Below are 57,671 nucleotides of genomic sequence, written 5' to 3'. Positions count from 1 at the left end.
CCATCGATATCGAGCTTCACGCGCCGGTATCGCTGAGCAGGATCGCCAGAGTCAGGACAAAACGAGTCGTTACCGAGGCGACAGAGCACCAGAGGCTCCTTCAAAAAGCGAAACCGGGCCCCTTCGGCCAAGATGGCGAAAAGTGCATGGACATGCACATAGGCGCTGCCGACAAAGCGATCCTTCGACGGAATGCTCTCCCAGCGGTCCCGGCGAAAAACGATCACGGAAAGGAAGCTGAAAAGCCCCCCCAAATCCTTGCATTTCTCCAGATACAGGTGAAATTCATCAGGTTCCTTCGCAGTATCGCACGAAAAACTGTCAGGCAAGTCCGACCAACTCCCCGCGACCGGCGCTGCTGTTAAGGTCGCATCTGATTCAAAGCGGTCAAAGAGCAAGACATCGGGTTTATGCTCCAACTCACTGAGAACCCGCCGCAGTGACCCGTCACAAACAACGTCGTCACTGCCGAGAAACCAGCAGTATTCACCCTGCGCCAGGTCAATTACCTTGAGGTAGTTAAGATCGGGCCCCATATTTTCGGGCCAGCAGAAGCTGGTTACGTTTTGCCATTCATTACGAAGATCCTGAATCACAGTCGCCGTATCGTCGGTTGAAGAATTGTCACTGATGACGATTTCGACGCGCCCGTGCAACGCGGGATCGAGTTGACTGGTCAGACTTTTCAGTGTCTCCCGAAGGAGCGAATCCCGGTTGAAGGTAGGGATGCAGATGGATAAGAGAAAACGGCTGCAAGTCATTGCGACTCCTTAAAGCGGATCAAGTGGCGTCAATCGTGACGGTTCAGCCGCCGCGCTGTAAGCGGCAGCTGTCACCCTGGCAAAGGCATCCAGATCGAACAACTTCTCCCTCTCCTTGGCCGCAGACAAAAGAGAGGAACGCACCCCTTCGTCGGACCACACATCCCAAATGGCGCGTGCCATATCTTCAGTGCTGCCGGGATCGAACATCAAGGCCGCGTCCCCGGCCACCTCGGGTAGCGATGTGACGTTGGAACAGGCGATGGGACACCCGCAAGCCATGGCCTCCAAAAGCGGAATGCCGAACCCTTCGAAAAAGCTGGGGTAGACCAGCATACGGGCCAGGGAATACAGGACGGGCAGTTCATCGCGCTCAAGATAACCAAGCATCCGGACCCGGCCCTGGAGCCCCAGCTCTACGACCAGCCTCTCGATATCCTCCTGCCCGTTGCGCGCAATGCCGGTGAGGACCAGTCCACCCTCGAACTGGTACCGGTCGATGAGAAGCCTCAGCGCCCTCAACAGGCCCGTATGGTTCTTGTGCGGCCAAGAGGCCGCCGGAAAGTAGATAAAGGGTCGATCGATGCCGTATTTCTGCCGCAGCGCCGACAGTGCCGCCTGGTCTTCGATGCGCCTGAAATCTCGATCACACCCCATGTAGGCCACCACTATTTTCTCGGCGGGGACGCCGTACCGCTCGACCAAGGACCTCCTGGTGAATTCGGAGATGGTCAGCACCACCCGCGCTGCGGAAATGGCTGCAAGAACGCCCTCACGCCGCCTGCGGCACTCCGCCTCCCCGAAGAAGTCGGGGAAATACTCGTACTGAATGTCGTGTATGGTGACCACTATCGGCGTCTGCCCGGGTTTCAGGCTCATCATGGAGAACGGGTGATGCACCATGTCGAGCCCCAGTGCGTCGATCCGGGAGGTCAGCAGATCAACCCCGCAGGCGTGGCGCAACAGGCTGCGGATCCAGCGCAAGGGGCGGGGGTGGCGCCACCGGATGAGGCGCTCGTCGAAGTTCTCGGCATGAAGACGAAAATGCCCGGCGCTCCGTTCGTCGCACAGCAGCGAATACTGGTTCACCGGGTCCACGCGCTGCAAATGTTCCAGCAGGTTCCTGAAATAGACCTCCACTCCCCCCATTTTGCCGGGATTAAAGTTGACAAGGCTCAAGCCAATCTTCATGGAGCTCCCTCAAACATCTTTAAAATCGGAGACTTGAGATACCTCTTGAACCACCAATTGATCTGTTTGATGACGATGTAGTGCTTTTTGCCGACACTGCGGTAGAAGCGGGTTTGCTCCTCCCGCCACTCCTCTGCGGACACCTGGTTGCTGAAACCGTCCTCGTAGTAGTTGACCAGCACAGCGTCTATGAAGCTGGTGCGCTCCAGGCCGTAATCGGTGATCAGCCGGTAGGAGAGCAGGCGGTCGCTCATGATCCTGAAGCTGGTGTCGTAGCTCGGCATGACGTCGCGGCGGTAGAGGATCGCCTGGTGGCAAAGCGGCATCCCCTTCAGGAAGCGGTGCGGGGTCTTGAGGCGCTTTCCCTTGACGTAGCTCAGGGAACCGTCAGGAAACAGCATGTTGGCCTTTCCGTACTGAAGCACGCAACCCTGCGGGGCCTTCTCTGCGAGCTCAGCGACGTCCACCAGCAGTTCGTCCCCTGCATTCAAAAACATGATGAAGCTTCCCCGGCATAAAGCGGTCCCCTTGTTCATGGCATCGTAGATCCCGCCGTCGGGCTCGCTGATCCACCGGTCCACGGTACCCTCATGGGTGCGGATGAGGTCCAGCGTTGCGTCGGTGGATGCTCCGTCTACCACTATGTATTCCGTCTTCCCGGTTTTTCGGGGCGAGACGCTGTTCAGCGTCCGGAGCAGGCGCGCAGCATCGTTTCTCACCACAGTCACAATCGAAACTACCGGATTATCGCTCCCCATGCACTCTCCCTGCTCCATTCCCATCACCTTCGCGCGAACCTCACTTCTTTGCGCCCAGTCAGGCCAACAGCTTCTTGATCCCGGCAAGCACCGCCTCCACCTTGATGGAATCGCTGCACTGTGCGTCCTTGTCGCACTTGGTGCGGAAACATTTGGTGCAGTGCATGGGCGACTGCAGCACCACGTGCCGCTCCCCGAGAGGGCCGCTTCTTTTGCCGTCGCTCGCCCGGTAAAAGGAGACGGTGGGGGTCCCTACTGCGGCCGCTAAGTGCACCGGTCCGGTATCGCCCCCGACCACCAGGTCGACCTTCTTCAATAGAGCGGTGAGCCCCTTAAGCGAGTAGCGGTCGAGAACCCTGCTCCCGGCCCCTATTTCCGCGGCGATCCCGGCCACAGCGGCGCGCTCCCCTTCATTGCCCCAGGGGAATAGAATGGAGGCGTCCGGGAACTGCTCCAATACCTCCCGCCCGAGGGCGACCCAGCTCTTTTTGCTCCAGAACTTGGTCTGCCAGGTGGTGCCGTACTGGAACAGGAACACCAGCCCGTCGGAGAGGGTCGCCAGGAGCGCTTCCGCGTTGGCGTCGTCCTCGGCCGAGGTGGCGATGCTCGAGCGGAGCGTCATCTGGCTGAAATCTTTGCCGAAAGGGACGGAGACCAGGCGCAGGCATTTCTGGGTGACGTGGTAGTCCTGACGCCGCATCGGTATTCGGCGGGTGGTAAAGAGGGAATTCACCGACTCCTGCAGTTCGCCGGAATCGAACCCGATCCGGTCCGCCCCCCCGGAGAGCCAGCAGATCAGGCCGCTCTTCAGGTTCCCCTGGATGTCGAAGACGAAGGCGTATTCGCGCTCCCGCAGCGCCTCCTTCAACCGGGCCACCTCGCTCCAGTGGGCGGGGAGAAAGGGGCGCTTGCGCCACGCCTTGGTCCGCACCGTGTGCAGCTGGGCTATGAGCGGGTTTCCTTCCAGCAGTTCCCGGAACGGCTCTTCCACCACCCAGTCGATCTCGATGCCGGGGGAGGCCTGCCTCAGGTAGTCAAGAACCGGCAGGGCGCTGATGATGTCGCCAAGCGCCGACGCCTTGATGATCAGTACACGCATAAACTCTTCTCTTTTTCTTCAGGTTACTCGGTTATCCCGCCTGTCCGCCGAGCCCGCCGCGGCTTTTGCGCTGGATTTCGTAAAGCTTCATGTACTTCATGAAGGTCCCCAGCGCGCCCATGGCCGAGATGACGAACCCATGCACACCCTCGAGGAAACCCAGCCGTATCAGGTAACGGGTCAGGAAGGTCGCCACGGGGCGGACGGTCACGTGATGCCAGCTGGTTCTTCTGCCGCGGGCGAAGTAATCGGCTGCCGAAAGGTCGGAGTAGCGCGCGGTGCGCAGGAAGTAGGTGTAGAGGTCCAGGTCCTGCTCGTGCAGTATCTCGCCGGCGAGCTTGCCGGTCGCGCCTTGCGTGATGAACCGCTCGTGCACGTTGCCGTCGCTCCATCTCCCGTTGACCCGGCAGTAAAGCCTCGGCTTGTAGTCCGGGTAGAGGGAGGCGTGCTTGATCCACTTGCCCCAAAAGCGCGTCTTGCGCTTGAACTCGAAGCAGCCGTAGCGGCCCAGGTCCTCTTCTTTCAGGGCCAGTATCGCGTCCCGCATCTGGTCCGAAACCCTCTCGTCGGCGTCGAGTTCCAGCACCCAGTCGTTTCGCACCAGCGACATGGCGTAGCTCTTCTGGTCCTTGAATCCCGTGAAGCGGTGCTGATGCAACGTTACGCCATGGGAGCGGCAGATATCGGGGGTGCTGTCCGTGCTGAAATCGTCGACGACCACTATCTCGTCCAGAAAGGAAAGCGAGGCAAGGCAGGCCCCTATTTTCGCCTCCTCGTTTTTGGTGATGACGAAGGCAGAGATGGAGACCCTTTTGCCGGACTGGACCATAGCGTTACCTGATGACACTGAAATACCTCGTAGATGTTTCCCGCAAGAGCGAGCTTTCAGCGCCCGCTAGCGCCCTTCCCACAAAACAGCGACCTCGCCCATCACTTCATCGACCGTGATCGCCTCTACGCACTCCGGCTTCATCCTTGCCGAGGGCTTGCATTCTTCGAAGAACTTCTGCCGGCAAGGGCTGCAGGGGAACTTGCGGTAGATCACCCTGCAACGTGCCCCCCAGGGGCCGAACTTCACCGGCGACTGGGGCCCGAAAAGCGCCACCAGCGGCACCTGAAGCGACGCCCCCAGGTGCATGATGCCGCTGTCGTTGCACACAAGCAGGTTGCAGCGCGACAAAATGGCCATGGTTTGGCGCAGCGTAGTGGCGCCTACGGCCTCCAGCGGCTTTACCGGGAGCGCCGCCCGGATCGGGACCAGCGCCTCGCGGTCTCTTGGCCCCCCAAGGAAAAGTATGCGGGCGCCGTAACGCTCCTGGAGGAGCCGCGCCAGTTCGATGAAGTTGTCGAGATGCCATCCGCGGGTCTCGTTGGCGGCAAAGGGGTGTATGGCGATAACCTTCTCGCCCGGGTCGACGCCTCTCTCCTGGAAGAAGCCGTCGGCGAACGCCTGTTCCTCATCAGAGAGCCAGGCTTCCAGGTAGTCGTCGGTTACCGGCACCCCGTCCGCGCGAAGAACGTCGAGGAAGTTTTGCACCTCATGCTGGCCGTGCTGGTACGGCACCCCCTTGGTGAGCAAGAAGCGGCGCCCCTCGGTCGAGAAACCCACCCTGGAGCGCGCGCCCGAAAGAAGCCCAATCACCGCACTGCCGAACGAGCGTTTCAGCACGTAGACCTTGTCGAAACGACGGGCCCGCAGTTGCCGGATAAAACCGAGCTTGTCCCCCATGGTCTTGTGGGTGGAGCGGCTGTCCGCATGTATGGTCGGGGGATCCCAGAAGATCAATTCGTCGACGTACGGTATCCCGTCGGCCACCTCGGCCGACCCCGGGGCCAGCACCCAGGCGATATGGGCATCCGGCTCCGCCTTTCTGAGATTCCTCAGGAAAGGTATGGTGAGGATGGTGTCCCCGATGAACCGGTAGCGCAGTACCAAGATCCTCTTGCCGCCGCGCCTTTCACTCTGTGAGGCAAACATCAACGCTCCTTATCCACCGCGCAGGCCTCGCCGCTGCCGGCGGGTGCCCCGTTGTCTTCTTCATCGATAGCTCCGGCAGGTCGGCAGGCGGGGCAGATCACGATCCGCAGCCCATCGCCGCTATGCGGCACAGATCCTCTCCAGCATCTCTTGCAAAAGCGGTGCATCGAGAAGCTCCAGATCGAGCCGCGCGACGTAGACGGTCCCCAGTTGGTCCATGAAGGGGGCGAGCTTCACCGCGTCCTTCTCCGTCGTCACCATGAAAGCCGACCGAGATGCCTTTTTCAGGCGCAAAACGGCCGCAATTTCGGCGTCACCATAGCAGATGTGGTCCGAAAAAGCGAGGGTGGTCACCAGCTGCACCCCCTCCTTTTCCAGGCTGTCGAAGAACCCTGCCGGGTCGGCAATGCCGGCAAAGGCCATGCAGCGCTCCCCCTTCAGGTCGGAGAAAGCCAGCGGCTCCCCCCCCTTGAGAGGAGCGCAGCCGTTCAGCCGGTGCAGCGAGCGGCAGGCAGGCGTGGCGAGGTTCGCGAGCTGCGGGGCGCTCTCGGGCTGGCAGCGGGTGAAGAGGACCAGGTCGGCGCGCCCGATGGCACTCTTCGGTTCCCGCAGGTACCCGGCCGGAAGCACCCGGTCGTTGCCGAAGGGGCGCCTGCAGTCGAGAAGCAGCAGGTTCAGGTCGCGCTTGAGCTTCAGGTGCTGGAAGCCGTCGTCCAGGATGAAGACGTCCGGGTTAAGCTCCTTGAGCGCCAGAAGCCCCGCCCGGTAGCGGTCCGCCCCGGTCACCACCATGAGCCCCGGCACCTTGCGCGCCAAAAGGCAGGGCTCGTCCCCCGCCTCTTCCGGCCCCACGAGGAGGTTATTGCCGTCGCTTACGATGCGCAGCTCTCCTTCCGCGCTCCCGCCGTAGCCGCGCGAGAGAACGGCGACCCTCTTGCCGCGCCCGATGAGGTAGGAGGCGAGCCAGGCGACGGTCGGGGTCTTGCCGGTCCCCCCCAGGGTGACGTTCCCCACCGAGATGACCGGGCGTGGGAGCCGGTGCGACGGGATGAGGCCGGCCGCGTAGCCGAGCGCGCGGAGCCTCAACGCCAGGGCGTAGGGGAGCGAAGCGAGGCGCAGTCCGGCGAGGGCGAGCCGGTCCTTCCACCCGGCGCGCTTGCCGTCCATCAATTCCTTGAAATAGGATTCCAGATCAGCCACGGCTTCCCCCCAGGCATGCCGCCATCGCGTCGAGGTGACGCGTGGTGGAGCCAGCGCTTTCGGCGAGGATCCCCGCTCCGTTGCGCCCCATCCGGTCCCGGCCGGCTGCGTCCCCGGAAAGGGATACCAGCTTCTCCCCCAGCTCAGCCGCTCCTACGAGCTGAATGCCCGCTTCCTTGGCGAGGAAGGTGGCAGCGATCTCGCGGAAGTTCTCCATGTGCGGCCCGAAGAGGACCGGGATGCCGCAGGCGGCGGGCTCCAGCGGGTTGTGTCCTCCGGTCGGGACCAGCGAACCGCCGACGAAAACGAGGTCCGAGGCGCCGTAGAGGCCCGCGAGTTCGCCGACCGTATCCAGGATGAACACCTCTCCCGGCTGCTGCGGCGCGGGTTCCGCCTCCAACTGGGAGCGGCGCCGGAAGCTGAACCCGCTCTTTTTCACCTGTTCGGCGACGCCCGCGGCGCGCTCCGGGTGGCGCGGGGCGAGGACGAGGAAACTCTCCGGCCGCGCCGACAAGAGCATGCGGTACGCCTCCAGGACGAACACCTCCTCACCTTCGTGGGTGCTGGCGGCGGTGAAGACGAAAGCCCCTCCGGGGATGCCGTACTTCGCCTTGATCCCGGACGCCTGCTCCGGGTTCTTCGGCCGCAGCGGGATGTCGTACTTCAGGTTCCCCGCGACGTGGACCGTCTCAGGCCTCGCGCCTATGGCCTGGATGCGGCTTGCGTCCTCGGCGCTTTGCATGCAGAGGGCGGATAGCCTTTGCAGCACGGGGCGGAAGAACCATGAGAAACGGAGGTAGCGCGAAAGGGAGCGGTCGGAGATGCGGCCGTTGGCGAGGAGCACCGGGATGCCGAGCCTCCCTGCCTCCTTGATGAAGTTGGGCCAGATCTCGGTCTCCATGATGACGACGAGGTCGGGGCTCACCTTCTTGAGGACAGCGCGGACGGCGAAGGGGTAATCGAAGGGAAAATAGATGCAGAGATCGGCGGAGTTGCTTTTGAGGGCGACGCCGCGGCCGGTCTCGGTGACGTTGGTGATCACGACCCGGTGCTCCGGGAAGCGCGAGCGGATCCCCTTGAGGAGCGGTTGGGCGGCGAGGGTCTCCCCCACCGAGACGGCATGGACCAGGATGGTCCTCTTGCCTTTGAGCGGCTCCAACTCGGCTTCGGGGATGGCGCCGAAGCGCTCCATGAAGGCGGTGCGCCTCCCCCGGCTCAAGGAGCGGTAGGCATGGTAGGGGACCAGCAAAGGCAAAAGCAGCCAGAGCAGCAGGTTGTAAATGAAGTCGATCATCGCAGCGAAAACACCCTCTGGCATGCGGACTTTTGTCCGCGCCTCAAAGCCTTGGCAGGCGATCAAATTACAGTTCTATCCAGTGTCCCCTCTCCCAGAGGGCGAGGGGAGAAGTTTGCTATTTCCCGGCAGCCCGGTCCGCCGCGGCTGGGGAATTCTTCCAGCGCTTGTGCACCCAGTACCACTGCGTGGGGTGCTGTATCACGTATTCCTCGATGAACCGCGTCAGCCCCCGCGCGTCCTCAGCCGCAGCCTCCTCCGGGTCCTCCAGGGTGGAAACGGGGTACTCCGGATAGAGGGTGATGATGTTCCTGGTTCCCTCGCGATGGATGAAACCGGGCACCAGCGGTGCGCCGCTCTTGCGCCCTATGAGCGCCGGGAGCCGGATGGCCCACGCCGGACGCCCCAGGAAGTCGACCAGTATCCCGCCGTCCGGGTGCACCGCCTGATCGATCAGAATCCCCACGATCTCCTTCTTCTTGAGCGCTGCGAACATGGAGCGGAGCGCCCCGTCCTTATAGATGACGCCGTTGCCGTACGCCTTGCGGATCTTTTCTATCATCGCGTTCAGGTACGGGTTGTCCTGGCGCCGGGCGACTACGGAGATGTCGTGGTAGCGCTGGCCGAAGGAAAGGGCCAGAAGCTCCCAGTTGCCGCAGTGGGCGGTGATGAAGGCGACACCCTTCCCCTTGGCGGCCGCAGCCTCGTAGTGCTCCAGCCCCCTGAATTCGACCGAGTCGATGAGCCCCTGTCCCTTGCCGCGGTAGAGCTTGCAGACCTCGACCACGCAGCAGCCCAGGTTCTCGAAGGTTTCCCGCGCCAACTGTTCGGGGGGTCCGCCGCGCCAGCCGGGCTGGCTTTCCAGAAAGGGGAGGCTCGCCGCGATGTTTTCGATGGCTATCCGCCGCCGCCCCTGCACCAGGGCAAAGAAGAGCCGGCCGATTCCCCGTCCTGCGGCCAGCGCCAGCCGGTCCGGCAGGAGCGCCACAGCAAAGGAGACCGCAACGAACAGCGCGGTCTCCAGGTACCATCGGATCTGTTTCAACATCGAAAAGCCTCTCAATCAAATCCCCCTCCCCTTCCGAAAGGGGGTTCCTCTATTCCGTTTCCTATGCCTTGAACTGCATCCCGTGCAGACGGCTGTAGAGGCCGTCGTTTTCCAGGAGCGCCTGGTGGCTCCCCATCTCGGCGACTGTCCCCTTTTCCAGCACGACTATGCGGTCGGCGTGGGTGATGGTGGAAAGGCGGTGCGCGATGACGAAGGTGGTGCGGTTGTGCATCAGGTTGTTCAGAGCCTGCTGCACCATCTGTTCGCTCTCGGTGTCGAGGGCGCTGGTAGCCTCGTCCAGGATCAGTATCGGCGCGTTCTTGAGGATCGCACGGGCGATGCAGAGCCGCTGCCGCTGGCCTCCGGAAAGACGGACCCCGCGATCGCCGATGTTGGTTTCGTACCCTTCCGGAAGCTCCAGGATGAATTCATGCGCGAAGGCGGCGCGGGCCGCGGCCTCGACCTCGGCATCGGTGGCGTCGATCTTGCCGTAGCGGATGTTGTTGGCGATGGTGTCGTTGAAGAGGATGGTCTCCTGGTCCACCAGGGCGATCTGCTCCAGGAGGCTCTTCACGGTCCGCTGCCGGATATCGACCCCGTCCAGGAGGACCGACCCGCTGGTCGGATCGTAGAACCTGGTGATGAGCGAGACGAGCGTAGTCTTGCCGCCGCCGGAAGGACCGACCAGGGCGATGACCTCTCCCCTTCTGGCCATGAGGTTCACCCCCTGCAGTACATACTCGTCGTCGTACTTGAAGTGGACGTCGCGGAACTCCACTTCCCCCTTGGCCCTCCCCAGGTCTCCGGAGCCGGGAAGATCCACGATCTCCGGCTCCTCGTCCATCACCTCGAACACACGCTCAGCTGCGCCGACCGAGCGCTGAAGGTTGTTGTAGGAGGCGATCAGCCGCTTAACAGGGGTGAACACCAATACCATGGCGGTGATGAAGGAGAAGAATTCGGAGGCGCTGCGGGTGCCCTGCATGACGCTGCTGCCGCCGACCCAGATCACGGCCGCCACGCCGAAGGAGATGATGAACTCCATGATGGGGGCCGACAGCCCCTCGTACTTTATGTTCTTCCTGATGAAGTAGTAGAACTCCTCGTTGCTGCGCCGGAAACGCTCCACCTCGCGCGTCTCCAGTCCGAACGCCTTCACCACCTTGATCCCCGAATAGGTCTCCTGAAGGATGCTGGCCAGGTCCCCCATCTTCTCCTGCCCATGCCTGGCCAGCCCCTTGATCCTCTTGCCGATCTTCTGCGCCGGGATCACGGTGAGCGGGATGACCACGAAAGAGATCAGCGCAAGCTTCCAGTCGCGGTAGAAGATGACGCAAAGAAGCGAGACCGCGGAAATGCCGTCGCGGAACAGGCCGGTGATGACGCTCGCCACCCCTTCCTGCATGATGGCGACATCGCTGATCACGCGCGACATAAGGATCCCGGTCTCGTTGTGGAAGAAGTACCCGAGGCTGAGCCCCATGTTCTTCTGGTACAGGTCGTTCCTGACGTCCTGCACGGCGAGCTGCCCGGCGCTCCTGATGAAGAAGTCGTTGGTGTAACGGCAAACGCCGCGCAGCGCGTAAAGCACGATTATCCCGATGGGGAGCAGGACGAAGATGCCGGTCTCCTTCCCGGAGAAGATTTTTCTCAACACCGGTTCTACCAGGTAGGCGAGCGCTCCGTCCATGGCGCCGACGCCCAGTGATCCGAGCGCCGCCACGGCGATGCGCCACCAGTAGGGGCGGCTGTATGCCAGAAGTCTTTGGAAAGCGTCCTTTGCTTTCTCGTTTACTGCACTCATCTCATCATCTCCATGGCCAGCCGGGCCACCCTCCCTAGGGCGCCTCCGCTGCCTAACTTGACTCTCATCGCGGCGAAACCTTCCCGCATCTCTGTTGCATACGCCGCGTCGTTCAAAAGCGCGTCTACTTCGTCCGCGATGGCGACGGGCTCCGCCTCGTGCTGGACCAGTTCCCGCACCATCCTTTTTTCGGCCACGATGTTGCTGATCCCTATGTGCGGCACGTTGATCACCCTTTTGCCGACCTCGTAGGTGAAGGTGGACATCTTGTAGATGATCAGGTGCGGGGTCCCGACCAGCGCCATCTCCATCACCACGGTCCCGGAGGCGCAAACGGCGGCGTCGCAGGCGGTCATCACGTCGTGGTTGCGGCCGGAGACCACCCTTACCTCGACCTTGGAGCCGGAGAGGTACGGGTCGAGATCCTCCCGGCGCAGCGACGAGGCGAGCGGGAGCACGAACTGCAGCTCCGGCATCCTCTTTTTCAGGATCTCGGCGGACTCAAGGATGATCCCCAAGAGCTTGCCGATCTCGGACTTCCGGCTCCCCGGGAAAAGGCCTACGCAGCGCCGCTGCGGGTCGAGCCCCAGGGAGGAAAGCGCCTCGTCCCTTTTCATGGTGGGGCGCACCAGGTCGAGCAGCGGATGCCCGACGAAGGTGACCGGCACGCCGGCGTTTTGGTAGAAGGGGACCTCGAACGGGAAGAGGACGGCCATCATGTCGACCACACGGCCGATACCCTTGACGCGTCCGCTTCTCCAGGCCCACACCTGCGGGGAGATGAAGTAGAGCACCTTGACGCCGGCCTTCTTGGCCACCTTGGCGAGCCTCAGGTTGAAGTCGGGGTAATCGATCAGGATCAACAGGTCGGGAAGATCGCTGCGGAGCTTGTTCTTGAGGGTGTTGAAACCGTTGACGATCACCGGAAGGTGCGCGACCACCTCGACCAGCCCCATCACGGCCATGGTGTCCGCGTCGACCAGCGTCTCGACGCCGGCCTTGCGCATGTTGCCGCCCCCCATCCCGAAGAACCTGGTCTCCGGGGCGAGGGCACGTATCTCGGTCGCGATGCTCGCGCCGTACATCTCGCCGGAAGCCTCACCGGCGACGATCATCACGGACTTTGGTTTTTCTTGCAAACAAACCTCTGAAAGACAGCTTAAAGGCAGATTGAGATTAAGATTAAGATTAAGATTGAGAAAAACCTTGCGTAATTCTTAACATCAATCTCAGCACCACCTCAACATAAAGCTTCTTGATCTCTTCATCTTAATCTTGATCTCTTCATCTTAATCTTGATCTCTTCATCTTAATCTTGATCTGTACTCTCTTAATCTGCCTTACTCTTAATCTTAATCTGCTTTATCTCTTAATCTGCCTTATCGTGTGACCCCGCGCTTGGCGGATTCTATGAAGGAGATGAAGTGCTCTAGCTCGGGGCAGGTGGGGATGTCGCTCTTCATCTTCTCCACCGCCTCGGTCAGCTTCATGCCGGAAAGCGACAGGATCTTGTACGCCTTCTTCAGGCTGGAGACGGTCTGCTCGGAGAAACCGCGCCTTTTCAGCCCGACCAGGTTCAATCCCCTTAGCCTCGACTCGCTGCGGTCGCCGGTGACGATGGTGTAGGGGGGGACGTCCAGGGTGATCGAGGTCATGCCGCCGACCATCACGTGCGCGCCGATCCTGGTGAACTGCAGTACGGCGGAGAGACCGCCCATGATGGCGTAGTCCTCGACGGTGACGTGCCCGGCGAGGGTGGCCGAGTTGGCCATGATGACATGGTTGCCGATGTGGCAGTCGTGGGCCACGTGCGAGTAGGCCATGAAGAGGTTCCCGCCGCCGACGGTGGTCTCGCCGTCGCCGGTCACGGTTCCCAGGTGCAGGCTGGCGAACTCCCTGATGGTGTTGCCGTTGCCGATCTTGAGCCAGGTTTTCTCGCCTTTGTACTTCAAGTCCTGGGGGACTGCTCCCACCGAGGCCATGTGGAAGATGTTGTTGTCCTCGCCGATCTCGGTCCAGCCGTCGATCACGGTGTGCGGGCCGATCTTGGTCCCCTTGCCGATGCTTACGTTTTCGCCGATGACTACATAAGGGCCGATCTCGACCCCGTCGGCGATCTTGGCGCCGGGGTGGATTATTGCGGTGCTGTGAATCATCTCTTTCTCCTGAATCCCCCGCTGAAGAGGGCTTACTTGCTCCCGAGGGTCGCCTTAAGCTCGGCTTCGGTCATCAGGGTCTCGCCGACGTAGGCCTTGGCCGCTACGCTCCAGATGCCGCGCTTGCAGAACAGGGTCTCCACCTCGATTCTCAGGGTGTCGCCCGGCTTTACCGGTTTCCTGAAACGGGCGTTGTCGATGGCCATGAAGTAGCTGACCTTCTCCTTGGCGTCGCCTTCCGCGGCCTTGTAGGCCAGGATGGCGGCGACCTGCGCCATCGCTTCGATGATCAGGACCCCCGGCATGACCGGGAATCCGGGGAAGTGCCCCTGGAAAAACGGCTCGTTCATGGTGACGTTCTTGATGCCGACGATCCGCTTTCCCGGCTCCATCTCGACGATCTTGTCGACCAGGAGGAAAGGGTAGCGATGCGGAAGAAGTTCCATAATCTGCACTATATCAAGCATTAAAATCTCTCCTTGAACCGGCTCCGTCCGAGGGAGCCGAGGTAATTACTCCCCTTTGGCCAGTTTCGCTTCCAACTCCGCCACCCGCTTCTCCAGCGCCGAGAGCGTCTTCTTCATCTCGGGAAGCTTGGGCGCTATGCCGGCCGACCTGAGCCAGTCGCGGTGCGGCATCACCGGGATGCCGGAAAGCACCTGGTTCGGCTCCACGTTCCCCGCCACGCCGGACTTCGCGCCGATCATGACGTTGTCGCCGATCTTGATGTGGCCGGCGACGCCGACCTGCCCCCCGAGGGTTACGTGGTTCCCCAGCTGGGTGCTGCCGGAGATGCCGACCTGGGAGACGATGATGCAGTCCTCGCCGATGACGACGTTGTGCGCGATCTGCACCAGGTTGTCGATCTTCGTGCCGCGGCGGATCCGGGTGGCCTCAAGCGCCGCGCGGTCGATGACGCAGTTGGAGCCGATCTCGACGTCATCCTCGACGATGACGATGCCGATCTGCGGGATCTTGTAGTAGGAGGCGCCGTCGGGCGCGTAGCCGAAGCCGTCGGAGCCGATCACGGTCCCGTCGTGGATGGTGACGCGGTTGCCGATGCGGCACCGCTCGCGGACGCTCACGTTGGCGTGCAGCGTCACGTCGTTGCCGACCACGACACCCGGGTAGAGCACGACTCCCGGGTGCAGGACCACCCGGTCGCCGATCACGGCGCCGGCGCCTATGTAGGCGCCCGGGTACACCGAAACGTCCGCCCCGAGCTTCACCCCATCGGCTACGAAGGCGCCCGGCAACACGCCGACCGGCTTTGCCGGTGCGGTGTAAAACAGGGTGAGCAGCTTCGCGAAGGCAAGATAAGGGTTGGGGTGGAAGATGGCGTTCTTGCCATGGGTGTTCCCCCCGGTCCCCATCAGCACGGCCGAAGCCTTGGTGGTGGCGACCTTGGCGGCGTACTTCGGGTTGGCCAGAAAAGTAAGCGTCCCCTCCCCCGCGTCGTCCAGGGTCGCGAGCCCGCCGATCAGGACTTCGCCGTCGCCGGAAACGGTCCCTCCCAGGTACTGCGCTATTTCATTAAGCGATTTCTTCATCAAAAACCTCGGCAGGGTTCGACGTTCGCCGTTCGAGGTTCCAGGTCAGAAACGACAAGTCCCCCTTGGCCTGATGAGAGGCTTGGCCAAGGGGGGAACAGGTCCGGTCGTTAACGTGGAACTCAGAGCACGGGAACGTGGAACGTTTCTATTTATTTCTTCCTGGCGGCGTTGAAGGCCTTCAGCACTTCGTCGGTCACGTCGGCGGACGGGTCGAGATAGATCATGATCTCGTTCCTGACCAGGATGAAGGTGTAGCCGTTCTTGCGCCCGAAATCCTGCGCCACCTTGACGATCTCGTCCACGATCTTGCCGGTGAACTCGTCGTTTTTGGCCTGCAGGTCGTCCTGGGCGTCCTTCAGGAAACGCTGGTACTCCTTGAGACGCTGCTGGTAATCGCGCTCTTTGGCGCCGCGGGCAGACTCGTTAAGCACCACCCCCTGGCTTTCCAGCTCGCCCTTGAGCTTCTTCAGCTCGCCTTCCTTCGTGTTCTTCTCGCCCTCGTACTTGGCCGCCTTCTGGCCGAGTTGTTCCTTCGCCTCTTTGCCCGCGTCCGACATCAGCAGCACCTTCTGGATGTCGACGGAGCCGAACTTGCCGCCGTCGGCGGCCAACGCGGAGAGGGGAAGAGAAAACACCACTAATAATGCGATGATAAGACGTTTCATGACTTGCTCCTTGCAATGCATGGTTTTAGAAAATACTCCCTATGGAGAACTCAAGCTTTCCGCCTGAGTCAATTCCTTGTCTGGGGTTGATCGGGATGCCGTACTCGAGTCTCAGCGGCCCTATCGGGGAGAACCACCTGATGCCGGCGCCGTAGCTGGTCAGGATGTTGCCGAAGGTGTCGTTCAGGCTGTTGGCCGAGTTGCCGGCGTCGAAGAAGAGGACGGCTTTAAGCCCCGCCTCTTTCAACAGCGGGAAGGTGTACTCGACGTTCGCCACCGCCTCCATCTCGCCCCCCAGATAGACGCGGTTCAGGCTGGTCCCGCCATAACCTGAACCATCGATGATCGGGACGTCGGAGGCCTTGAACGGGCTTACGGTACGCGAGGAGTAGCCGCGCAGCGAGCTGATGCCCCCAAGATAAAACCTCTCGTCGATCGGTATTTCTTTGCCGCCAAATCCCTGCACGTACCCGAGCGTTCCCCGCACCGACCCCACCCCGAAGAGCAGGGGATGGAACAGCGTATGCTCGGTGATGGTCTTGAGGTAGCGGTTGGTGCCGCCAAAACCGGCGACCTCCAGGGATAGCGTGTTCATCATCCCGGTGGAGGGGTCGAGCCGGTAGTCGGTGGTGTTGCTGGTGATGCTGGCGACGATGGCACTGGTGGTCGAGGTCTTGTCCGGGGCCAGGATCGTCCCCTTGTTGATGTTGACCTGCAGCTCGGGCGACTCGTCGAAGATCTCCTTCTGCTCGTACTTGTAGAGCCAGAAGGTGCTCAAGGTATCCGAGAGGGGATATCCCGCCTTGACGTCGCCGCCGGTCGCGCGGCGGGTGTAGTCGAGGTACTTCCGCTCGTTGCGGTAGATATCGCCCCCGATGGTCCACTTGCTATCCATGAAGTACGGATCGGTGAGCCCGAGGTTGTAGGTCTGGGACTTGCTGCCGAATGAGGCGGCCGCGGTCATCTTGAGCCCGAGGCCGAGGAAGTTGGCCTGCTGCACCGACCCTTGCCCTATGATGCCGTCCAGCGAGCTGTAGCCCGCCCCGATGCTGAAGGTGCCGGTCGGCTTCTCTTTCACCTCGACGTTCAAGTCGAGCTTGTTGGAAGCGCTCCCCTTTGCCGTCACCAGGTTGGCCTCCTCGAAGAAGCCGGTGTTCATCAGGTTCTGCTTGCTGCGCTTGAGCGCAGTGGAGCTGTAAAGCTCCCCCTCTGCCAGCCTCAGCTCGCGCCGCACCACCTTGTCGCGGGACTTGGTGTTGCCGGCGATGTTGATCCGGTCGATGCTCACCTTCTCCCCCTTCTCAAGGTCGAAGCTGATGTCGATGATGCGCTGCTCGCGGTTCAGGTTGGTGATCGGGGAGACGTTGGCGAAGGCGTATCCCTTGTCCGCATAGAAGTCGGTAAGGGTGAAGATGTCGGCCCGCAAGCTGCTGCGGTTGAAGACTTCCCCGCTCTTTTCCTTCAGCTTGCCGAAGAGCACGTCCCGGTGCTCCAGCAGGTCTCCCTTGAAGTCGAGTTTCCCGATGCGGTACTGCTCCCCTTCCGTGATCCCGATGGTTACCTGGAGCGCCTTCCGGTCCGGGGTAAGCTCCACCTTCGGCTCGCCGATCTTCACGTTGATGTAGCCGTCGTTCATGTACAGGTCGGTGAGAAGCGCCATGTCGTTTTTGAGCGTTTCTTCCTTGTAGGTGCCGGCGCCGGTGAGCCAGGAGAACATCCACTTCTCCGAGGTCTCCATCGCCTTTTTCAGCTTTTTCGCCCTGAACGCCTGGTTCCCCTCGAAGCGGATCTCTTTGATGAGGACCTTGTCCCCTTCCTTGACGCGGAAGATGACGTTCAGCTCGGTGTCCGAGCGCATGCTGATGTCCCCGGTCACCTCGGCCAGGTAGTAGCCCTCGTCCGCGTAGAGCTTTTTCACCTTCTTGACGCTTTTTTGCAGGTCCTTCTGGGAGAAGATGGCGTTGGGTTTGATCTCCACCGCCTCGCGCACCTTCTCGGTGCTCAGTTCTTTCGCCCCCTCGACCTTCACCTCGCGCACGATCGGCTTTTCCTGCACGACGTACTCGAGGACCACACCCCCGTCCGCGGCTTCGGTCTGCACCTTCACGTCCTTGAAGTACCCCAGCTGGTAGATCGCCTTCAGGTCCGCATCGACCTTCGCCGGGTCCAGCACCTCGCCGGCCTTGGTCCGCAGCGCCGGCATGATGGCGGCGGTCTCGATGCGCCGGTTGCCGCTGATCTTGACCGCGGCGATTTTCTCGGTGCCGGACTGGGGAGCTGCCGCCGGTTGCGCGGGTGCCGGTGACGGTTGCGCAGGGGCCGGGGCCGGTTGCGCCGGCGGGGCGGCAGGCTGAGCGGGCTGGGCTGACGGGGCCGTCGCGGCGGACGGGCCGTGGTGTTCGCCTTGGGCAAACGACAGCGTCGGGCAGACCAGGAGCTGAACGGCAAGCATGGCTGAAATCGATGTACGCAATGTACGCAGCAAAGGGCCCCCAGAAATACAGTGAATAATTAAGGTAACTAAGAACGACCGCCTTGCGGCAGCGACAACTCCGGAATCGACTCCCCTGCCTGCTTTAGGGGAGCTCCGGCTATTCCACGATCCTGCCGTCCACCACGCGGATGGTGCGGTTCATCCCCGCCGCCAGCTGCTCGTTGTGGGTGACGATCACCAGCGTGATGCCGGTACTGCGCTGTATCGAGTAGAGCAGTTCGTGCACCTCGTGGCTGGTCTTCATATCGAGGTTCCCGGTAGGCTCGTCCGCCAGAAGGAGCCTGGGCTGCCGCACCAGCGCCCGCGCGATGGCGACGCGCTGCTGCTCCCCCCCGGACAGCTCACCCGGCCGGTGGGTCACCCGATGGGCCAGCCCCACGTCGTGCAAAAGCTCGCGGGCGCGCCCTTCGACCTTGGACCTCTTCTCGCCGCCGATCAAAAGCGGCATCATCACGTTCTCCAGCGCCGTGAACTCGGGGAGGAGATGGTGGAACTGGAACACGAAGCCGATGGAGCGGTTCCGAAAGGAGGCGAGCGGCTGGTCCGCGAGCGCGAAGACCGGCTCCCCGTCGAAGAGCACCTCGCCGCTTGTGGGGCGGTCGATGGTCCCCATGATGTGTAAGAGCGTGCTCTTGCCGGCGCCGGAAGGGCCCACCAGGGCTATGGTGTCGCCCGATTCCACGCAGAGATCGATTCCCTTCAGCACCTCGACCTTGGCCGCGGCCTCGCCGTAGGACTTGTAGAGGTTCTTCACCTCGAGAAGGCTACTCATAACGGAGCGCCTCCGCGGGGGCCATGCGCGAGGCGGCCCAGGAAGGATAGAGCGTCGCGGCAAAGGAGATCAGTACCGCCGTGATGCTGATCAGCACCACGTCGGACGGTATCACCTGGGAGGGGAAGTGGTCCAGGTAGTAGATGTCCTTGCTGAAAAGCTCGAAGCCGGTCACCTTCTGCACCACGGTCACGATCGATTCCATGTTGAGCGCAACCAGCAATCCGCCCAGCACGCCGATTGCGGTGCCTAAGACGCCGATGATTACCCCCTCGAAGACGAAGATGCGCATGATGCTGCGGCTGGTCGCCCCCATCGACTTCAGGATGGCGATGTCGCGGGTCTTCTCCATGACCACCATGAAGAGCGTCGAGGCGATGCCGAAGGCGGCCACCAGCACGATCAGGGTCAGGATGATGAACATCACGCTTTTTTCGGTCTTAAGCGCGAAGAGGATGTTCTTGTTCATCTGCATCCAGTCGCGGGCGTGGTACGGAGGGCCTAGCTCCTGGTTGATCTTTTGCGCCAGTTGGTCCGACTTGTAGACGTCCCGCACCTTGAGCTGCACACCGGTCACCACGTCGCCCAGATCGAGGAACTGCTGGGCCTCCTTGAGCGAAACGTAGGCGAGCGTCGAGTCGTACTCGAACATGCCGGTATTGAAGATGCCGGTGATGCGGAAGCGGTTCAGCTTGGGCATCATGCCAAGCGGCGTGATGTTCCCCATGGGGGAGATCACGTCCACCGTGTCGCCCAGGAAGAGCCCCAGGTTCTTTGCCAGCTCCTTGCCGACCACCAGTCCCGGCGTCTTCCCGACCTCGCTCTCCAGGGTGTCGAGCTTCCCCTCGACCATGGACTTCTGGAGGTTGGTGACCTTGGCGTCGCTTTTCACGTCGATGCCGCGCAGCACCACGCCGGAGACGTTCTTGCCGGTGGAGAGCATGACCTGGTTGTAGATGAACGGGGTGGCGGCTACCACGCCGTCCATCCCTTCCAGCTTCTTGATGACCTGGGGGTAATCATGTACCGCCCCGAGGCTGCTAAGGACCACGATGTGCGCGTTGGTCCCCAGGATCTTCTCCTTGAGCTGCTCCTCGAACCCGGTCATCACGGCGAGGACGATGATGAGCGCCATGACGCCCAAGGCGACCCCTGCCACGGAGATCAGGGTGATCAGGGAGATGAAGGTCGATTTGCGCTTGGCCTTAAGGTAGCGCAGCCCTATGAAGAGCTCGAAGGGCATCTATTTCGCCTCTTTCCTTAACTGCGGGAACAGGATGACGTCGCGGATGGACGGGGAGTCGGTCAAGAGCATGACCAGGCGGTCGATGCCGATCCCCTCGCCGGCGGTGGGAGGAAGCCCGTACTCCAGGGCGCGGATGTAGTCCTCGTCCATGTAGTGCGCCTCCTCGTCCCCCTTGTCCTTGGCGGCCACCTGGGCCAGGAAGCGCTCCTTCTGGTCGCGCGGGTCGTTCAGCTCGGAGAAGGCGTTGGCCATTTCGCGCCCGGCGCAGAAGAACTCGAAGCGGTCCACGTACTCGGGGTCCTGGTCGCTCTTTCTGGAAAGGGGCGAAACCTCGGTCGGGTAGTTGGTGATGAAGGTCGGCTGGATCAGCTTGATCTCGGCGACCTCCTCGAAGATCTCGGTGATGAGCTTGCCGTACCCCACGTCCTCGGGGAGTTCCAGCCCGATCTTCTGGGCGTAGGCGTAGGCTAAGTCGCGGTCCTCAAGGCTCTTCGCGTCGATGTCGCCGTACTCGAGGATCGCCTCCTTCACGGTGAAGCGGCGCCAGGGGCGCTGGAAGCTGATCGGCTCGCCGCCGTAGCTGAAGTCGAGGGTGCCGAGAAGTTCCTGGGCCACGTGGCAGAGGAGTTCCTCGGTGTAGTTCATCAGGTCCTCGAAGGTGGCGTAGGCCTGGTAGAACTCCATCATGGTGAACTCGGGGTTGTGGCGCACCGAGATCCCTTCGTTTCTGAAGTTGCGGTTGATCTCGAAGACGCGCTCGAAGCCGCCGACCACGAGCCTCTTCAGGTAGAGCTCGGGGGCGATGCGCAGGAAGAGCTCCATGTCCAGCGCGTTATGGTGCGTCGCGAACGGCTTCGCCGTGGCGCCGCCGGGGATGGGATGCATCATCGGGGTTTCCACTTCCAGGAAGTCGTTCTTGGTCATGAAGTCGCGGATGAGCTGGATGACGCGGGAGCGCTTGTAGAACACCTCGCGCACGTCGGGGGAGACGATCAGGTCGACGTAGCGCTGGCGGTAACGGGTCTCTACGTCGGTAAGTCCGTGGAACTTCTCGGGAAGCGGCAAGAGCGACTTGGTCAGCAGGCGCAGTTCGCTGACGGCGAGGGAAAGCTCCCCGGTCTTGGTGCGGAAAGGGGTGCCGGTGGCGCCGATGATGTCGCCTATGTCGTAGTTTTCGAACTCGGCGAAGAGCTCCTCGCCCAGGGTGTCCTTCTTCATGTAGAGCTGCATGCGCCCTTTGCGGTCCTGCACCTGTACGAAGGCGGCCTTGCCGAAGGAGCGGCGCATCAATATGCGGCCGGCCACCACGAAGCTCTGCGGCTCTTCCTCGATGACTTCCTTGTCGCCGTAAGCGGCGCGGACGTCGGCCGAGGTGTGTTGCGGCCGGTAATCGTTCGGGTACGGGTTGATACCCGCCTCCCACAATGCATCTACCTTGCGTCTTCTCTGCAGCAGCAGTTCGCTCAACTCTTCCATGTAATCTGCAACCTTTCTTGTTGGCCTTGGGGGGTGAAAACAATCCGTCAAACTAAACTAATTGGCAACTCTAAGTCAAGGGAAAACAGGGGAATAGGACGCTCCCGCAAAAGGAGTTCCGCCCCTTTCCCGCCCCTGGTTTTTATTCCTACTGCCCCTGCACCAGCACCGGAATCTTCGGGTTTCCGGCGGAGGAAGTGGGAACGGGGTTGCCCAACTGCCCCATGTCGTTGTTCCCCCAGCCGTACCAGACGCCCCCCACCTTGGCCAGGGAATGCTGCCCGAATGCCGCAATGTCGGTGACCCCGGTAAGGTCGGGTGTTCCGCTGGTGTTGAGGGTGTTCACAAATTCGAAGCTGCTGATTTCGGTGCTCTTGTTGGTTGGCGAAAGCCCCATGTTGTTACCCAACTGCCCGAAGTAGTTGTAGCCGACCGCCTTCACAGTCCAGGATCCGTCGCTGCCGTCGTTGTCGCGGGCGCCCAGAAGCAGCAGGATGTGGTCGGTGCCGGCGACGAACTTCTTGATCACGATGGTAGTTCCATCGGCGGTGGGAATGCTGCGAACAGCGACCGGGGTGCGGGTATAGGCCGTATCGTTCTTCCCTGCCTGCCGCTTGGGAAGCGTGGCCGACGCCGGGTCGATGCCGAGCTGCCCCACGCCATCGAAGCCCCATCCCCAAAGGGTCTGGCCGATGATTTTGTTGAAGGCATCCCTCACCACCTCGAGCGCCAAGGTGAACTTCCCTCCGGCAGCTATCGCCTCCACCTGCCCAGTCGTGACGGGCACCGGGACCTTCATCGGAATGCTGCTCTTCGCTGTGGTGTTCGGGCTGAACGCGAGCTGACCGTAGCTGTTGTCTCCCCAGGCGTAGACGGTCCCGTTGTTCAAAAGCGCCGCGGAGTGGTACCCGCCTGCAGCGACGGCCTTTGCGCTATTGAGCGAAGCCTCGGTGTAGTTGGTGAGTTTCGCCGGCGTGGTCTGCTTGGGGCTGAAGGCGCCGTTGCCGACCTGGCCGTAGTCGTTGTTGCCCCAGGCATAGATGGAGCCGTTGGCTACCCCCAGCGAATGGAAGCCCCCCGCGGCGACGTCGGTGACCGGACGCTCCAACTGCGCCTTAACCGGCGTCGAGCTGAAAGCGGTGTTGACGGAGGTCGAGATGGCCGGATCGCCCAGTTGGCCGTAAGCGTTGTAACCCCAGGCCATGACCACGCTGGTGTGGTTGCTGAAGGCGAGCGTATGTTCGGCGCCGACAGCCCCGCCGGTCATGTGGCCCAGCCCGAAGACCTTGGTGGCCACGGCACGATTTTCCAGGGAGTTGTCGCCGAGCTGCCCGAAGGCGTTGTACCCCATGGTCATCGCCGTGTTGTTTCTGAAGATAAGGCTGTGGGCGTTGAAGATGGCTACCGTGGTGGGAATGGTCTCATTCTTCTTCGATCCGCCGCAGCCTGAAACGGCCGCAGCTGTCAAAAGTCCGGCGCAGATATAGGACATGAAACGCCTGCAGGTATGCATATAGAGACCCCTCGTTAGGTTAATCGATCCGGCGGATTTAACTATACAAAGAAAAGAATGTCAAGGACCGACTCTGGGTAATCGGAGTTGACACAGCGCCCCCGTTGCATGTAAGAATGGCCAGATTAACCAAGTCATTACCCTGCCTCACGAAAACAAAGAGATCGCAACGTAAGTCATAAAAAAACGGAGGAACGACAGAGATGGCGCTAGACCCGAATAAGGTCATTTACTCCATGATCGGAGTGAGCAAGTTTTACGATAAGAAACCGGTGCTGAAGGACATCTACCTCTCCTACTTCTATGGCGCGAAGATCGGCGTCCTGGGTCTGAACGGCTCGGGCAAGAGTTCGCTCTTGAAGATCCTCGCCGGAGTGGACAAGGAGTTCAACGGCAAGACCATCCTCTCCCCGGGTCACACCGTGGGCTATCTCGCACAGGAACCGCAGCTCGACCCGAATAAGACGGTGCGCCAGTGCGTCGAGGAAGGCGTGCAGGAAATCGTCGACCTGATGAACGAGTTCAACGAGATCAACATGAAATTCGGCGAAGAGATGAGCGACGCCGACATGGAGAAGCTTTGCGACCGCCAGGCCAAGGTGCAGGAGAAGCTGGACCACTTCGACGCCTGGGACCTGGACAGCCGTCTTGAGCTCGCCATGGACGCGCTGCGCTGCCCTCCCCCGGAGACCAATGTGGCGAACCTATCCGGCGGCGAGAAAAGGCGCGTGGCGCTTTGCCGGCTCCTTTTGCAGAAGCCGGACATCCTGCTTTTGGACGAGCCGACCAACCACTTGGACGCCGAATCCGTCGCCTGGCTGGAGCAGCACCTGCAGCGCTACGCCGGCACCATCATCGCCGTCACCCACGACCGCTACTTCCTGGACAACGTGGCCGGCTGGATACTGGAGCTGGACCGCGGCCAGGGGATCCCGTGGCAGGGGAACTACTCCTCCTGGCTGGAGCAGAAGGAGAAGCGTCTGGCGCAGGAAGAGAAGACCGAGAGCGAGCGCCAGAAGACCTTGAAGCGCGAGCTGGAGTGGATCAGGATGTCGCCCAAGGGGCGCCACGCCAAGGGTAAGGCGCGCATCAACTCCTACGAGGACATGCTGAACACCGAGAGCGAGAAGCGCGGGCGCGACCTGGAGATCTACATTCCGCCGGGGCCGCGCCTGGGCGGAGTCGTGGTCGAGGCAGAGAACGTAGCCAAGGGGTACGGCGAAAAGCTCCTGGTCGAGGGGATGGAGTTCCGGCTCCCGCCCGGCGGCATCGTTGGCGTGATCGGCCCGAACGGCGCCGGCAAGACCACCTTGTTCCGCATGATCACCGGCGAGGAGAAGCCGGACTCTGGTACCTTCAAGATCGGCGAGACGGTGAAGCTTGCCTACGTCGACCAGAGCAGGGACGCGCTAGACCCGGAGCAGACCATCTGGGAGGCGATCTCCGGCGGGCAGGAGCAGCTTCAGCTCGGCAAGCAGCTGGTCAATTCCCGCGCCTATGTGGCGAGGTTCAACTTCTCCGGCGCCGACCAGCAGAAGAAGCTCGGCATGCTCTCCGGCGGCGAGAGGAACCGCGTCCACCTGGCGAAGATGCTCAAGGAGGGGGGGAACGTCATCCTGCTCGACGAACCGACCAACGACCTGGACGTGAACACCATGCGGGCGCTGGAGGAGGCGCTGGAGAACTTCGCCGGTTGCGCCGTGGTCATATCCCACGACCGCTGGTTCCTGGACCGCATTGCCACCCACATCCTCGCCTTCGAGGGGGACAGCAAGGTGGTCTGGTTCGAGGGTAACTACTCCGAGTACGAGGAAGACCGCCACGCACGCCTTGGGACCGCGGCCGACCAGCCGCACCGGATCATGTACCGGCAGCTGACCAGGGTGTAACTGGGGGCTGGCAAGTTGAAACGACAAAGGGGGCGTCCATGATTGGGCGCCCCCTTTCTATTTTCCTGGTTCCCAAGCTCCCGCTTTGCATCCTGCCAGATATACCCTCTCCCAGAGGGAGAGGGAGCAGGAACCGCCCCCCCACGGCGAGGAGGAGTGGAAAAGGGTGCTACTTTGCTTTGCGGGCCACGCCGTAGATGACCTCGTAGGTTGCCGGTATCCCGTCCTCGCGCCCGAAGTCGCTGCGGTAGGCCGCCATCATGTCCAGCATGATCCGGCGCTCCGAGAGCCCGTTGGCTGCGACCGGCGCGGTGGTGCCGGCCCCGATCCGCTTGAGCGAGCGGAGCAGCTCCGGTACGTCCGGGTGCATCTCCACTTCCAGTTCCGAGGTTACCGTGGCGCCGGCAAAGCCGACCCTCTCCAGGGCCTCCTCGACTTCAGACCTGGAAAAGAAACTGTGGCTGCGGTCAGAGGCACCGCTTAAGGCGCTCCGGTAGGAATCGCGCAGCTCGAACAGCGTCCTCTCGCCGAAGAGCGCGAAGCAAAAGAGCCCGCCCGGCACGAGCACCCGGCTCGCCTCGGAGAAGGCCTGGTCGAGCGAGCTGAGCCACTGGTAGGTCGAGGTGGAGAGGACCAGGTCGAAGCTCTCCGGGGCAAAGGGGAGATTTTCGGCGTCGGCGTTCACCATCTCCACCCGTTTTCCGGCGAGGTTTTCGGCAGCCGCGCGGCACATCCCCGGGGCGAGGTCCGCGCCGACTGCGCTGGCTTCGGGGTAGAGCTCCGTCACCCTCCCCAGCAGGCGGCCGGTCCCGGCCCCTATGTCCAAAAGCCGCGCAGGGGCAAGCTGCTGCGCTTGCAGCATCCCCACCACTTTTTCCACCACCCGGCACTGCACCACCGCGTGGCAGTCGTAGTCGTTCGCCTGCCGGTGAAAGGAATCCTGTACCTTCTGCCTGTCTATCTTTGCCGCCATCTATAAACCGCCCGGATTATCTGAATCGTTAAAGTGTCGCCAGCCCCTTCCCCCCGCCGGGGGCAGATCAGTTGCACAGCGCCCCCTCACCCAGTTAGGAAAAGAGCAGTTGCTCAACGTCCCCCTCCAGTTGGAGAAAGAGCAGTTGCTCAACGTCCCCTCCCCCCCAGCGGGGGAGGGACAGGGAGGGGGATGCCTTTACTTCCGCAACCCCTCGATGAAATTCCTGACCAGCGCGTTGAACCCCTCCGGCCGCGTCATGAAAGGCGCGTGTCCGCATCCGGGGACCAGCTCCAGCCTCGCCTGCGGCATCCGCTTTGCCATGTATGCCGATGCCGCGGCGGGGCAGATGGTATCCAGCTCGCCGTGCACCAGCAGTACCGGGCGGTCCACCTGGGCCAGCCGGTCCCTCTGGTCCACCGTCGCCAGGATGTTCAGCGACTCCTTCGCCGCACAGGTGTTGGGGGAGCGGCCGCCCATCACGATCCGCTGGTACTGCGCCTGGTCCATCTCCCCTTCCGCGAACATCCCCTTGAAGAAGTCCCCCATGGTCTTTTGGTAGTCGCGCCGCAGCTTGAGGCTCAGCCCCTTCACGTCGACCGGGGGTTTGCCGTGCGGGTAATCCTCCGCCGTGGTGAAACGAGCGGTGCCCCCCACCAGCACCAGCCCGGCGAGCCGCTCCCTGACAGATGGAAAGGCCTGCAACGCCACCTGCACCCCTAGGGACCAGCCGATGAGGACGGCATCTTCCAGAGCGAGCCGGCTAAAGAGCGCCGCCACGTCCCCCGCGTAGTCGTCTATGGCATAGCCCTCGGCGGCAGCCGACTGTCCATGGCCGCGCTGGTCGAAGAAGATGAGCCGATAGGCGTCGTCCAGAGGATGCTGGAAGCGCCAGACGCGCCCCGACATGGCCCAGCCGTGCAGGAATACCACAGGGCGTCCGGCTCCTGTTTCCTGGTAGTGAAGGGCGAGTCCTGATGATGTTTCGATGAAGGGCATAGCTTGTCCAATCTAATTCAAAACCAAAAGGCGGAACACAGAGGTCGCGGAGGTCACTGAGGGTTTTCCCGTCGTTCAGGTTTCCCCTGAAGTTGTGCTTTCCTCTGTGTCCGCTTTGTCTTTTCCTCTGTGAACCTCTGTGGTGAGCTTTGGTTTAGTGAAGTTTTGTTTAAACCACCCCGAGCTTCTTCCCCACCTGCTCGATGATTCCGGCGGCTTCTTCCAGTTCGGCCGGTTCGTGCGTCGCCATGATGGTACAGCGCAGCCGGCAGCTCCCCGACGGGACCGTGGGCGGCCTGATCCCCTGTACGAAGATCCCCTGCTCCAGGAGTACCTTGCTGAATTCCATGGTGGCGTCGGCCGGTCCCACGAAGATGGGAACTATCTGCGTCTCGCTCCCCATGGTGTCGAAACCCGCCTGCGCCAGCTTCTCCTTGAAGAGCGCGACGTTCGCCGCAAGCTTCTCCCTCAGCTCTTTTCCTTCCGGCGAATCCACCAGTTCGATGGCCGCAATGGAGGCGGCCAGCACGGCCGGGGGGAGCGAGGTAGAGAAGATGAAGCTGCGCGCCTTGTTCACCAGGTAATCGCAGATGGTTGCGGACGCAGCCGCGTAGGCGCCGAAGCTTCCGAGCCCCTTGCCGAGGGTTCCCATGTGGATGTCGATCCCGTCCATGACGCCCAGCAGTTCGCCGCTGCCGCGCCCGGTCGGGCCTAGTACCCCTGTGCCGTGGGCGTCGTCGACCATGAGCAGGGCGCCGTACTTCTTGGCCAGCCGCACGAGGTCCTGCAGCGGGGCGATGTCGCCGTCCATGCTGAACACCCCGTCGGTGACGATGAGGCGCCGGCCGTTGCCGCCTTTGTCCTGCAGCAGCCGCTCCAGGGCCGCCATGTCACGGTGCGGGTAGCGGTGCAAATCGGCCCGGGAGAGAAGAGCGCCGTCGATGATGCTGGCGTGATTGAGCCGGTCCGAGAAGATGGCGTCGCCACGCCCGACGAGGGCGGAAACGATACCGGTATTGGCGGCGTAGCCGGAGTTGAACACCAGGGCCTTCTCGGTCCCCTTGAAGGCGGCGATCCGCTCCTCAAGCTTTTCGTGCAGCTCCATGGTGCCGGAAACCAGCCGCGAGGCGCCGCTGCCGACGCCGAAGGCCACACCGAATACTGCGGCGCTTCTCAGCTCGGGGTGATCGGCAAGCCCCAGGTAGTTGTTGGAGCAGAGCATGAGAACCTGCTTCCCGTCGAGCTCCACCCGGCTTCCCTGTGCGCCTTTGATGACCCTCATGCTGCGGTACAGTCCCTCCGCCCGCAGGGCTTCAAGCTCTTCAGCAAATGTCTGCACAGCCTCTCCCTCCTATGACAGATTCCCCGGTTCCCAGCCGACCATTGTTATTAACACAGGACCTCCGGGTTCGTCAACCTGACAACCAACACAGGTTGACAATCCTTCCTCCCGCCGGGGGCGGAAGAGAACTGGCCCCGACCTGCGCTTTCAGTCGCAGAGGCACAATGGTCGCAGTGCTGTCGCCAACAACGATTGCAGGCATTCGAATGTGGGTTACACTCTTAAAGCCTTTTAATTTCAGCATCTATTTCCGGCCCGTAAGTACCTGCCGTAGCGAGCATACTCTCACCATCGATGCTTAATGTCACAAACTTCCGCGGCTGCGGAGTTCTGTGTTCACTCCTGCAGCAACCGCGTCATCGGAGAGCGTCTATGCCGCACCTAAACCGTCACAACGCATACAGCTCACTGATGGAGCGCCTGAACCGATTCCCTCAAGGCGCTCCACCCTCCGAATTGCTCACCAAGATCCTCGCCCTGCTATTCACTGAGAAAGAGGCGAAACTGGTGGGGCAGCTACCCATGCATCCGTTCTCCCCCGCCAAGGCGGCGGAGATCTGGAGGGTGAGGGAAGTTGAGGCATTCCGCACGCTCGAAGATTTGGCTAAACGAGCGCTGCTACTGGATGCCGAGCACGACGGCGAGAAGCTCTACGTGCTCCCCCCGCCGATGGCGGGCTTCTTCGAGTTTTCTCTGATGCGGGTCAGAGCGGATATCGACCAGGCGGCGCTGAGCCTGCTCCTGTACCAGTACCTGAACCAGGAGCAGGAGTTCATCAGCAGGCTGTTCATAGAGGGGAGAACCAGGATCGGCAGGATCATGGTCGGCGAGAACGAGGTCCCCCCCGCGCACATCACCCGGGTCTACAACTACGAGCGCGCCAGCGAGGTGATCAAAGAGGCGAAGAAGATCGGTGTGGGCACCTGCTACTGCCGCCATAAGATGCAGCACCTCGGGCGCGCCTGCGCGGCGCCGATGGAGACCTGCATGGTTTTCGGGCCGGTGGCGGACTCGCTGATCAGGCACGGCCACGCTCGCGCCATCGACAGCGTCAAATGCCTGGACCTGCTGCAGCAGGCGCGGGAGCATAACCTGGTCCAGTTCGGGGAGAACGTGCAGGGAGGTCTTTCCTTCATCTGCAACTGCTGCAGCTGCTGCTGCGAAGCGCTGATAGCAGCCCGCAAGTTCTGCAACGTGCAGCCAGTGCACAGTACCAATTTCATAGCGGAATTAACCGCCACCGAATGCAGCGGCTGCGGCCGGTGCATCGATGCCTGCCCCGCTGAAGCGGTGCGGCTCATATCTGCCAACGCCCCCCAGCACCCGTGGCTCAGGAGATGCGTGCAAGACAGCGAACGCTGCCTGGGATGCGGAGTCTGCGTCAGGGTCTGCCGCAGCGCGGCGATCACGTTGAAACCAAGGGCTGAGCGGGTCATTACCCCGGTCGACAGCGCCCACCGTATCGTGCTGATGGCGCTTGAGCAGGGCAAGCTGCAGCATCTCATCTGGGACAACCGCGCGCTCGTCAGCCACCGCGCCATGGCCGCCATCGTGGGCGCCATCCTTAAACTTCCTCCGGTGAAACAGGCCCTGGTCCGCAGCCAGCTCGGTTCGCACTACCTGCAAGGGGTGATCGAAAGGCACGCAGAGCGATCCAGCAAGACCTGTTACAGATACTGATTAACGCTTTACTCCTTAGGCTTTCTCAGAAGTCCTCAGACGTTCTCCTTGCCAATGGTTTTAAATGGCGGCGCAGTCATATTCTGCGGCGCCACTTTTTTGCAGCACTTAGCCCACCGATGTGTTACCTTCACCTCTGTTTTCGACTCATTTTCCCTTTAGAAGAGAAGTACATGCACGGACTGAAATACCTCGCCGGCTATTCCGAGAGCGTCACCAGCAAAGTGGAGCGGTTGATAGCCGACAACAAGTTGGGGAGCGTGCTGCTCGCCAAGTACCCCACCCCGCACCAGATCCGGACCGACCGGGCCCTTTACGACTTCGCCGTCGCCTTGAAGAACGAGTTCCTCCGCAAGTCGCAACCGCTCAGCAAGGTAAGCTACGACCCGAAGATCAGCGTCATGAACCACGCCCTCGGACTGCACGCCTTCGTGTCGCGGGTGCAGGGGGCGAAGCTCACGGCAAAGCACGAGATAAAGATCGCCGCGCTCTTCAAGCTCGCCCCGATAGAGTTTCTGAGGATGATCGTAGTCCACGAACTGGCCCACCTGAAGGAGAAGGAGCACAACAAGGCCTTTTACCAGCTCTGCGAATACATGGAGCCGGCCTACCACCAGCTTGAGTTCGACACGAGACTGTACCTGATCCACCTTGATTCAGAAGGCCCGCTTTACCAAACCTTCTGACCGCACCTGTAACCCTCCTCCTTCATCTAGCGCCCCCGGCAGATATTGACATCCCCACCTAGCCCGATAGATTTAAACCTGCCTTTCAAGTTAACAAACACTAACCACAACCAACCAGAAACCATGCCGCGGCTCCCCCGGCACCTCCCCCAAAGCGGCATCCGTCAAGGAGGATCCCATGTCATTCGCGCTTTATGTCGTCGGGTTCATGCTCGTCATCGGAGGCATCGCCTGGGCACTGGTCGAGGCTGGACTGGCCATGTTCAAGATAGCCATCGTCTGCATCATCCTCCTGGGGATCGCGATACTGACAGGGGTGGTGAAGACCCGTCCCAAGGATCCGCCCAGGGGGCCGCTGGCGTGACTGCACCATCGGCAACGGATAAACGAAGAGACCCGGGTCGAAGCTCGACCCGGGTCTCTTTTTGTTTCCTCTTGGGGCAACCGTCACGGCGCCAGCGCGGTCCTCGGGACGGGCAGCAGCCGCCCTTCCGGAGCAATGGCCTTGATCTCGGGTTGGAACGGCATGGCCAAAACATTTCCCAGGGTCAGCTGCGCCGGGTCCTGATAGCCGACCACACCTATGTCTATGCTGTCCTGCAGGACGTTCAGCCGCACGGTCCCGTGCAGGTAATCGGGCCAGGAAAAAATGGTGCCCCAGTTGGAATCGGTTTCGCCGCGAACCACCGAATGATGGATCCCGTGCATGCGGGGGGTGACGATGAGCCGGCAGAGGCGACGCTCCCAAGCGAAGGGGAGCCGCAGGTTCGAGTGGTGGAACATGATCTCCACCAGGGTAAGCGTCTGCCAGAGCGCGAGCCCAAGCGGCGAGACGCCGAGCAGGCTCACCTGCGCGGCGCGCCAGGGAACCGACAGCAATAATTCGCCGAAGTGAAAGCGCAGGGCGGTGCTGGCGTCCAGGTCGCGGTCCACGTGGTGGGGGCGGTGGAAGCGCCACAGAAAAGGCACCTTGTGGGTCAGGTAGTGCCAGATATAGAGGGTGTAGTCGAGCAGCAACACGGAAAGCATCAGGTCGGCCCAGACCGGGAGCCGGTACAGCTTCAGGAACCCGAGACGTTTTTTATGCACCGCCAGGGCCAGAGGCGCCACCACCGGCTTTTCGGCAAGGCCGACCGTTGCCGCCGCGAGCAGGGCTAAGGTGGCGTTTCGCATATTGCGGGAGACCTTGTCCTCCCGTTCCTTCCGGAGCGGCCGCTTCAACTCCATGACGACCACCGCCGCCATGGTGCCGAAGATCAACATGGTGCTGAGCCATCCAGGAAGTTCACTCTTTTTCAGATCAGATCTTCTGGCCATCGCTCCCCCCTCCCCGTTTTGTGCTAGCGCATCCGGGCCGCCAGGCGATGCACCCACTCCGCCGCGGCACTCCAGGCGATGTGGTTTCCCATCTCTTTCACGCTCGGCTGCCAGGGGACTCGATCGAGTCTGGGGGAAAGGCGCAAGGCCGGCGCGATGACGCCGTCGCAGGCAAAGAAGAAGGGAATGGCGAAGGGAAGCCCGCCCCAGCGCGCAAGAACCGGAAAGCGCTTCCTCAGGCCGCCATGGATCAAGCCCCACCCGAGCCCGTAGACCACCCCGAATGCTAAGTTGACGCGCCGTTTCTCCTGCGGGTCGAGCCGCCGGCCCAGGAGTTTCGAGGCGAAGCGGGGCCCGGCGACCTGGTGGGCGGAGCCTTCCCGCACCTTCCTGTCGCGCCTTTTCTGTTTTTTGCTCACCAGCCGGTCCAGCAACCTTTCACTTGCACCAGCGACGGCGCCGGCAACAAGACCCGCTGCCATGCCGGTCAGAATCGGGTGCCGTCTTTCCAACGGTGAAGCCTGATTCCCTGTGAACATAACGACCTCCTCCGGTTCGAGATGCGCCCCAAGCCGAACAACTGCCCCATTGTAACTGCGGCCAGGGGGGTGTCAACGAGCCTACGGAGCGGCTGCGGGCGCTCCCAACATGGGAAGCGCCCCCCTTGACCGGGCATTGCCGGGCTCTATAATAAGTAGTCGCGAAAAAGGGAAGCTATCAGGGGCAGCAACGACACTATCAGGAGGCTCTCATGCTAGTCAGAACTTTGCAGGTTGTTGTTCATTGTGAGCACAAAACTCTCTGGAACATGCTCATCGACAGACTGCAGCACCCTGAGCGTTATCTGGTCGGCATCACGGAGGCGCGCGTCACAGAGGAGAGCGAGGACATCTTCATCTCCGAGATGCTGCTGCACGGTGAGCCGGTAAAAGAACGGGTGCTGGTGCGTCCCTATGACGGTGAGCTGAGGCACGAGTTACTGGAGCACCCGCAGTTCACCGGCTTCATAGCGAGAAAGATAGTGAAGACGGCGAGACAAAGTCCTGTGGCGCCGCTCTACCTTGAGTACGACCTGGATCTGCTGCGGAAATCGTTGAAGGTGCAGGGGGTGGTTAGGGGTGAAGACGAGATACTGACCGACCTGGGAGCCGAGATGCAGAAGATAAGGGTACGGGCAGAGGAGATGGACTCCCGGCGTTAAGGGGAGACTCGTGGCTACAGGAGGTGACAAGATGAGGCTACCACTTATATTCTTTTCGCTGCTGGCGCTGATCTTCGCTTCTCGGGCGGCGGCCGCCGACTCCGACTGGGTCCTGGTCGACGAGAACCAGTATTCTGCCTTCTTCTATGACAGAAACGGCACTACCCCCGCAAGAGACGGCATGATTCAGGTAAGGACACGCGTGGTCTATACGGAGCAGGGAAGGAAGGAGGCGCTCAACGTGCTGCACGGATTGCCGGAGCCTTCCCGGCTGTACGAGTCGCGCTACATGTATCAGATCGACTGCGTCGAGAAGGAGGGGCGCTTGGTCGGCGTCACCCACTTCGACAAAAACGGCGCCATCCTTAGGTCCTCCGATTTGGGCGACACCACTGTGCTTGAGTATCTCCCTCCCGGCTCCCGCATGGCCATCGTGGCCGAGGACAACTGCAAACCCTGAACCCGGCGCTACTTGCTGCGGTACTCCTGCCGCAGCACCAGGTCCATCAGGACCAGTGCCGCCATCGACTCCACGATCGGGACCGCCCTGGGGACGATGCAGGGGTCATGGCGCCCCTTCGCTTCCAGGAGTGTCTCGGTGCCGTCGAAGGCTGCCGTTTTCTGAGGCAGGGAAACGGTCGCCGGCGGCTTGAAAGCAACCCGGAAATGAACCGGCTCGCCGTTGGAAATTCCCCCCTGCACCCCTCCCGAATAGTTGGTCACGGTCCCCAGGCGCCCCTCTTTCCGCACGAAGGGATCGTTATGGGCGCTCCCCAGCATCCGGCTCCCGCCGAACCCGGAACCGACCTCGAAACCCTTGGCTGCCGGAAGCGAGAGCATGGCATGGGCGAGGAGGGCGTCCAGCTTGTCGAACACCGGCTCACCCAGCCCTGCGGGGAGGTTCCGGCAGACACAGCGAACCACGCCGCCGACCGAGTCTTTGCTGTCCCGCACCGATCCGATCAGCTGCATCATAGCCGCCGCAGCCTCACGGTTGGGGCAGCGGACGGCTGTGGCATCCACCTGTTCCCGGGTGATCCCCTCCAGATCGACCATCCCCCCCTCCAACTCCCCTACCCCGTCCACCCAGGCCACGATCTCCAATCCGAAACGCTCCGCGAGGTACTTTTCCGCTATAGCGCCGGCCGCCACCCGCCCTATGGTTTCCCGGGCGGAGGAGCGCCCGCCGCCGCTTGAGGCACGGATGCCGTATTTCATCTGGTAGCTGTAGTCGGCATGAGAGGGGCGGGGGACCGCCTCCATCTCACGGTAGTCGCCGGGGCGCTGGTCGCGGTTATGCACCAGGAGGCAGATGGGGGTGCCCAGGGTGAGCCCCTTTTCCACGCCGGAGAGGATGCTCACCAGGTCCTTTTCCTCGCGCGGGGTTGAAAGCTCGCTTTGCCCCGGGCGGCGGCGGTCCAGCTGCGGCTGGATGTCGCTCTCCCGCAGTTGCATCCCCGCCGGGACGCCGTCGACCACGGCGCCGACCGCGGCGCAGTGGCTTTCGCCAAAGGTGGATACCCTGAAGAGAGTGCCAAAGGTAGAGGACATGCTGATCTCCTTGCAGGTAATGGCAAGCGGATGGGGACAAGGGGGGTGAACTCAGTCGGAAGCGGAGCGCCCTTTGGCACTGCGCGCCTTAGCGATCAGCACCACGAGGCTGCGCGGGGGGAGCTGGTAGCTTCCCGAGGCATGCGCCGGGGTAAGGTCCCAGGGAACGATGTCGTCGGGCGAAGGAAGAGAGGTGTCGATCCAGCGGTACCAGGTGCCGCCGGCAAGCCTGCGCGGGGGTGGAAGCGTGAAGGTCAGCGGTTCCCAGTATGCATTGACCAGGTAATGGAACACAACGTGGCGGGAGCGGCTCCAGACCGTCAGGGCAATGCTGTGCGACTCGTGGCTCCAGTCGGGGGTCCCGAGGTTGACCCCGTGCCATTCCAGGCGCGCCTGCCCCAGCAACTGGCTCAGGGTCCGCGCGTCCTCCAGTGTGCCGGTCTGCATCAGCCTTGCCTTGATCATCTCCTTGGTGAAGCGGTAAATGTCGGCGTGGCGCTCGTGGAGGCTCCAATCGAACCAGCCGATGCGGTTGTCCTGGCAGTAGGCGTTGTTGTTACCCTGCTGGCTGCGCCGCATCTCGTCCCCCATCAGGATCATCGGGGTACCAAGGGCTAAAAGCGTCACCGCCATGAAGTTCTTGACCTGCCGGTTGCGCAGTTCCTCGACCGCCGGGTCGCCGGCAGGCCCCTCGACGCCGCAGTTCCAGCTCAGGTTGGCGTCGGAGCCGTCCCTGTTGGACTCGCCGTTGGCCTCGTTGTGCTTTTTGTTGTAGGAGACCAGGTCGTTCAGGGTAAAGCCGTCGTGGCAGGTGACGAAGTTGATGCTCTGCTCCGGTTCGCGCTCCTGGTGCCCGTAGATGTCCGGGCTCGCCAGCATCCTTGCCGCGAAACGGGATACCACCCCTTCGTCCCCTTTGAGGAAGCGGCGCACGTCGTCGCGGAACTCCCCGTTCCACTCCTTCCAGCTGTCGCCGATGAAGCTCCCCACCTGGTAGAGCCCGCCTGCGTCCCACGCCTCGGCGATCAGCTTGATCCCCGCCAGCGCCGGGTCCGACTCGATGTCCCAGAGGATCGGGGGGTTCTTGAGCGGGCGCCCCTGGCCGTCGCGGGAGAGGATGGAGGCAAGATCGAAACGGAAGCCGTCGACGTGCATCTCCTTGACCCAGTAGTGCAGGCTGTCGATGATGAGCCGGCGCACCACGTGGTGGTTCGCGTTCATGGTGTTGCCGCAGCCGGTGTGGTTGATGTAGCTCCCGTCGGGGGCAAGCGAATAGTAGACGTCGTTGGCGAAGCCGCGGTAGCAGAAGGTAGGTCCCTTGTGGTCCCCCTCGGAGGTGTGGTTGTAAACCACGTCGAGGATCACCTCTATTCCCGCCTTGTGCAGCGCCTTCACCATGTCGCGGAACTCGTCCAGAGGTCCCAGCGGTTCGGTGCGCGAACTGAAGCCGGCATGGGGGGCGAAGAAGGAGATGGGGCTGTACCCCCAGTAATTGACCAGCCCGAAGGGGGCGTCGTGGGGGTCGAATTGGAACACCGGCAGCAGTTCCACCGCGGTGACCCCCAGGTCCTTTAAGTAGGGGATCTTCTCCACGAGCCCGGCGTAGGTGCCGCGCTTGTCGGTCGAGACCCCGGAGGAAGGGTCCTTGGTGAAGCCGGCCACGTGCATCTCGTAGATGACGGTGTTGGAGTAAGGGCGCTTGAGGGGAAGATCCCCCTCCCAGTCGTAGTCGCGCGGGTCGGCGACGACGCTCTTCATGGCGGTCGCGGCGTTGTCCCCGGGGAGGCAGGCGTCGCCCCTGCAGTACCCCTTGGGGACCGCGACGGCGCGGCCGTAGGGATCGATCAGGACCTTGCCGGGATCGAACCTGCGCCCGCGCTGCGGCTCGAAGGGGCCGGCCACCCGGTAGCCGTAAAGCTGCCCTTCTCCTATGCCGGGGACGAAGACGTGCCAGTAATGGTAGGTGCGGTTTTGCTGCGGGTCGAGGGTGATGACGCGGGACGGAATGGCGTCGTCGGCAGCATCGAAGAGCAGGAGTTCGACTCCGGTGCAGTCCCTGGCGAAGACGCTGAAGTTGACGCCTCCGTGCGACACGGTGGCGCCGAGCGGCGAGGTGTTCCCCTTGGGGTACGCCGGAGCGTTTTTCTTGCTTGTTTTTGCCGTAACTTTCACCGTAGATCCTTCTTTCGAGCTTTCAGGGGCGGCCGGTGCAGTCACAGTCGCCACCGCACTTGAATTGACGATGCCTTTTTTGCCTTGTGACACTATAGTCCATTATGTTTTTCAGTCAAACGCAGGGCTTACCCTTTTCCAGCTTCTCTCTGGCGACGCATCGAGACATAGGCGACGTTATCGCTGACGCAGTGAGCAAGGCACAGAGCCAGCCGATCCAGTCTCCGGCCACCGAATATGGGGGGCGCCCTCCCTGTAACAGCGGGATCTTGTCCACCAGGACCTCCTTGGTCCAGATGCCGGTACTCTTGACGATGCGCCCGGCAGGATCCACGAAAGCCGAAATGCCGGTATTGGTGACGCGTACCAGGGAGCGGCGGTTCTCGATGGAGCGGAAGCTGGCCAGCGCCAGGTGCTGCACCGGTTCGGTCGAGTTGCCGTACCATGAGTCGTTGGTGAGGTTGAACATCGCCTCGGGGACGCGTCTCTCCTTTCCGCCGGCCATGAGTTTTCTGATGTGCAGCGGGAAGATGTCTTCATAGCAGATGCTGAGCGAGAGCACGCGATCTCCCAGTCGGAGCGGCTCCTCGCTCTGGCCGCGCCAGAAGCGGCTCGAGTAGGGGGACCAGGAGTAGAGGCTCGGGAAGGTGTCGCCAAAAGGTATGTACTCCCCGAAAGGAACCAGCACCGTCTTGTCGTAGCTCCCCAGGATGCGCCCGGAGGCGTCGACCAGAAAGGCGCTGTTGCAGATCCCGCCGGCTACCCGCAGGCAGGCGCCGAAGAGAAGCGGGGTGCCCAGGTCCCCGAGTGCCGCGGTGGGGAGCACCCCTTCCCGGAAGGAAAGGCTCACCGGCACCCCTTCCGGCCAGACCACCAGGTCCGGCCTTTGCTTTTCCACCAGGGTCCGCGACATGTCCCGGTGCTCCTGCAACACGGTGTCGGAGTCGATGTGCAGGTCTGCGGCACCCCGGTTGGCCTGTACCAGCCCGACCTTGAGGGTCTGCGCCGTTGCTACCTGCCGCTCCACCTCCTTAAGCCGCATCTCCCCGTACCCCAGCACGAACAGAAGCGATAGCGCCAAGGCCGACAGCGCACGCCAGGGGAGACGCCTTTCCTCGAACCAGCAGGCGGTCACCCAGTAAAGCGTTGCGTTGATGTAGACCACGAGGAAGCTCACCCCGAGGATCCCGGCGAAATCCGCTATCTGCGTCAGATGCGACAGCCGGTACTGGCTCGCCCCGAGGTAGTTGGGGAAAACCTCGGGCCAGAATTTCTCCATCGCCGTCCAGACCACCGGGGCGACCCAGATAACCTGCCAGCCTCGGGCGGCGATGACCCTTATTCCCCAGGCCCAGGCGGCAACCACGATGCCGTTTGCCGCGGCCAGGAGCGCCAGCCCGACCAGGGCAAAGGGGAGAGGGGCTCCGGCGAACTGCTTGAACATGTCGATGATCCAGTAAAATCCGCCGCCGTGCCCGACGATACCGGCAACCCAGCCGATGAGAAAGGCGCGCCCGGGGCGCGCGTCGCGCAGTGCCCAGAAAAGCGGCACCAGGAAGATCCACTCCAGGTAGAACTGGTCGAAGCCGGCATAGCCCAGGAAAAGGAGGATGCCGCTGGCAACTGCGGCTATCCACGGGAAAAGGCGGTGGCTGGTAATGCTGTTCAGCAAGGTGACCTCGGTATCAACGGGGATTATGGATGCTGGAGGCGGTGCGGCCTGTCAAGATAGCACAAACGTTTAATCATCACAATCTCACAAACAGCAGAAAGGGCGCCTCGCGGCGCCCTTCTCTCTAACGGGCAGGGTAGTAATCGGGAGGGACCGAGTACATGTCGGGCGGAGGCGGAGGAGCAACTGTCCTCACCCGGCGCACCTTGCGCACCGAGCCGGGGATCTGGTTTCCCTTCGAGTACATGCACTGAACGTACGTGTTGTCGTAAAGCCGCTGCGCCTCGTAACCGTAGGCCCGGCCGGATTCCGAGCCGCTGGCGGCCCCGAACAGGAGCCCCGTGCCTCCTCCTATAGCCGCTCCGGTCCCCGCGTTGCCGCCGGCTGCGCCCAGCAGCGCCCCGACCCCGGCACCTACGGCAGTACCGACCACTGCGCTGGTTGCGGTGTTCTGGTTGACGGTGTCCTGGCGGTTCAGGCCCAGTTGCTGCTCGGACCAGCGCCTGCAGACCGCATCCTCGGCCATGAACTGTTCGAATGACTTACCGGGAGCCGGCAGCACCCTGACGCTGGGGCCGGTGGGAACAGTTGCGCACCCGCTCACCCCCAAGAGGGCCAGCAGCAACCAGGCCGCTGTTCTGGAATGTTTTTTCATGTCACTTCTCCTTGTCCTGCTGCTCTTCCCCAGGGGGTACGGTGTCGGGAACCACTTTCATCCAGCCGCTTGGGCAGCGCTCAACGTAAGGGTAGTACCCCTGCGGGTTCCGGCAGTAATACCAGTATCCCGTCTCCTGCTGGCTTTCGGGGAGAACGTACTCCTGCGGCTCCTGCGGAACCACCACTGTTGGTGGAGCGTAGTAGCGGTAACTGGGATACTGGTAATAGGGGTAATACCAAGGATCCCAGAACCCGAAGCCGGGGCCTATCCACACGCTGCCGGAGAAATGGCTGTAGCTGTGGCTGGGTCCCAGGTATCTGGTACCGTAGCCGCCCCCGGAGTAGCCGCCGCGTCCGGTGTATCCACCGCGGCCGACATAGCCGCCGCGGCCGCCGTAACTGGTACCTCCGCTGCGTCCGGCGGCGCGCGCCACCTGCTCGCCCCCCCCGCCGCCACCTCTGTCCGCATAGCTCACCTCTGCGGCCGATAGCACCGACCAGGCTGCGACTAACATCGGTATGATGAGCGCTCTCATCTTAATGACTTTCATAGCTCCCCTCCTTTAATGACGGGACTTTGACCAGTCCAGTATACAACTTGCCGGCAACATCTGCAAAAACTAACAAACCTGCTCAACCGCCTCTGGAGCGGTACCGCGCGAGCTTCGCCCCTCACTGCAAGTAGTGAGGCTGTGGACTCGCCCTCATCGACTTGGCGTTGACTTCCAAAGGAGCTGTGCAAAAATTAGCTGGTTCAAATATTACAACCAATAAAAGGGAGCTAAACATGAGAAAAGACGCCGCGCTCGTTTCGTCACTCTTTCTTGCAGCAGCCCTGATCATTCCGGCGACGAGATCCTGGACACAGCCCCAGGGAGAGAACGCCAGGAAGGCGCCCTACGACGCGGTCCAGGATGCGCAGACGCCCAGGGAGGTGGCAAGAACCCGCCCCGAGCAGCAAAAGGGCCAGCACGACAACTCGGATCTGTTCATGGCAACGAAGGCGGAACCAGCCTCGACAGCCTTCAAGAACCAGCCCGACGAGGGGAAGATTCTCGGTTTCGACTTCTACCGTGACCCCCTCGATGCCAAGAAGCCGATGACCACCTTCCAGGAGGTGTACCAGAAGGATGTGGCCGATAAGCCTAAGGTGATGGCGACTCAGAGGCACCTTCTGGAAATGAGGTACAACCTGAAGCCGAACCTCTCTTCTGACGTGAAGATGTCGCGCGGCAAGCACATTGCGGTGGGTCCGACTGCGCTGCTTGCCCAAGGAACTAACTGGGAGAAGTTGTCGGCGATGTCCCCCGAGCAGATCAGATCCGGCAACCTCTTTCCTTACCCGCCGCTGCCTCATCCCAAGCAGGTCAATGGCGGGCAGGTCTTCCCCCAGATCCAGATCGACATGTTCCCGAGGCTGCAGCGCTTCGATGTAGATTTCGACATACCCGATGCCTTCCTCCCCGAGTTCCCACCCGCCATCTTCCTGCAGAACCGCCCGGAACTGGGTGACGTCTCCCGCGGCGAGGTGGTCAGCATAAACAACTTCTACCGCCTCTTCAAGGACCTTCTCACCCCGGTGCAGTTGGACGGCTTGCGGATGCTGGTGACCCCCTTCCCGCAGGAGGAGTTCAACCCCACCGACGACCGCAAATCCCCCCAGGCCAGCCTCGGGGTCGCCTGCCTCGACTGCCACGTCAACGGGCACACCACCGCCCAGTTCCACCTGAGCCCCGACATCCGTCCCCAGGAGCGCCGCTTCCGGCTCGACACGGTTAGCCTCAGGGGGCTCTTCAACCAGCAGATCCACTCGTCCAAGCGCAGCCTGCGCTCGGTCGAGGATTTTACCGAATTCGAGCAGCGCACCGCCTACTTCAACGGCGACGAAATCCACGCCGCCAAAAAAGGGATGAACATCCTGAGCCGAGTCCAGGTCAGCCACATGGCCCAGATGCAGAACATGTTCGACGTACCTCCAGCACCCAAGCTCGACCCTGCCGGTTATCTGGCCCCCATGAAAGCTACACCGGCGGAAATAGCCGGCCAGAAGATCTTCTTCGGGAAGGGTAGATGCGGCACTTGCCACCCTGCCCCGTTCTACCTGGACCACCAGATGCACGACCTGCAGATGGAGCGCTTCACCCGCGAGCCGGGCGATGGCCCCATCAAAACCTTCACCCTGAGGGGGATCAAGGAAAGCCCGCCGTACATGCATGACGGTCGTTGCTTCACCCTGGAGGACACGGTGAAGTTCTTCAACCTGGTGCTCGGGCTCAAGCTTTCCGCTGAGGAGGAGACGAATCTGGTCGCCTTCCTGCGGGTGCTCTAGCCTCCGGTTAGGGAGCACCGTCAGTGACGCCGGAATCATCCACAAAGCCTCACCTGTTCCACGCAGGTGGGGCTTTTCTACGGGAGGATTTATGAAAAAGCGCGGTAGCGGGATTCTCTGTCACATCACTTCCCTCCCCTCCCCATTCGGCATAGGAGACTTTGGCGCCGGCGCCTACGGGTTCGCCGATTTCCTGTGCGAGGCAAAACAGAGCTACTGGCAGATCCTGCCGCTCAACCCCACCAACAAGAGGTATTTCGACTCCCCCTTCAGCTCCCTCTCCTCCTGCGCCGGGAATACCGCCCTAATCAGCCCTGAGTTGCTGGCGGCGGAGGGGCTCCTGACGCAGCAGGAGGTGGAGGACCGTCCCCGCTTCCCGGAACACCGAGTGGATTACCAGGCCGCTTCGCGTTTCAAGCGGCAGCTTTTCCAGCGGGCGCACACCCGCTTCCAGAAGGGAGGCGTACCGGAGGACTACGCCAGGTTCTGCCGGGGCAACTCGATGTGGCTTGAGGACCATGCCCTCTTTACCGCGCTCAGCAATCATCTCGGCAATGCCCCGCTGACCGAATGGCCGCAGGAACTCATCAACCGCAACAGCGAGAAGGTGCAGCTGCTGCGTGAAGAGTTCTGGGACGAGGTAGAGCTGGAGAAATTCCTGCAGTACCTCTTCTTCAAGCAGTGGCACCTGCTGAAGAACTACTGCAACGGCAAGGGGATCCGGATCATCGGCGACTTCCCCATGTTCATGAACTACGATGCCGTGGACATCTGGACCAATCCGGAACTGTTCAAGGTCGATGAGCGGAAAAAGCCTTACGTCCTCGCCGGGAGCCCCCCCGATGCCTTCAGCGCCGAAGGGCAGCTCTTCAACTGCGCGGTATACGACTGGGACGGGCTGAAGCGTAACGGTTTCAACTGGTGGATCAGGCGCTTTCACTACCTGTTCAGGCAGTACGACTTTGTGAGGATCGACCATTTCCGCGGCCTGATCTCCTATTGGGAGGTCCCGGCAGGGGAGCAAAACGGGCTCAGGGGTAGCTGGCAGCAAACCCCGACGCAGGAATTCTTCAACGCAATGCTGCAGCACTATCCCCTCTTCCCGGTGATCGCCGAGGACCTGGGGACCATCGGCGCCGAGGTCAGGGAGACCATGGCACGGTACGCTATCCCCGGGATGAAGGTGCTCCTCTTGGGGTTCCAGAAGGAGGCGCATGAAAAGAGCTACCTGCCGCACCTCCACCCCCGCAACAGCGTGGCCTACACCGGCACCCACGACACCGCCACCGTCACGGGGTGGTACCATGGCGCCGACGATAAGGAGCGGCAAGAACTCTTCCGCTATCTGGGGCGGCGGGCTGAGAACGGAGTGAACTGGGAACTGATCCGGCTGGCGCTGATGTCGGTAGCGCATACGGCGGTGATTCAGATGCAGGACGTCTTAGGGGCGGGCGAGGAATCGAGGATGAACAAACCAGGGAAAGCGGAAGGGAATTGGGAGTGGAGGGTCCCGCCAGGCGATCTTGGAGAGGTCGCTTCCCGTCTCGCCGAGATGACGATCTGCTACGGACGGGCGCAGGATTGATAATCGCCGGGCGCAAAAATGGGGCTTCGGGTTTTCCCGAAGCCCCATCGCTGTTCTTGCAGATGCTGGAGGCGCCGTTATTTCTCGACCCCGAGCTTCTTGGCCATGTCCTTTGCGTGCTGCAGGTGCTGTTCGAGAACCGGCAAGGTCTTGTCCACCCACCCCTTCAGTTCGGGATCCTTCACCTTTGTGCTCGCCTTTTTGAACGTCGCCACGTCCTTCTCATGGTCCTTGACCATTTCCTTGGCGTATTTCTTGTCGAACTCGGCGCCGGACAATGCATTTAGCTGGTCAACCATCTTCTTATGCTTGGCCTCCATCTTGGCCGGCTTTTTCAGTTGCTTCTTGGAGATGATGCTATCCAATTCATCATTGGCCTTGCCATGGTCGGTGACCATCATCTGCCCGAAGTCCTTGATCTCCTGTGAGGCTCCCTTCTGCTGGGCCAGACGTCCCGCCTCGACCTCCATCATCCCGCCGCTGGCAGCTTCCTTCACGAACGCCTTGTCGTGCCTCGACATCTTCTCCGCCGCGAGTGCGGGGATCGCCATGCTCAACGCAAACAGAGAAACGACCGCCATCCACAGAAACTTTTTCATGTTTTTTCTCCCCTTTTGGCCGTAGCCGGTGGCTTTGATGCAACATTAGCAAAAACCAACTGTCTAAAAGTATCCGGCTTTCTCTTGTTGTCAACGCAGAGGGTCCGGAAAGTTGAATCCAATCCATCACGAAAAACAGCCGCGAAAGTTCTGCTCCGGCAAAGAGCGAGAGGATCGGTCCGGCAGGCGCAGGCGAAGGAATACGGGAAGGGATTAGCTGAGCTAGGCGGCGGGCAAAAGAGGATAAAGGGGCGGCTATGCTGCGTTCGGGGGCGGCGGGGATCCCCCCGCGCCCCCTTGGGTTCTTATTTGTAGAGCTGCTGTTCGTCGGTGTAGTAGGTCTGCTTGGAGGAGATGTTCTCCTTGATGACGGGCGCGCCGGTGGGGGATTGCTTCAGGCCGGGGCGGTGCACCTTGAGAAACTCGCGGTACTCGCCGGCGACCATGTCCGGGTGGCGTTTGCGGAGTTCCGATATGGCGTCCTTGAGAACGGCGGGAATGGCCCGCGCCAGCGCCGAGACCGCCTCGGGGGGAAGCTTTCCCGCCACCGATTTGGGGGAGATGCGCGCCTCCCACAGGATTTCGTCGGCGTAGGCGTTGCCGATGCCGCCGATGAGCGCCTGGTCCAGGAGCAGCGCCTTGATCAGCGCCTTCGGCTGCTTCGCGCACAGCTGCTGCAACTGATCGGCGCTTAGCTCCAAGGCGTCCGGCGCCTCCCGCTCCGGCTGCGGGTTCAAGGTGAGCGTCGCCCACCCCTTGGGATCCGAAACCGCGAGCGCGGAACCGTCGTTGAAGGTGACAGTCACCACCGGCGCCTCCAGACGGTCCAGATGCTCGGTGCTGGTCAGCACGAAGCCGCCGGTCAGCATGAGGTGAACCCGCAACATGGCGCCGTTGTCGGCCTGGAAAGAAACCTGCTTTCCGGTCCTGCGCACGGCGGTGACCTTTGCACCTATGAGCGCGGCGGATAGTTCATCGGGAGCTACGTTCAGACGTCCCCTGTCATGGAAGGAAACTGTCGCTATCTTCTTCCCGGTCAGCTTCCTGGCCAGGTTCTCCGCGTATATGGTGAGATCCGGCAGTTCGGGCATGCCCCCTCCTTATAAAGTCGCGATGAAATACCTGCGCGAGCGTATCCGAGAATGTAGTGAAGTCAATCAAAGCGACCTGCGGCGCATACTGCCTACTCAGCAGCTGCGCCCTCGGCGCGGTAGTCGATCCCCAGGTGCCGCTCACGCAGGCGCTTGATCGAAAGGGGAAGGACGACGGAGGCAAAGATGAGGGAACAGCCGAGCGACTCCCCCGCGGTCAGCCGCTCCCCCAGGATCAGCGTCCCCCCCAGCATGCTCCAGACCGGGTCCATGGTGTAGATGAGCCCAGCCTTGGTGGGGGTGGTGTAGCGCTGATAGGTGTTTTGCAGGGTGAAACAGATCACGGTCGGGAAGATGGCGCAGTAAAGGAGCGACCCGCCCGAGACCGGGCCGATGGCAAAAGGAGGCGCCGGGAGCACCAGGAACAGCAGGCCCCCTACCGCCGTAACCGTGGCGAATTGCACCAGGCTCAACAGGTAGACGTCTTCGTCCCGCAAAAGCTTCGACACCGAAATGATGTGCAGGGCGATGAAGAGCGCGCACAGGGTGGAGAGCAGATCCCCCTTGTTGAACCCTTCCACCCCGCCCTGGGCCAGCTGCCACAGGCCGGCGAGGGCCAGAAAGAGCCCGGTCGCGGTCCAGCGGTCGAAGCGCTCGCGCCAGAAGGCGAAGCAAAGCAAGGGAATGATGAGCACGAACAGGTTGTTAAGGAATCCGGCGCGAGAGACGCTGGTCCCGCTCACCCCGAGGACGAAGGAGAGGTTGGTGGCGGCAAGAGCGGCTCCGACGATAAGACCCTTTCTCAGAACATTCCGGTTGAAGCGCTTCAGGCGCGGCAGGCAGATCGCCGCCATAAGCAGCGTGGCCAGGGCGAAGCGGAAGAACAAAAAGGTGACCGGCGGGATCTCCCGGAAACCGATCTTGTTGAAGATGAAACTGCCCCCCCAGAAGAAGGTGGTCAGTATCAGCCAGAAGGTGGCTTTCGAGGAACGAGGATCTTCATGAGTGAGTTTGGACATCGCCTATTAAAGACCAGGGTTGGGGTTCATGTCAACCCCATAGCGCCCCTATCCCACTGGTTCCTGCCGGGTCCATGGGGGGCGGCGCCGGACCGCTTTTTTGCCATCTTCCTGCCGGATGCGGTCCAGGGGCTAAAGAAACCGCAACAAGCACCGATACGCAAGTAGCAGCTAAATTCATGAGGACGCGGCCCACTGCAAGCAGGTGCAACAAAGGAGGTCTTCTTGGCAGTTGTCCACATCGACAACCTGGCCCCCGGTATGGTTTTAAGCCGCAACGTCTGCGACCGCAGCGGCAGGATGCTGCTTCCGACCGGAGCGGAGCTTACCGAGAAGCATTTCTCGATCTTCAGGATGTGGGGGGTGCTCGAGGTCGAGATCGTAGGCGAAGGTATCGCCGAGGACGCCGAGGCGCCTCAGCACGAGGAGGTGGACCCCGAGCTTTTACGCCAGGCGCGAGCCGAGGTGGAGAGGCTGTTCGTACACAACGACCCGGAGCATCCCGCGGTGAAGGAGCTGCTACGTCTTTGCACCGAAAGGAGGGCCACCCGTGCACCGTAAGCCGCATTCTTCGGTGGAGCACATGGTGGAGGACGTCTCCACCATACATTCCCTTCCGATGTTTTACTCGCAACTATCGGAGGCGATCGACCACCCCCGCAGTTCCATCGGGGACATCGCCAAGATCATCTCCGAGGACCAGGGGCTTACCGCCAGGATCCTCAAGCTCGCCAACAGCCCCCTGTTCGGCTACTTCTCGAAGATCGACACTATCACCCAGGCCGTGACCATCATCGGGGTGCTCCAGGTGCGCGACTTGGCGCTGGCCCTCTCAGTCATGGACGTCTTCAAGGGGATCCCCGAGGACCTGGTCAACATGGAGCAGTTCTGGAAGCACAGCATCGCCACCGGGCTCGCGGCGCGGATTCTTGCCACCAGCCAGCGCGAGGCGAACCTCGAGCGCTTCTTCGTCGCCGGCATCCTCCACGATATCGGCCGACTGGTGATGTACGTCCGGGTGCCGGGGATCTGCCTGGAGCTTTTGGAACAGTGCCGGGCGACGGACACCCTCTTGCACCGCGCGGAACGCGAGAAGTTCGGCTTCGACCACGCCGACGTCGGGGGGGCTCTGCTGAAAAAATGGAAGATCCCCCCCCGGGTGGCCGAACCAGTGGGCGCCCATCACGACTGCCGCCTGGGCGATCAATACCCGCGCGAAAGCTCCATACTCCACATAGCCGACATCATCGCCCACGCGCTGCAGCTCGGCAACAGCGGCGAGATCTTCGTGCCCGAACTGGACAAGGGGGTGTGGGACCGGCTGCAGATCTCCTGCTACTTCCTTCCCACACTGGTGAAACAGGTGGACAGCACCTATGAACAGACCGTATCGGTACTGTTCGGGAGTGAAGATGGATCGCAATGAGAGCGCACAGACGCAGGTCCGTAAGCTTCAGGAGAGGGTGAACTTCCTCGAGGAAACCAACCTGAACTACCTGAAGACGCTCGACGTGCTCACCGCATGCAGCGACTTTCAGTCGGACATCTACCGGCAGAAGGAACCCTCCTTCGTGATCAAGGCGGTCTTCGGCCAGTTGAAGCGGCTGATACCTTTCACCGCTCTCGGCATGCTCGGCATCGAAGCGGACGCTTCCTTCAGCCTCACCGTCTGCGACCCCGAATTCTCTTGTGGCGAGGTCATGAACGAGGTCGACGCGCGGGTGCAGGACGGCACCTTCGCCTGGGCCGTCAACCAGAACCACCCTGTAGTGGTGCCGACGCTCACCGGCACCGACACGCTCGTGCTGCACGTTCTCGCCACCAACAGCCGCATCAGGGGGATGTTCGTGGGGATCCTTCCCGGCAGCCACCTAAGCGCCGAGGTCTCCACCCTCAACGCCCTGAGCAGCATACTGATCAACACGGCATATGCGGTGGAGAACTCCGAGCTCTACGACATGCTGCAGGAACACATGCAGAATCTGGAAATGAAGGTCGCCCAGCGCACTACCGAACTTGAAGAAGCGCTGGTCAAGGCCGAGGCCGCCACCGCGGCAAAGAGCGTCTTTTTGGCCAACATGAGCCACGAGATCAGGACGCCGATGAACGGGGTGATCGGCCTTGCCAAGCTGCTGATGGAGACACCGCTTGACAAGGTGCAGCAAGGCTACATGGAGTCGCTTTCCGATTGCGCCGAAAACCTCCTCACCATCATCAACGAGATCCTCGACGTCTCCAAGGTTGAAGCCGGCATGATAACGCTGGAGGCTATCGTCTTCGACCTGAGGCGTTTCCTGGACCGCTCGCTGCAGCCGTTCGTGCTCCGCGGCCAGGAAAAAGGAGTCCGGGTCCGGTTGGAGGCGTACCCGGGGCTTCCTGAACTGGTGCTGGGGGATCCGGTTCGACTCCGGCAGATACTTGGGAACCTCCTGGGAAATGCGCTCAAATTCACCCAGAAGGGGAGCATCACCCTGACTGCCGCCTTGACGGGGAGCGGAGAGAACGGCGTCGGATTGAAGTTCTCCGTCGCCGACACAGGTATCGGCATAGCCCCGGAAGCGATAGAAGTCATCTTCGAGAAATTCTCCCAGGCCGACAGCTCCACCACCCGCCTCTACGGCGGGACCGGGTTGGGGCTTTCCATCAGCAAAAGCCTGGTCGAACTGATGGGGGGGGAACTCAGCGTGCAAAGCGCGCTGGGAAAAGGGAGCGTTTTCAGCTTCTGTATCGAGTTGAGCCAGCCGAAAGCCGGCGAGCGTCCCGCCGAGGAAGAGGGCGAAGCGCCGGGCGCTAGGGTCGAACGTGAGTTGAAGATCCTCGTGGTGGACGACGTGCCGATCAACCAACTGATCTCCGCAAAGCTCATCGCCAAAACAGGAAACCACCGGATCTCCACCGCGCAAAACGGACAAGAGGCCGTGGAAAAGTGGGAACGGGAGAAGTTCGACCTCATCTTTATGGATGTGCAGATGCCGGTCATGGACGGGCTGGAAGCGACCCGGATCATCAGGAGCCGAGAGCAAGGGACCGGGTGGCGGGTCCACATCTGCGCTATGACCGCCAATGCGATGAAGGAGGACATCACCATCTGTAACGATGCCGGCATGGACAGCTATCTGTCGAAGCCGGTGCGGGAGCGGGAAATCGCCTCCATGATCCGGAAGGTGGCCACCTCCGACGCTCTCCACCCCACCGGGTCCGCCGCCACTCCCTCCCCGGTGCCAGAAGCAGCACCTCTCCCGGCCTTTGATCGGGCCGACCTCCTGGAGCGCCTGGGGGGGGAAGAGAAAGTGGTGGGGATGTTCGTGGTGAAATTCATCACGGCGGTAACCGAGCACCTGGATCAACTGAAGGAGGCTGTCTCGGACCGGGATCTTGCGGCAGTCTATTACCGTGCCCACACCATAGCCGGAACATCCGCCAATATGGGGGCGCCCCTGATGCGTGAACTCGCCGCAAGGATGGAGTCCGCAGCCAAGACAGAGGATGCTGAGCCTCTCGAAGCCCTTTTCCTTCAGTTGCAGCAGGCCTTTTCCGCCTTCAAGTCCGAAAGCGCAGACAGCGCCGTAATCCCCCCTACTTCATAAAAAAAGAGATGGAGGCCGGCGGCCCCCATCTCTTGTCATGCAACTTCCGGCACTCTCTTTCAGGCGCCGTTACTGATCAGCATCTCCAGCGTACGCGTTGCGTCTTGCAGCTGGGAATTTAGACGCTTCAGCTCGTCCCCGTTGTAGACACTGGTCCCCTTGCCGATCTCTTTGCTGAGCCTGTCTATCCTCTGTTGAATTGTGTCAACGCTGTCACGGCATGTCTGGGCCACCAGCAGGCATTCATCCTTCTGATAGTTGTCTCCTGAACTCATCCCCATACCATTTTCACCGGCAAGTACCGGGAGTGCCGATATGAGAGTAACGGCCGTAAACACGGCCAATTTAGTAGCTAAAGCTTTCATGGCCAACCTCCTCTTGTAAGTGCGGCTCCTTTTTCTAAGAGTATAGCTAATCGCTTGAGACAACTGCAAGTGATTTTCTTTATCGGCTATGACAGTAATCCTTCTTACTGCTTCAGAGAGAGGAAGTCCGACCTTGGGCGCGGTCTTACCACTTCACCTCTCCGCTGAAGAATGCAGTGATTGTGTATACATCGACCCGTATACTTTTTCTAAAGATTGCTCCGCTAACCCCGATAGGTCTTTTCGAAGCTTCCGTTGTCACCACCCCAAACACGCGCAACAAAGGGACCAGCATGAACATAAGCAAGAAGATTCTGATCAGCAACGTGGGCATGGTGCTCATCGCGACCATTACCACTTCGGCTATTTCGCTCTACGTCACCAAGAAGGAGATCACGCGCCAGGTCAACGTTTCACTCGGCTCGCGGATCAAGGCTTTCCGCGAACTTATCGGCAAAAGCGATGGCAGCATAGTGTTGGTGGACGGCAAGCTACAGGCCAACGGTGTGACGTTGGACGGCGACAACGCCCTGACCGACAGGATGAAAGAGATCTTCGGGGGGGAGGCGACCATCTTCAGGGACGACGTCCGAGTCGCGACAACGATCAAGAAGGAGGACGGCTCGCGAGCGGTCGGCACCAAGCTTCAGGGACCCGCGCGCGAGGCGGTCGTCGATCGGGCGGTTCCCTACCAGGGGGAGGCAAGCATTCTGGGGGTTCCGCATTTTGCCTCCTATCTCCCCCTTAAAGACGGCAACGGCAAGGTGATTGGCGCTCTTTTCGTCGGCGAGAAAAAGTCCGAGTACCTGGCGGTATTCGAGAAACTGAAATACCTGATCCTCGCGCTGTCCGCACTGCTCGGCGGAACCCTGGCGCTGGCGGGCTACCTGGCTCTGCACAAGGCGCTGATGCCGCTGCGAGAGCTGATCCGGACTCTGCAGAATGTAGCGGAAGGGGACGGTGACCTCACCCATCGCCTTAACGAATCCGACGATGAGATAGGTGCCGCCAGCCGCTATTTCAACCGGTTCATCGACCGGGTCCACACCATTGTGCAGACGGTGGCCGACAACGCTAACTCCGTGGCGAGCGCGAGTTCCGAGTTGCACTCCAGCACAGAGAGGCTTGCCGACACCACCGAGGCAGTAGCCGTGCAGACAGAAACCGTATCGACCGCCGGCGAGGAGATGGCTGCCACTTCCGCGGACATCTCCAAGAACTGCCTGAGCGCGGTCGACAGCGCCCAGCGAGCCTGCGAGATGGCGCGCTATGGCTCCGCCGACGTCGAGCGCACCATCGAAGGGATGAAGCTCATCAACGAGAAGGTGCGAGCCACCTCTGAGAGCGTCGGCAATCTGGGGGTAAAGTCGGAACAAATCGGCGACATCATCGGCACCATCCAGGACATCGCGGACCAGACCAATCTGCTGGCCTTGAACGCGGCGATAGAGGCGGCTCGCGCCGGTGAGCAGGGGCGCGGCTTTGCGGTCGTGGCAGACGAGGTGCGCCGCTTAGCCGAAAGGACCACCAGCGCCACCAAGGAGATCGAGGTCAACATAAGGTCGATTCAAGAAGAGACCGCCCGGGCAGTGCAAGTAATGCACGAAAGCGCACGGGAAGCTGCAAAGGGGGCCGAAGACTCTGTCAAGTCAGGGGAGAGCCTGGGGGAAATTCTGAAACAGGTAAACGAGGTGACGCTGCAGATAGGGCAGATAGCAACGGCTGCCGAAGAGCAGAGCGCGACGAGCCGCGAGATCAGCAATAACGTGCACCAGATTACCGGGATCATTCAGGGCGCAGCCAGGGAAAACCGTGCATCCATGTCGACTGCGGACGAGTTGAACCGGCTCTCGGAGAGTCTGAGGCTGCAGATCTGCAGATTCAGGTATTAAGCCGCCCTCCCCTTCCTGGCGGGGGGAGACGGCGCGCAGCCGCTACTAGTCGGGGAGACGCCAATCTATAGGATCCCTTCCGTGCCGTGCCAGGTAGGCGTTGGCCTGGGAGAAGTGCCGGCAACCGAGGAAACCGCGGTGAGCGGACAGGGGCGACGGATGCGGCGCCCTCAGTACCAGGTGCCTCTTCTCGTCGATTACGCCCCCTTTTCTCTGGGCGTAGGCTCCCCAAAGCATGAAAACGAGGTGATCCTTCTTCTCGTTGAGCATTGAGACGGCGCGGTCGGTGAAGATTTCCCACCCCTTCGCCTGATGGGAAGCGGCGCGTCCAGCCTCGACCGTCAGCACGCTGTTCAAGAGAAGAACGCCCTGGTCCGCCCAGGACTTCAGGTAGCCGTGCCTGAAGTCCTCCTGCGTAAGCCCGAGATCCGTCTGGATCTCCTTGAAGATGTTCACCAGCGAAGGCGGAATATCTACCCCGCGCGGAACGGAGAAGCTAAGCCCGTGGGCTTGGCCCGGCCCGTGGTAGGGATCTTGCCCGAGCACCACCACCTTCACTTTATCAAAGGAGGTGGAGTTGAAGGCGTTGAAGTACTCGCTCCCCTTGGGATAGATGGTCTTCTTGCGCGCTATCTCAAGGCGCAGGAACTCCTTCAACTCAGACATGTAAAGCTTCTGGAACTCCTCCAGCAAGTGCGATTTCCAGCCAGCTTCCAGTTGAATCTGTCTTTCCGTTGTCATATCCAATACCCCGCCACCTTTTATTGCTGCTCACGCAGAAAGAAATTATCACACCCCACCGGCACCAGCCAAGCTTTCTCATAAAGTGCAGGCAATGAGCATCGCGACAGCGCTTTTCCCATGGCCCCATGACACTGCTCCACAAGCTTCAAGATATCTCGCGCCGCCTGCTACAGCATTATCTGGTGCAGATCGTTCAAGGTAAGGGTGAGGTGAAGCGTGACCGCCACGAAGCCTATTTCAAATTGTAACATTGACAGTTTTTAACCTTGTTATAGACTGGTGTGCGTTCGTGCGCATATTCCACCCTTTTCAGCTCGCCTAGAGTGAAAAGTAGATGCTGCAGCAGGCAAGGAGGAACCACATGCAACTGCAATGTTCCGTGCTGGGCAAGGATGTCGAGATCACAGACACTTCAACGCCGGTGATATCGCCCTACTGGCGGCTAAAACGAAACGGAGACTGGACTTTACTCTGCAGATATGCAGCTGAACAAAGCGACTATTCCCTGGTTTCACCGTTAGTGGGAGCGACGCTTTCCCTCATGGACGGACGGCTCGCCTTCAGGCACCTGTGCCTGATCGTCCAGTACGCCCAAGGTTTTGAGAATCTCGAAGCTGCAAAAGAATTCGTTACCAAAGTGATCCTTGCCACAAATAAGGAATGTGACGCCGTAGTTGACATGACACCCGAACTCGAGCCCTTCGCGGTCAAAATGGACCCGTTGCGGTTCGCCTCTAACATGTCGGGGCCGCAGGAGCAGAAAAGGCCGGCAGCACCGCTGTCGTTGAACCTGATGTTCTCAAACGAATGCGAGACCAACTGCAGCTATTGTCAAGCGCAGCGTCGCTACCTGCCGGAGAACACATTGCTCCCTGCAAAGCGATGGAAGGAGATCATAGGGGAAGCCAAATCCCTGGGTATAGAGCAGGTGACTCTTTCCGGGGGAGATCCGCTATACAGAAAGGAAGCCTTAGCACTGATCGGCGAGCTAATCGCAAAGGATATGCTGTTCCAGCTTCCGACTAAATGCTGCATCACAGAAGAAATCGCGGAACGGTTGGTAGAAGTAGGAATGACCAATCCCATCAATCAGTATCTGCGCGAGATACAGCTGACCATCGACGGGCCGGACGAAGGACCAGCTCACAAAAGCGGTCATGTCAGCAAATCAGTCCAAAGCATCAGGAATCTGAAAGCACGAGGGTTCAACTTTCGAGTCAAAGCCGTGGCTACGCCGGTCAATGCCTCGCGAATATATCCATGGATCAAACAGCTGGTAGAGATGGGAGTTACGCAGATAACAGTCGCGGCCTACGCGAAAGTTTATCATAAACATAACGGCAACTTATCTTTGAGCAGCCATGACAAGTTTTCAATTGCCCAACAGTGCCAAAAGGCAAGATCCGACTTTCCGGAGATCAGCCTTAGCACAAGCGGTATTGGTCCCGCGCCAGGCGCCGAACAGTGCATGGAATCGGCATCGGTATTCAAACCTGGGCCGATCGAGATATCAGTGGACATAGGCGACGAAAGTTCCGGTAAGATCAGCTACTGGAAAAGTCGGACGCAGTGTGCCGGCGGCCGTACCAGTATGACGGTAACTCCGGATGGGAAAGTGGTCCTTTGTGATACGGTGCCACAGGATGAGTCATTCTTTGTGGGGGACGTATCGACCCAGTCTCTGCTTGAAGTGTGGAATAGTGAATGCCTGCTGAACTTCGCCTATCCTTCCAGGGAGAAGTTCAAGGGGTCTGCTTGTTACGACTGCGACAAACTTGAGGAGTGCCAGAGTAAGGCAGGGCACTGTTTCAGAGATTCCTATTTTAACTTCGGTACCATCTTCGGGCCTGCTGCCAACTGCCCGGTGGCACAGAGGCAGGCATAGCGGCATTGGGAAAAGGGTCGAGCCCAGGCGCGAAAAAGCCCCGTCAGGATATTCTGACGGGGCTTTTTTATTAAATTCCCTGCGGCGACCTACTCTCCCACACCGTTACCAGTGCAGTACCATCGGCCCAGAGAGGCTTAACTTCCGTGTTCGGGATGGGAACGGGTGTGACCCTCTCGGCATAGCCACAGAGAAACTCTTAGCTCGAACCTTTACGGCTCTAGCAATATATTTCTCCACAATTGCATCTTCGTGATTTGTAGGTTTTGGTTGCTAGCAGTTTATGATCGGGGGGTGGGAGTCCCACCCCCCTCTCTAAGAATTTTTTATGGTCAAGCCTCACGGCCGATTAGTACCGGTCAGCTGAATGCATTACTGCACTTACACACCCGGCCTATCAACGTTGTGGTCTACAACGGGCCTTTAGGGGATTGCTCCCAGGGATACCTAATCTTGAAGGAGGCTTCCCGCTTAGATGCTTTCAGCGGTTATCCTTTCCGTACATAGCTACCCAGCGACTGCTCCTGGCGGAACAACTGGAACACCAGAGGTACGTTCAACCCGGTCCTCTCGTACTAAGGTCAACTCTTCTCAAGTATCCTACGCCCACAGAAGATAGGGACCAAACTGTCTCACGACGTTTTAAACCCAGCTCGCGTACCGCTTTAATTGGCGAACAGCCAAACCCTTGGGACCTACTTCAGCCCCAGGATGCGATGAGCCGACATCGAGGTGCCAAACCTCCCCGTCGATGTGAACTCTTGGGGGAGATCAGCCTGTTATCCCCGGCGTACCTTTTATCCGTTGAGCGACGGCCCTTCCATACAGAACCGCCGGATCACTAAGACCTACTTTCGTACCTGCTCGACTTGTTGGTCTCGCAGTCAAGCTCCCTTATGCCTTTACACTCTACGGCTGGTTTCCAATCAGCCTGAGGGAACCTTCGCGCGCCTCCGTTACTCTTTGGGAGGCGACCGCCCCAGTCAAACTACCCATCAGACAGTGTCCCCGATCCGGATGACGGACCTGGGTTAGACATCCAAACAAACCAGGGTGGTATTTCAAGGATGACTCCACCGAGACTAGCGTCCCAGCTTCAAAGTCTCCCACCTATCCTACACAAGCTTATTCGAATGTCACTGTCAAACTGTAGTAAAGGTGCACGGGGTCTTTCCGTCTTTCTGCGGGTACTCGGCATCTTCACCGAGAATTCAATTTCGCTGAGCCACTGGTTGAGACAGCGCGGAAATCGTTACGCCATTCGTGCAGGTCGGAACTTACCCGACAAGGAATTTCGCTACCTTAGGACCGTTATAGTTACGGCCGCCGTTTACCGGGGCTTCGGTTCAAAGCTTCACCTTGCGGCTAACAAATCCCCTTAACCTTCCGGCACCGGGCAGGCGTCAGACCCTATACGTCGTCTTGCGACTTTGCAGAGTCCTATGTTTTTAGTAAACAGTCGCTACCGCCATTTCTCTGCGACCCTCCCAAGCTAAGAGAGCAAGTCTCTTCACCCAAAAGGGCATACCTTCTCCCGAAGTTACGGTATCATTTTGCCGAGTTCCTTAACCAGTGTTCTCTCAAGCACCTTAGGACATTTATCCTCACCCACCTGAGTCGGTTTACGGTACGGTCACCTGCTGTCTGAAGCTTAGAGGCTTTTCTTGGAAGCATGGGATCAACGACTTTATGGGGATACCCCCTCGTCATCAGCTCTCAGCGTTGAATGGAGAAAGGGATTTGCCTCCTTCTCCCGCCTACGACCTTAAACCAGGACTACCAGCGCCTGGATCGTCTACCCTACTCCGTCCCCCCATCGCAACAACAGGTGGTACGGGAATATTAACCCGTTTCCCATCAACTACGCCTTTCGGCCTCGCCTTAGGGACCGACTAACCCTACGCAGATTACCTTTACGTAGGAAACCTTGGGTTTTCGGTGACAAGGTTTCTCACCTTGTTTTTCGCTACTCATGTCAGCATAATCTCTTGTGATACCTCCAGCCGTCCTCACGGTCGACCTTCGCAGGCTTACACAATGCTCCCCTACCACTGGATCCTTAAGGATCCAATCCGCAGCTTCGGTACTACGCTTAGCCCCGTTACATTTTCCGCGCAGACCCACTCGACCAGTGAGCTATTACGCTTTCTTTAAAGGGTGGCTGCTTCTAAGCCAACCTCCTGGTTGTCTGGGCATTTCCACATCGTTTTCCACTTAGCGTAGATTTTGGGACCTTAGCTGGCGGTCTGGGCTCTTTCCCTTTCGACCGCGGATCTTATCACCCGCAGTCTGACTCCCGCAATAACAGTTAACGGTATTCGGAGTTTGGTTAGGTTTGGTAATCCGGTAAGACCCCTAGCCCATCCAGTGCTCTACCCCCGTTACTTACTTTGCGAGGCTATACCTAAATATATTTCGGGGAGAACCAGCTATCTCCGAGTTTGATTAGCCTTTCACTCCTATCCACACCTCATCCCCTGGCTTTTCAACGCCAGTGGGTTCGGGCCTCCACGAAGTGTTACCTTCCTTTCACCCTGGACATGGATAGATCACCCGGTTTCGGGTCTACCCCCAGCAACTAATTCGCCCTATTAAGACTCGCTTTCGCTGCGGCTCCGTTCTATGAACTTAACCTCGCTGCTGAGGGTAACTCGCTGACTCATTATGCAAAAGGCACGCGGTCACACTGGATTGCTCCATAGTGCTCCCACTGCTTGTAGGCATACGGTTTCAGGTTCTATTTCACCCTCCTCATTGGAGTACTTTTCACCTTTCCCTCACGGTACTGGTTCACTATCGGTCAGAGAGTAGTATTTAGCCTTGGGAGATGGTCCTCCCGGATTCCCACGAGGTTTCACGTGCCTCGCGGTACTCGGGGACACCCTAGGGTGAATCATGGTTTCGGATAAGGGGCTATCACCCACTATGGCCGGCCTTTCCAGACCGTTCTCCTACCAATCATCAATCCCACGTCGGGGCCCCACAACCCCCGCACCATCGAAATGGTACAGGTTTGGGCTGTTCCGCTTTCGCTCGCCGCTACTGACGGAATCACTATTGTTTTCTTTTCCTGAGGGTACTTAGATGTTTCAGTTCCCCTCGTTCGCCACGCATGGCTATGTATTCACCATGCGTTACTGAAGCATTACCTCCAGTAGGTTTCCCCATTCGGAAATCTCCGGGTCAAAGCCTGTTTAGCGGCTCACCGAAGCTTATCGCAGCTTACCACGTCCTTCATCGCCTCTCTCTGCCTAGGCATCCACCGTACGCCCTTAGTAGCTTGACCATAAAAAAACTGTAAATCGATCAATGCTGCTATGCATACCCCAGAAGCAATCGACAACTGACAAGTCAATTGACAACTAACTCCCGGTTGTTACCTACAAATTCACTATATGCAATTGTCAAAGAACAAATCTAATGCCCAC

The 57,671-nt window shown here is 60.7% G+C and carries 48 protein-coding genes and 2 rRNA genes (1 of these 50 running past the window's edge); 13 read left to right on the top strand and 37 right to left on the bottom strand.

Annotated elements, in window-relative coordinates:
• The 20 genes from GBEM_RS04250 to GBEM_RS04155 form a co-directional block, all read right to left on the bottom strand.
• Positions 1-761, bottom strand: partial view of a glycosyltransferase family 2 protein gene (locus GBEM_RS04250; RefSeq protein ID WP_012529288.1) — the 5' portion only. It extends 304 nt beyond the left edge of the window; only the first 761 of its 1,065 coding nucleotides appear in the window; its start codon is at positions 759-761; its stop codon lies beyond the left edge, outside the window.
• 9 nt (positions 762-770) lie between these two features.
• Positions 771-1,952 (bottom strand): glycosyltransferase family 4 protein, encoded by a 1,182-nt coding sequence (locus GBEM_RS20315; protein WP_012529287.1) that lies wholly within the window; start codon positions 1,950-1,952, stop codon positions 771-773.
• Positions 1,949-2,710, bottom strand: a complete 762-nt coding sequence (locus GBEM_RS04240; RefSeq protein ID WP_169308682.1) for a glycosyltransferase family 2 protein — start codon at positions 2,708-2,710, stop codon at positions 1,949-1,951. Before GBEM_RS04240 ends, GBEM_RS20315 begins: the two co-directional genes overlap by 4 nt.
• Positions 2,711-2,768: 58 nt before the next feature.
• Positions 2,769-3,809 (bottom strand): lipopolysaccharide heptosyltransferase I, encoded by a 1,041-nt coding sequence (gene waaC, locus GBEM_RS04235; protein WP_012529285.1) that lies wholly within the window; start codon positions 3,807-3,809, stop codon positions 2,769-2,771.
• A gap of 31 nt (positions 3,810-3,840) precedes the next feature.
• Positions 3,841-4,656, bottom strand: coding sequence for a glycosyltransferase family 2 protein (locus GBEM_RS04230; RefSeq protein WP_148212890.1), 816 nt, complete (start codon positions 4,654-4,656; stop codon positions 3,841-3,843).
• 48 nt (positions 4,657-4,704) lie between these two features.
• Complete coding sequence (locus GBEM_RS04225) at positions 4,705-5,787, bottom strand: glycosyltransferase family 9 protein (protein ID WP_012529283.1); 1,083 nt, start codon at positions 5,785-5,787, stop codon at positions 4,705-4,707.
• 120 nt (positions 5,788-5,907) lie between these two features.
• A complete protein-coding gene (lpxK, locus tag GBEM_RS04220; RefSeq protein WP_041262996.1) occupies positions 5,908-6,954 on the bottom strand; it encodes a tetraacyldisaccharide 4'-kinase in 1,047 nt (348 codons plus the stop codon).
• 25 nt (positions 6,955-6,979) lie between these two features.
• Complete coding sequence (locus GBEM_RS04215; RefSeq protein ID WP_012529281.1) at positions 6,980-8,281, bottom strand: 3-deoxy-D-manno-octulosonic acid transferase; 1,302 nt, start codon at positions 8,279-8,281, stop codon at positions 6,980-6,982.
• Positions 8,282-8,399: 118 nt separating this feature from the next.
• Positions 8,400-9,329 carry a lysophospholipid acyltransferase family protein gene (locus GBEM_RS04210; protein ID WP_012529280.1) on the bottom strand — a complete coding sequence of 310 codons (930 nt, stop codon included), beginning with the start codon at positions 9,327-9,329 and terminating at the stop codon, positions 8,400-8,402.
• Between the two features lie 61 nt (positions 9,330-9,390).
• A complete protein-coding gene (gene msbA / locus GBEM_RS04205) occupies positions 9,391-11,133 on the bottom strand; it encodes a lipid A export permease/ATP-binding protein MsbA (RefSeq protein WP_012529279.1) in 1,743 nt (580 codons plus the stop codon).
• Complete coding sequence (gene lpxB / locus GBEM_RS04200) at positions 11,130-12,272, bottom strand: lipid-A-disaccharide synthase (RefSeq protein ID WP_012529278.1); 1,143 nt, start codon at positions 12,270-12,272, stop codon at positions 11,130-11,132. The genes msbA and lpxB overlap by 4 nt, the downstream gene beginning before the upstream one ends.
• Before the next feature lie 240 nt (positions 12,273-12,512).
• The gene (lpxA, locus tag GBEM_RS04195; RefSeq protein WP_012529277.1) at positions 12,513-13,289 is read right to left on the bottom strand and encodes an acyl-ACP--UDP-N-acetylglucosamine O-acyltransferase; all 777 of its coding nucleotides are present in this window, start codon (positions 13,287-13,289) and stop codon (positions 12,513-12,515) included.
• A gap of 32 nt (positions 13,290-13,321) precedes the next feature.
• Positions 13,322-13,756, bottom strand: a complete 435-nt coding sequence (gene fabZ, locus GBEM_RS04190; RefSeq protein WP_012529276.1) for a 3-hydroxyacyl-ACP dehydratase FabZ — start codon at positions 13,754-13,756, stop codon at positions 13,322-13,324.
• Between the two features lie 45 nt (positions 13,757-13,801).
• Complete coding sequence (lpxD, locus tag GBEM_RS04185; RefSeq protein WP_012529275.1) at positions 13,802-14,839, bottom strand: UDP-3-O-(3-hydroxymyristoyl)glucosamine N-acyltransferase; 1,038 nt, start codon at positions 14,837-14,839, stop codon at positions 13,802-13,804.
• 152 nt (positions 14,840-14,991) lie between these two features.
• Positions 14,992-15,507: an OmpH family outer membrane protein gene (locus tag GBEM_RS04180; protein WP_012529274.1), complete on the bottom strand. Its 516-nt coding sequence runs from the start codon at positions 15,505-15,507 to the stop codon at positions 14,992-14,994.
• A 25-nt stretch (positions 15,508-15,532) separates the two neighbouring features.
• On the bottom strand, positions 15,533-17,959 hold the full coding sequence (gene bamA / locus GBEM_RS04175) for an outer membrane protein assembly factor BamA (protein ID WP_041262633.1): 2,427 nt from the start codon (positions 17,957-17,959) through the stop codon (positions 15,533-15,535).
• A 139-nt stretch (positions 17,960-18,098) separates the two neighbouring features.
• Positions 18,099-18,773, bottom strand: coding sequence for an ABC transporter ATP-binding protein (locus tag GBEM_RS04170; RefSeq protein WP_012529272.1), 675 nt, complete (start codon positions 18,771-18,773; stop codon positions 18,099-18,101).
• A complete protein-coding gene (locus GBEM_RS04165) occupies positions 18,766-20,016 on the bottom strand; it encodes a lipoprotein-releasing ABC transporter permease subunit (protein WP_012529271.1) in 1,251 nt (416 codons plus the stop codon). The genes GBEM_RS04170 and GBEM_RS04165 overlap by 8 nt, the downstream gene beginning before the upstream one ends.
• Positions 20,017-21,495: a lysine--tRNA ligase gene (gene lysS / locus GBEM_RS04160; RefSeq protein WP_012529270.1), complete on the bottom strand. Its 1,479-nt coding sequence runs from the start codon at positions 21,493-21,495 to the stop codon at positions 20,017-20,019.
• A 148-nt stretch (positions 21,496-21,643) separates the two neighbouring features.
• Positions 21,644-22,987, bottom strand: coding sequence for an RCC1 domain-containing protein (locus tag GBEM_RS04155; RefSeq protein ID WP_226373925.1), 1,344 nt, complete (start codon positions 22,985-22,987; stop codon positions 21,644-21,646).
• Positions 22,988-23,211: 224 nt separating this feature from the next.
• Here GBEM_RS04155 and ettA point away from each other — a divergent pair, with 224 nt between their 5' ends.
• Complete coding sequence (gene ettA / locus GBEM_RS04150; RefSeq protein ID WP_012529268.1) at positions 23,212-24,897, top strand: energy-dependent translational throttle protein EttA; 1,686 nt, start codon at positions 23,212-23,214, stop codon at positions 24,895-24,897.
• A gap of 169 nt (positions 24,898-25,066) precedes the next feature.
• On the opposite strand, the gene GBEM_RS04145 is transcribed toward ettA, so the two are convergent.
• From GBEM_RS04145 to bioF, 3 genes are all read right to left on the bottom strand, one after another.
• A complete protein-coding gene (locus tag GBEM_RS04145) occupies positions 25,067-25,870 on the bottom strand; it encodes a methyltransferase domain-containing protein (RefSeq protein WP_012529267.1) in 804 nt (267 codons plus the stop codon).
• Between the two features lie 198 nt (positions 25,871-26,068).
• Positions 26,069-26,803: an alpha/beta fold hydrolase gene (locus GBEM_RS04140; protein ID WP_264175529.1), complete on the bottom strand. Its 735-nt coding sequence runs from the start codon at positions 26,801-26,803 to the stop codon at positions 26,069-26,071.
• Positions 26,804-27,038: 235 nt separating this feature from the next.
• On the bottom strand, positions 27,039-28,208 hold the full coding sequence (gene bioF / locus GBEM_RS04135; protein ID WP_012529265.1) for an 8-amino-7-oxononanoate synthase: 1,170 nt from the start codon (positions 28,206-28,208) through the stop codon (positions 27,039-27,041).
• A 375-nt stretch (positions 28,209-28,583) separates the two neighbouring features.
• Here bioF and GBEM_RS04130 point away from each other — a divergent pair, with 375 nt between their 5' ends.
• The 3 genes from GBEM_RS04130 (at position 28,584) to GBEM_RS04120 (ending at position 30,941) form a co-directional block, all read left to right on the top strand.
• Entirely contained in the window at positions 28,584-29,891 is a 1,308-nt protein-coding gene (locus GBEM_RS04130) for a 4Fe-4S dicluster domain-containing protein (RefSeq protein WP_012529264.1), read from the top strand.
• A gap of 173 nt (positions 29,892-30,064) precedes the next feature.
• Positions 30,065-30,577 (top strand): M48 metallopeptidase family protein, encoded by a 513-nt coding sequence (locus tag GBEM_RS04125; RefSeq protein ID WP_012529263.1) that lies wholly within the window; start codon positions 30,065-30,067, stop codon positions 30,575-30,577.
• A gap of 178 nt (positions 30,578-30,755) precedes the next feature.
• Positions 30,756-30,941 (top strand): hypothetical protein, encoded by a 186-nt coding sequence (locus GBEM_RS04120; protein ID WP_012529262.1) that lies wholly within the window; start codon positions 30,756-30,758, stop codon positions 30,939-30,941.
• An 83-nt stretch (positions 30,942-31,024) separates the two neighbouring features.
• On the opposite strand, the gene GBEM_RS04115 is transcribed toward GBEM_RS04120, so the two are convergent.
• Together GBEM_RS04115 and GBEM_RS04110 are read right to left on the bottom strand one after the other, a co-directional pair.
• On the bottom strand, positions 31,025-31,894 hold the full coding sequence (locus GBEM_RS04115; protein ID WP_012529261.1) for a sterol desaturase family protein: 870 nt from the start codon (positions 31,892-31,894) through the stop codon (positions 31,025-31,027).
• A gap of 23 nt (positions 31,895-31,917) precedes the next feature.
• Positions 31,918-32,433 (bottom strand): hypothetical protein, encoded by a 516-nt coding sequence (locus GBEM_RS04110; RefSeq protein WP_012529260.1) that lies wholly within the window; start codon positions 32,431-32,433, stop codon positions 31,918-31,920.
• Positions 32,434-32,645: 212 nt separating this feature from the next.
• Between GBEM_RS04110 and GBEM_RS04105 the strand changes: the two genes are divergently transcribed.
• Positions 32,646-33,095, top strand: coding sequence for a hypothetical protein (locus GBEM_RS04105; RefSeq protein ID WP_012529259.1), 450 nt, complete (start codon positions 32,646-32,648; stop codon positions 33,093-33,095).
• 31 nt (positions 33,096-33,126) lie between these two features.
• A complete protein-coding gene (locus tag GBEM_RS04100) occupies positions 33,127-33,555 on the top strand; it encodes a hypothetical protein (RefSeq protein WP_012529258.1) in 429 nt (142 codons plus the stop codon).
• An 8-nt stretch (positions 33,556-33,563) separates the two neighbouring features.
• Here the strand turns inward: GBEM_RS04100 and aroC are convergent, their stop codons facing one another.
• The 5 genes from aroC to GBEM_RS04075 all read right to left on the bottom strand — a co-directional run bounded on the left by aroC (position 33,564) and on the right by GBEM_RS04075 (position 39,698).
• Complete coding sequence (gene aroC / locus GBEM_RS04095; RefSeq protein ID WP_012529257.1) at positions 33,564-34,646, bottom strand: chorismate synthase; 1,083 nt, start codon at positions 34,644-34,646, stop codon at positions 33,564-33,566.
• 51 nt (positions 34,647-34,697) lie between these two features.
• Positions 34,698-36,818 carry a glycogen debranching protein GlgX gene (glgX, locus tag GBEM_RS04090; RefSeq protein ID WP_012529256.1) on the bottom strand — a complete coding sequence of 707 codons (2,121 nt, stop codon included), beginning with the start codon at positions 36,816-36,818 and terminating at the stop codon, positions 34,698-34,700.
• Positions 36,819-36,933: 115 nt separating this feature from the next.
• The gene (gene lnt / locus GBEM_RS04085) at positions 36,934-38,490 is read right to left on the bottom strand and encodes an apolipoprotein N-acyltransferase (protein WP_012529255.1); all 1,557 of its coding nucleotides are present in this window, start codon (positions 38,488-38,490) and stop codon (positions 36,934-36,936) included.
• Positions 38,491-38,614: 124 nt separating this feature from the next.
• Entirely contained in the window at positions 38,615-39,145 is a 531-nt protein-coding gene (locus GBEM_RS04080) for a YMGG-like glycine zipper-containing protein (RefSeq protein ID WP_012529254.1), read from the bottom strand.
• Position 39,146: 1 nt separating this feature from the next.
• Positions 39,147-39,698 (bottom strand): hypothetical protein, encoded by a 552-nt coding sequence (locus GBEM_RS04075; RefSeq protein ID WP_012529253.1) that lies wholly within the window; start codon positions 39,696-39,698, stop codon positions 39,147-39,149.
• Positions 39,699-39,934: 236 nt separating this feature from the next.
• Between GBEM_RS04075 and GBEM_RS04070 the strand changes: the two genes are divergently transcribed.
• On the top strand, positions 39,935-41,476 hold the full coding sequence (locus GBEM_RS04070; RefSeq protein WP_012529252.1) for a hypothetical protein: 1,542 nt from the start codon (positions 39,935-39,937) through the stop codon (positions 41,474-41,476).
• A gap of 91 nt (positions 41,477-41,567) precedes the next feature.
• Entirely contained in the window at positions 41,568-43,061 is a 1,494-nt protein-coding gene (malQ, locus tag GBEM_RS04065; protein WP_012529251.1) for a 4-alpha-glucanotransferase, read from the top strand.
• A gap of 77 nt (positions 43,062-43,138) precedes the next feature.
• Here malQ and GBEM_RS04060 read toward each other — a convergent pair whose 3' ends face one another.
• The 3 genes from GBEM_RS04060 to GBEM_RS04050 form a co-directional block, all read right to left on the bottom strand.
• Positions 43,139-43,660: a DUF4142 domain-containing protein gene (locus GBEM_RS04060; protein ID WP_012529250.1), complete on the bottom strand. Its 522-nt coding sequence runs from the start codon at positions 43,658-43,660 to the stop codon at positions 43,139-43,141.
• Positions 43,661-43,965: 305 nt separating this feature from the next.
• Entirely contained in the window at positions 43,966-44,751 is a 786-nt protein-coding gene (locus GBEM_RS04055) for a DNA-formamidopyrimidine glycosylase family protein (protein WP_012529249.1), read from the bottom strand.
• A 92-nt stretch (positions 44,752-44,843) separates the two neighbouring features.
• Complete coding sequence (locus tag GBEM_RS04050) at positions 44,844-45,770, bottom strand: DMT family transporter (RefSeq protein ID WP_012529248.1); 927 nt, start codon at positions 45,768-45,770, stop codon at positions 44,844-44,846.
• 225 nt (positions 45,771-45,995) lie between these two features.
• Between GBEM_RS04050 and GBEM_RS04045 the strand changes: the two genes are divergently transcribed.
• The 3 genes from GBEM_RS04045 to GBEM_RS04035 are packed head-to-tail and all read left to right on the top strand — an operon-like array spanning position 45,996 to position 49,357.
• Positions 45,996-46,331 carry a hypothetical protein gene (locus GBEM_RS04045; RefSeq protein ID WP_012529247.1) on the top strand — a complete coding sequence of 112 codons (336 nt, stop codon included), beginning with the start codon at positions 45,996-45,998 and terminating at the stop codon, positions 46,329-46,331.
• The gene (locus GBEM_RS04040) at positions 46,321-47,196 is read left to right on the top strand and encodes an HDOD domain-containing protein (protein ID WP_012529246.1); all 876 of its coding nucleotides are present in this window, start codon (positions 46,321-46,323) and stop codon (positions 47,194-47,196) included. Before GBEM_RS04045 ends, GBEM_RS04040 begins: the two co-directional genes overlap by 11 nt.
• Positions 47,183-49,357 carry an ATP-binding protein gene (locus GBEM_RS04035; protein WP_012529245.1) on the top strand — a complete coding sequence of 725 codons (2,175 nt, stop codon included), beginning with the start codon at positions 47,183-47,185 and terminating at the stop codon, positions 49,355-49,357. The genes GBEM_RS04040 and GBEM_RS04035 overlap by 14 nt, the downstream gene beginning before the upstream one ends.
• Before the next feature lie 59 nt (positions 49,358-49,416).
• On the opposite strand, the gene GBEM_RS04030 is transcribed toward GBEM_RS04035, so the two are convergent.
• Positions 49,417-49,722 (bottom strand): hypothetical protein, encoded by a 306-nt coding sequence (locus tag GBEM_RS04030; protein ID WP_012529244.1) that lies wholly within the window; start codon positions 49,720-49,722, stop codon positions 49,417-49,419.
• A gap of 293 nt (positions 49,723-50,015) precedes the next feature.
• On the opposite strand from GBEM_RS04030, the gene GBEM_RS04025 reads away from it, so the two are divergent.
• Positions 50,016-51,614: a methyl-accepting chemotaxis protein gene (locus GBEM_RS04025; protein ID WP_012529243.1), complete on the top strand. Its 1,599-nt coding sequence runs from the start codon at positions 50,016-50,018 to the stop codon at positions 51,612-51,614.
• A gap of 45 nt (positions 51,615-51,659) precedes the next feature.
• On the opposite strand, the gene ung is transcribed toward GBEM_RS04025, so the two are convergent.
• A complete protein-coding gene (ung, locus tag GBEM_RS04020; RefSeq protein ID WP_012529242.1) occupies positions 51,660-52,355 on the bottom strand; it encodes a uracil-DNA glycosylase in 696 nt (231 codons plus the stop codon).
• Between the two features lie 364 nt (positions 52,356-52,719).
• On the opposite strand from ung, the gene GBEM_RS04015 reads away from it, so the two are divergent.
• Positions 52,720-54,243 carry a radical SAM/SPASM domain-containing protein gene (locus GBEM_RS04015; protein WP_012529241.1) on the top strand — a complete coding sequence of 508 codons (1,524 nt, stop codon included), beginning with the start codon at positions 52,720-52,722 and terminating at the stop codon, positions 54,241-54,243.
• A gap of 76 nt (positions 54,244-54,319) precedes the next feature.
• Here GBEM_RS04015 and rrf read toward each other — a convergent pair.
• A 5S ribosomal RNA gene (rrf, locus tag GBEM_RS04010) occupies positions 54,320-54,436 on the bottom strand.
• Between the two features lie 135 nt (positions 54,437-54,571).
• Positions 54,572-57,529 (bottom strand): 23S ribosomal RNA (locus tag GBEM_RS04005).
• Between the last annotated feature and the right edge of the window lie 142 nt (positions 57,530-57,671).

It is taken from the genome of Citrifermentans bemidjiense Bem, assembly GCF_000020725.1.
GTDB classification, from domain to species: domain Bacteria; phylum Desulfobacterota; class Desulfuromonadia; order Geobacterales; family Geobacteraceae; genus Geomonas; species Geomonas bemidjiensis.
Note: the sequence above shows the minus strand (reverse complement) of the source record. Positions and strands in the feature narration are given on the sequence as shown.

Excerpts from the sequence above, each read along its gene's own strand:
- msbA (WP_012529279.1), bottom strand. The coding sequence starts at position 11,133 with ATGAGTGCAGTAAACGAGAAAGCAAAGGACGCTTTCCAAAGACTTCTG.
- GBEM_RS04055 (WP_012529249.1), bottom strand. The coding sequence starts at position 44,751 with ATGCCCGAACTGCCGGATCTCACCATATACGCGGAGAACCTGGCCAGG.
- GBEM_RS04170 (WP_012529272.1), bottom strand. The coding sequence starts at position 18,773 with ATGAGTAGCCTTCTCGAGGTGAAGAACCTCTACAAGTCCTACGGCGAG.
- GBEM_RS04240 (WP_169308682.1), bottom strand. The coding sequence starts at position 2,710 with ATGGGGAGCGATAATCCGGTAGTTTCGATTGTGACTGTGGTGAGAAAC.
- GBEM_RS04075 (WP_012529253.1), bottom strand. The coding sequence starts at position 39,698 with ATGAAAGTCATTAAGATGAGAGCGCTCATCATACCGATGTTAGTCGCA.
- bamA (WP_041262633.1), bottom strand. The coding sequence starts at position 17,959 with ATGCTTGCCGTTCAGCTCCTGGTCTGCCCGACGCTGTCGTTTGCCCAA.
- GBEM_RS04015 (WP_012529241.1), top strand. The coding sequence starts at position 52,720 with ATGCAACTGCAATGTTCCGTGCTGGGCAAGGATGTCGAGATCACAGAC.
- GBEM_RS04080 (WP_012529254.1), bottom strand. The coding sequence starts at position 39,145 with ATGAAAAAACATTCCAGAACAGCGGCCTGGTTGCTGCTGGCCCTCTTG.
- GBEM_RS04025 (WP_012529243.1), top strand. The coding sequence starts at position 50,016 with ATGAACATAAGCAAGAAGATTCTGATCAGCAACGTGGGCATGGTGCTC.
- GBEM_RS04110 (WP_012529260.1), bottom strand. The coding sequence starts at position 32,433 with ATGTTCACAGGGAATCAGGCTTCACCGTTGGAAAGACGGCACCCGATT.
- GBEM_RS04165 (WP_012529271.1), bottom strand. The coding sequence starts at position 20,016 with ATGCCCTTCGAGCTCTTCATAGGGCTGCGCTACCTTAAGGCCAAGCGC.
- GBEM_RS04180 (WP_012529274.1), bottom strand. The coding sequence starts at position 15,507 with ATGAAACGTCTTATCATCGCATTATTAGTGGTGTTTTCTCTTCCCCTC.
- GBEM_RS20315 (WP_012529287.1), bottom strand. The coding sequence starts at position 1,952 with ATGAAGATTGGCTTGAGCCTTGTCAACTTTAATCCCGGCAAAATGGGG.
- GBEM_RS04030 (WP_012529244.1), bottom strand. The coding sequence starts at position 49,722 with ATGAAAGCTTTAGCTACTAAATTGGCCGTGTTTACGGCCGTTACTCTC.
- GBEM_RS04070 (WP_012529252.1), top strand. The coding sequence starts at position 39,935 with ATGAGAAAAGACGCCGCGCTCGTTTCGTCACTCTTTCTTGCAGCAGCC.
- lpxD (WP_012529275.1), bottom strand. The coding sequence starts at position 14,839 with ATGAAGAAATCGCTTAATGAAATAGCGCAGTACCTGGGAGGGACCGTT.
- GBEM_RS04050 (WP_012529248.1), bottom strand. The coding sequence starts at position 45,770 with ATGTCCAAACTCACTCATGAAGATCCTCGTTCCTCGAAAGCCACCTTC.
- lpxA (WP_012529277.1), bottom strand. The coding sequence starts at position 13,289 with ATGATTCACAGCACCGCAATAATCCACCCCGGCGCCAAGATCGCCGAC.
- lpxK (WP_041262996.1), bottom strand. The coding sequence starts at position 6,954 with ATGGACGGCAAGCGCGCCGGGTGGAAGGACCGGCTCGCCCTCGCCGGA.
- GBEM_RS04155 (WP_226373925.1), bottom strand. The coding sequence starts at position 22,987 with ATGTCCTATATCTGCGCCGGACTTTTGACAGCTGCGGCCGTTTCAGGC.
- ettA (WP_012529268.1), top strand. The coding sequence starts at position 23,212 with ATGGCGCTAGACCCGAATAAGGTCATTTACTCCATGATCGGAGTGAGC.
- GBEM_RS04115 (WP_012529261.1), bottom strand. The coding sequence starts at position 31,894 with ATGGCCAGAAGATCTGATCTGAAAAAGAGTGAACTTCCTGGATGGCTC.
- ung (WP_012529242.1), bottom strand. The coding sequence starts at position 52,355 with ATGACAACGGAAAGACAGATTCAACTGGAAGCTGGCTGGAAATCGCAC.
- GBEM_RS04210 (WP_012529280.1), bottom strand. The coding sequence starts at position 9,329 with ATGTTGAAACAGATCCGATGGTACCTGGAGACCGCGCTGTTCGTTGCG.
- GBEM_RS04215 (WP_012529281.1), bottom strand. The coding sequence starts at position 8,281 with ATGATCGACTTCATTTACAACCTGCTGCTCTGGCTGCTTTTGCCTTTG.
- GBEM_RS04225 (WP_012529283.1), bottom strand. The coding sequence starts at position 5,787 with ATGTTTGCCTCACAGAGTGAAAGGCGCGGCGGCAAGAGGATCTTGGTA.
- malQ (WP_012529251.1), top strand. The coding sequence starts at position 41,568 with ATGAAAAAGCGCGGTAGCGGGATTCTCTGTCACATCACTTCCCTCCCC.
- lysS (WP_012529270.1), bottom strand. The coding sequence starts at position 21,495 with ATGGAAGAGTTGAGCGAACTGCTGCTGCAGAGAAGACGCAAGGTAGAT.
- GBEM_RS04125 (WP_012529263.1), top strand. The coding sequence starts at position 30,065 with ATGCACGGACTGAAATACCTCGCCGGCTATTCCGAGAGCGTCACCAGC.
- GBEM_RS04145 (WP_012529267.1), bottom strand. The coding sequence starts at position 25,870 with ATGGCGGCAAAGATAGACAGGCAGAAGGTACAGGATTCCTTTCACCGG.
- GBEM_RS04060 (WP_012529250.1), bottom strand. The coding sequence starts at position 43,660 with ATGAAAAAGTTTCTGTGGATGGCGGTCGTTTCTCTGTTTGCGTTGAGC.
- GBEM_RS04105 (WP_012529259.1), top strand. The coding sequence starts at position 32,646 with ATGCTAGTCAGAACTTTGCAGGTTGTTGTTCATTGTGAGCACAAAACT.
- fabZ (WP_012529276.1), bottom strand. The coding sequence starts at position 13,756 with ATGCTTGATATAGTGCAGATTATGGAACTTCTTCCGCATCGCTACCCT.
- GBEM_RS04130 (WP_012529264.1), top strand. The coding sequence starts at position 28,584 with ATGCCGCACCTAAACCGTCACAACGCATACAGCTCACTGATGGAGCGC.
- aroC (WP_012529257.1), bottom strand. The coding sequence starts at position 34,646 with ATGTCCTCTACCTTTGGCACTCTCTTCAGGGTATCCACCTTTGGCGAA.
- GBEM_RS04100 (WP_012529258.1), top strand. The coding sequence starts at position 33,127 with ATGAGGCTACCACTTATATTCTTTTCGCTGCTGGCGCTGATCTTCGCT.
- waaC (WP_012529285.1), bottom strand. The coding sequence starts at position 3,809 with ATGCGTGTACTGATCATCAAGGCGTCGGCGCTTGGCGACATCATCAGC.
- GBEM_RS04035 (WP_012529245.1), top strand. The coding sequence starts at position 47,183 with ATGGATCGCAATGAGAGCGCACAGACGCAGGTCCGTAAGCTTCAGGAG.
- GBEM_RS04120 (WP_012529262.1), top strand. The coding sequence starts at position 30,756 with ATGTCATTCGCGCTTTATGTCGTCGGGTTCATGCTCGTCATCGGAGGC.